This window comes from Streptomyces sp. NPDC048718 (assembly GCF_043198875.1).
GTDB lineage: Bacteria > Actinomycetota > Actinomycetes > Streptomycetales > Streptomycetaceae > Streptomyces.
In genome coordinates this window covers 394,768-452,438 of the sequence record NZ_JBICVG010000005.1, presented here as the reverse complement: position 1 = coordinate 452,438, position 57,671 = coordinate 394,768, and the positions used below count along the sequence as shown (strand labels likewise).

Here is a 57,671-nt window from a genome sequence, read left to right as displayed (position 1 = left end):
CGCGTCGCTGTTGAGGGAGCTCAGGTCCCGCAGGGTGTCGATGGTGTACGTCGGCCCGCCGCGGTCGATGTCGATGCGGCTGACGGAGAACTGCGGGTTGGAGGCGGTGGCGATGACCGTCATCAGGTAGCGGTCCTCGGCCGGCGAGACGGCCTTGTGGCTCTTCTGCCACGGCTGCCCGGTCGGCACGAATATCACCTCGTCGAGGTGGAACAGGGCGGCCACCTCACTGGCGGCCACCAGGTGTCCGTGATGGATCGGGTCGAACGTCCCGCCCATCACCCCGAGTCGGCGCTTGCCGCCACTGCCAGTAGGCACTTCCTGCTCTCCCATGCGTGCAGAGCCTACTGGCACGGCGTCGGGTGCCGGATCAGCGGCCTCGCGGCTCAGCGGTCGCGGTTGAAGCGGGTGACGATCCAGAGCAGCAGAAGGAGCGTGAGCAGGGCGCCGCCGCCGGTGACGAACGGGCTGAGGCTTTCGTGGTTGCCGCCGTGCTCGGCACCCTCGTTGGCGAGCGTGACCAGGTTGGCGGCGGTGGCGTGGAGGCTCATCTTCTGAAGGACCTTCGATCGGGGATGGGAGCGGAGACTTCGCGCACATCGTATGCGGGACGTCGCGGCGTGCTCACGCCGACTCAGGCGTTGGCGTCGGTGGAGCCGTTTCCGGTGCGTGCGGCGGGGGTCGCGGACGAGGTCGCGGGGGCGGCTGAGGGGCTCTCCGGAGAGGCCGGGGCGGCGGGGTCGCCGGCGGCGTCGGCGGCAGTGCCGGCACCGGCATTCGCGTCGGCATCGGTGTCGGTGCCGGTCTGGCGGTAGCCGCGCAGCAGGAACCAGGCGAGCAGCGCGCCGCCGATCATCGAGGCCAGCAGAAGGATCCGCAGGGTGTTGCCCGGCCCCTGCTCGGAGGCGGCGGCGAGCAGGGCGGGGACGGCGTGGGTGACGGGTTCCGTCATGACGGTCGTGCTCCTCGGTTGTCCACGGTGCCCGAGTTATCCACAGGGCTCCGGCACACGGTAGCCCTCTCGTCTAGGGTCTGCCTTCCGGGGTCAGGCTGGATCAGGGAGCGGGTTCCGGTGCGTGCGATCGCAAGGCGAAGGAGGGAGACAACGCGGAGCGTTGGCGACCGACGACAACGCGGCGAGCGCGCGCACCGGGGCCCGCGAGCCCAGCAAGACCCGGAAGGTAGGCCCTAGGCTGGGCGCGTCAGGGGGACGAGCACGACGACTCGTACGAACAGGGGGCATCCATGACCGAGATCCATGGGGAGAAGCTGCCGGGACGGCGGCGCAGGCGCTTCGCGGACATCTCCTCGCGGGCCTACGAGCACCCGGCGGACCGTTCGGCGCTGGTCGCGCTGCGCAAGCTGAGCGGCTTCGACACCGTGTTCAAGGCGCTGAGCGGGCTGCTGCCCGAGCGGAGCCTGAGGCTGCTGTTCCTGTCGGACTCCGTGCGGGTGAGCGACGCTCAGTTCTCGCACCTCAACGACATGCTGCGGGACGCCTGTTACATCCTGGACCTGGAGAAGGTCCCGCCGATGTACGTGACGCAGGACCCGAAGCCGAACGCGATGTGCATCGGCCTGGACGAGCCGATCATCGTGGTCACCACCGGTCTGGTGGAGCTGCTCGACGAGGAGGAGATGCGCGCGGTCGTCGGCCACGAGGTGGGCCACGCGCTCTCGGGCCACGCCGTGTACCGGACGGTGCTGCTCTTCCTCACCAGTCTCGCGCTGAAGGTCGCCTGGATCCCGCTGGGGACGGTGGCGGTCACGGCGATCGTGACCGCGCTGCGCGAGTGGTTCCGCAAGTCGGAGCTGTCCGCCGACCGGGCGGGGCTGCTGGTGGGGCAGGATCTCCAGGCCTCGATGCGCGGCCTGATGAAGATCGCGGGCGGCAACCACCTCCACGAGATGAACGTGGACGCCTTCCTCGCCCAGGCGGAGGAGTACGAGAAGGGCGGCGACCTGCGGGACTCCGTCCTGAAGATCCTCAATGTGCTGCCGCGCTCGCACCCGTTCACCACGGTCCGGGCGGCCGAGCTGAAGAAGTGGTCCGAGACCCGCGACTACCAGCGGGTCATGGACGGCCACTACCCGAAGCGCACGGAGGACAAGGACACCTCGGTGACCGACTCCTTCCGCGAGTCGGGGCGGCACTACGCGGAGTCGGTGCGGTCCAGCAAGGATCCGCTGATGAAGCTGGTCACCGACATAGCCGGCGGCGCCGGGGACCTCGCGGGCGATCTGGGCGGGAAGCTCTTCGGCCGCTTCGGCGGCGGCTCGGGTACGGCCGGGGCCGGTCCGGCGGGTACGGCCGCAGGGGAGGGTGCCGAGGACGCGCCGGGCGGCAAGGCCACGGGTGAGCCGGAGGACGCGGAGGGCAAGGAGAGCACGCAGGACCGCGACGGCGGCGAGGGCACGGGCCGATAGCTCCAGGCCAGGGTCGGGGCCAGGACAGCCCTCTAAGGAGAGGGCTGGGACTTCGGGGCGAGGACTCCGCAGAGCGCCGAGGGGGCGGGCAGGCCCGTCGCGTACGGGTCGGTGACGGCCAGGTGCGTGCGGTCGGCCCGCTCGCCCGCCAGCAGCGGACGCAGGGTGCCGCTGGTGTCGGTGTCGCAGGACTGCGGGCCGGCCTCGACGGTGCTGGTCAGCAGTGCGGCGCGGTGCGTCTGGAGGTCCTGGCGGTCGAAGCGGAAGCGCAGTTCGCGGTGGACCGTGTACAGCGAGGCCCGGTCGGCCGTGGCCTTGCCGGCGGCGGGGCGGAGTGCGTAGGTGAAGGTGTGGTCCGAGGTGACCTCCAGCTGGTCGCTGCCGACCTGCGCGTAGTGGAGGGTGCCCTGGACCCGGACGGCGGGGTCGGCGAGAACGGCCCGGTGGGGGTCGAAGCGGACCAGCCAGCCGGAGACGGCGTGCCGGCCGTCGTCCTTCGACGCGCCGGTGCTCTGGTCGAACTGCTGCTGTTGGTCGGGGTCGAGCAGCTGCCGTGCCGGGGCGACGGTCCGCCCGCCCAGGACGGCGGGGTCGAGGGAGGAGGCGACCAGATAGTCCTTGGCGATGCCGAGGGCCGCTCTGACCTGGTCCTCGGAGAAGCCGGTGGTGGGGGCGGCGGGCGGCAGGATGATCCCGGCGGCTCCGGCCGGGTAGCCGGCGGCGGGGCTGTGCGCGAAGAGGCCGGCGGCCGGGCCGCCGGGGACCGGCCCCTCGGGGACGAGCCGGACCACCGTGCTGCGCAGTGGCTCGGCGGGCTGGGCGAGCGGGACCTGGTAGGGGTTGCGGACGCCGAGATAGACGGCGGTACCGAAGGCGAGGAGGACGAGCAGAACGAGCAGCAGGGCCTGCCGGGCGCCGGTGCGGCGCGCCCGCCCGGGGCGGGGACGGACGGCCTGGGCGTGCTCGCCCATGCGTTCCCGGGCGGAGAACTCCTGGAGGCGCGCAGCGCGGATGAACGCCTCGTCGAAGACGATGGACCGGTACTCGTCCTCACCGCCGCCGGACGGCTCCTCGGGGGGCGGGACCTCCGGCGGTTGTCCTCGGCCTGCCACAGCACCTCCGCTTTCGCGCTCACCTCACGTCGACGACGTCGGACGGGTCATCGGGGGATCCGGTCCGCCACCCGTCCACTGGTACGGACGGGTGAGAAGCCCTCGCATGAGGGAGGGGTCACCACTTCAGGGTAGGCCGGTCGCGTGACCGGCGACACGGCTGGGAAGTGAGCGCCCCGGCAGGTGAGAACTTCCCTGAGTTCGTACCCATCGGGGCGGCCGTGTATCAAGGCGTCCCGGAGACGGCCGGGACCGCGGCGGGGACCGGGGGCGCGGTGGGCGCGGGGCCCGCGCCGGGGACGACCCGCGGCTTGTCGACGCCGGTGGTGGCGGGCGGCCGGATGCGGTCCTGCCGGTTCTGGGAGGCGCCCCGGTAGACGGCGCTGAAGGCGAGGGCGACCATGCCGACGCCCATCACGAGGGCGAGCACCCAGGCGACCGGGCGGTGCCAGCGGGCGCTGTTCCGGTAGGGGCGCAGGGCCCCGCCGTCCGGCCCGTAGGGGTCGGGGCCCGCGGCGGCGGTGTCCGGATCGTGACCGGGGCGCAGCCTCGGGTCGTAGCCGTCCCCGTACGGATCGTCGTCGCCGGGGCGGGCGAGGGCCCGGGTGCGGGCCGCTTCGGCCTCGGCATCGGCGCGCGCCTGCGCGGCCGCGAGCAGCCGTTCGACTGCGCTGGGCTCGTGGATGGCGGCGGCCCGTACGAAGTCCTCGTCGAAGACCACGGTGGCGAATTCCTCGTCGGCGCCGCCGCGGTCGACAGAGTCATCGGGGTCCTCGCCGTCCGAAAACGGCCTGCCCCCCACGTCGTCCGGCACGGGTTCAGCGTAGACCCGGGAGGGCGTTTTGGGCAGGGAGTACGCAACCGTCCGCTGCCCTCGTCCGCCCGAGTGCCGGGCCCTCCCGGGGTGTTTCTCAGCGGGCTCCGGTCACCGGATGTGACCGTCGCCGGTCACGATGTACTTGGTGGAGGTCAGCTCCGGCAGGCCCATCGGGCCACGGGCGTGCAGCTTCTGGGTGGAGATGCCGATCTCGGCGCCGAAGCCGAACTGTCCGCCGTCCGTGAAGCGGGTGGAGGCGTTGACGGCGACCGTGGTCGAGTCGACCAGCCGGGTGAACCGGCGGGCGGCGGCCTGGGAGGTGGTGACGATGGCCTCGGTGTGGCCGGAGCTCCAGAAGCGGATGTGCTCGACGGCCTTGTCGAGCGAGTCGACGACGGCGGCGGCGATGTCGTAGGAGAGGTACTCGGTCTCCCAGTCCTCGGGGGTGGCCGGGACGACGGTGGCCTTGGTGTCCGCGGCGTGGGCGAGGACGCGCTCGTCGGCGTGGACGGTGACGCCGGCCTCGGCCAGGGCGTCGAGGGCGCGCGGCAGGAAGGCGGCGGCGATGTCCTGGTGCACGAGGAGGGTCTCGGCGGAGTTGCAGACGCTGACCCGGTCGGCCTTGGAGTTGACCAGGATGGCGACGGCCATGTCGAGGTCGGCCTCGGCGTCCACGTAGACGTGGCAGTTGCCGGTGCCGGTCTCGATGACCGGGACGGTGGACTCCTCGACGACGGTGCGGATCAGGGAGGCGCCGCCGCGCGGGATGAGCACGTCGACGAGGCCTCGGGCGCGCATCAGTTCGCGTACGGACTCGCGGGACTCGCCGGGGACGAGCTGGACGGCGTCGGCGGGCAGTCCCGCGCCGCCGACGGCGTCGCGCAGCACCCGGACGAGGGCGCTGTTGGAGGCGTACGCGGAGGAGGAGCCGCGCAGCAGGACGGCGTTGCCGGACTTGAGGCAGAGGGCGGCGGCGTCGACGGTGACGTTGGGCCGGGCCTCGTAGATGATGCCGATGACGCCGAGCGGGACGCGGACCTGGCGCAGGTCGATGCCGTTGGGGAGGGTGGAGCCGCGCACGATCTCGCCGACCGGGTCGGGCAGGGCGGCGACGTGCCGGACGTCGGCGGCGATGGCCCGGACCCGCTCGGGGGTGAGGGTGAGCCGGTCGATGACGGACTCGCTGGTCCCGGCCGCGCGGGCGCGGGCGATGTCCTCGGCGTTGGCCTCGACGATCTCGGCCGTACGGACCTCCAGGGCGTCCGCCATGGCGAGCAGGGCGTCGTCCTTCGCCGCGCGCGGAAGTGGCGCGATATCGGCGGCCGCGGCACGGGCCCGGTAGGCGGCCTGGGCGACCGGGGACATGTTGTCGAGGGGCGTGAGCGAGGTCATGCCCGCAGGGTACTGGCAGCCCGCGGACATCCCTCACGTCTTTCCCGGCCGTCCCGCAGTCCGAGACGGGCCCGGGAAGCGGGGCGGGAAGCGGCCCGGGAAACGGCTCGGGCGCGGGGCCCGTACGGCATGCCTCCGTACGGGCTTCGGAGCCTCTGCCGGCAACCGCGCACGCGGGCGCGCGGGTCCGGCGCGCGGGCTCGGTACGCGCGGGCTCAGTAGGGGTGGACGCCGACCGGGGCGGCCGGCGGCGGACCGTAGCCCTCGGCGATCCGCTGGTGGTAGGTCTCGCGGTCGATGACCTCCAGACCGACGATCTCCCATGGCGGCAGCTGCGCGGTCTGCCGGTGCTCGCCCCACAGCCGCAGGGCGACGGCCGCGGCGTCGTGCAGATCGCGGGCCTCCTCCCAGTAGCGGATCTCGGCGTGGTCACCGGCGTAGCGGCTGGTCAGCAGGAAGGGGTGGTCGTGGGCCAGCTGTTCGAGGGCCCGGCGCACCTCCTTCAGCGGGGCCTCCCGGCCGGAGACGCTGAGCGTGACGTGCCAGAGCCGGGACACCTCCCGTTCCTGCTCCCGCGTCTGCTCGGGTCTCCTTCCCGACGACTCCGCCGGCCGTACGCCGGCGGAGCCCCCGCGGTCGAAGTCGGCTCCGGCCCCGACACTCGTCAGGGCGCGTTCGGCCGTCCCGCGGGGCTGTGCCCCTGGGCGCGCTCGTCTCACGGCGGCCTCCTGTGTGCTGCCTTCGCTGTGCTGTCGCCTGCTGCCTGGTGCTGCGCGTGCTGTGTGTCGTCCCGTCCCCTCGGCACTCCGTCTCCCCGACACAAAGTGGAGCAGTCCGCGGCGGTGCGTGGGGCGGTTTTGGTAAAGGTGCCCGCCGGTTGACCGGACTTTCAGCCGTTTCGGTTCACATGCCACCGGTCGTACGAGCCGGGCTCGTACGCACCGCGTCCGGCCGGACACGCAGGGGTACGGGGCCCCGGTCCGGTCGTACGGTTCACATCACGACGAGGTCGTCGCGGTGCACGACCTCGCGCTCGTACTCCGGGCCCAGTTCCCGGGCCAGGTCGTGGGTGGAGCGGCCGAGCATCCGGGGCAGTTCCCGGGCGTCGAAGTTGACGAGCCCGCGGGCGACGGCGTGCCCCGCGGTGTTCCGCAGCTCCACCGGGTCGCCGGCCGTGAACTCTCCCTCGGCGGCGGCGATCCCGGCGGCGAGCAGTGACTTCTTGCCCTCCACCACGGCCTTGACCGCCCCGTCGTCGAGGACGAGCGCGCCCTGGGGCGTGGAGGCGTGGGCGAGCCACAGCAGCCGGCCGGCGGAGCGGCGGCCGGTGCGGTGGAAGTACGTGCCGGTGTCGCGGCCCGTGAGGGCGTCGGCGGCGCGGCTGGCGGAGGTGAGGACGACGGGGACGCCCGCGGCGGCGGCGATCCGGGCCGCCTCGACCTTGGTGACCATGCCGCCGGTGCCGACGCCCGCCTTGCCCGCCGCGCCGATCTCGACATGGGCGATGTCGGCGGGGCCGCGTACCTCCGCGATACGGGTGGTGTCCGGGCGCGCCGGGTCGCCGTCGTACAGACCGTCCACGTCGGACAGCAGGACCAGCAGGTCGGCGCGGACGAGATGGGCGACGAGGGCGGCGAGCCGGTCGTTGTCGCCGAAGCGGATCTCGTCCGTGGCGACCGTGTCGTTCTCGTTGACGACCGGCAGCGCGCCCATGGCGAGCAGCTGGTCGAGGGTGCGGTAGGCGTTGCGGTAGTGGGCGCGGCGGCTGGTGTCGTCGCTGGTGAGGAGGACCTGGCCGACGCGGACGCCGTAGCGCGCGAAGGAGGCGGTGTAGCGGGCCACCAGCAGGCCCTGGCCGACGCTGGCGGCGGCCTGCTGGCGGGCGAGGTCCTTGGGACGGCGGGTGAGGCCGAGCGGGGCGAGTCCGGCGGCGATGGCGCCGGAGGAGACCAGCACGATCTCCTTCTCGCCGCCGCTGCGGATCTTGGCCAGGACGTCCACGAGGGCGTCCACCCGGTCGGCGTCGAGGCCCCCGGAGGCGGTGGTCAGCGAGGACGAGCCGACCTTCACCACGATCCTGCGGGCTTCCGTCACGTCCTGCCTAGCCACTGTCACCTGCGGGTCCTCGCCGTCGTGCTCGCCGTCGCGCGCGGCGCGCCGATCCGCGTGCCGTGCTCTCGCTCGGCACGCAATCTACGCGAGAGCCGCCGGCCTGCGCCCCGCTATTCCGCGGGCTGGACGGCCCGCCCGGTGTGGGCGTCCCAGGCCGAGGCGATCATGGCGCGGACGTCGTGGCGGGCGGTCCAGCCGAGTTCGGCAAAGATCCGTCCGGCCGCGGCGACCACCCGGGCCGGATCGCCGGGGCGGCGCGCGACGACTGCGGGCTCGGCGGAGCGGCCGGTGACCTCGCGGATCAGGTCGATCATCTCCCGTACGGAGACGCCCTCGCCCCGGCCGATGTTGAGGGTGAGGTCGCGCGGGGTGCCCGCCGCGGCGTCCTCGGCGAGCCGGCGGGCGGTGGCGAGATGGGCGTCGGCGAGGTCGGCGACGTGGATGTAGTCACGGACGCAGGTGCCGTCCGGGGTCGGGTAGTCGTCGCCGAAGATCAGCGGCGGCTCCCCGGCGTCGAGCCGCTGGAAGACCATGGGCACGAGGTTGGAGACGCCGGTGTCGGCCAGCTCGGGGGCGGCGGTGCCGGCCACGTTGAAGTAGCGCAGACAGGCGGTGGCCAGGCCGTGGGCCCGGCCGGCCGAGCGGACCATCCACTCGCCGGCGGTCTTCGTCTCGCCGTACGGGCTGAGCGGGGCGCAGGGGGTGTCCTCGGTGACCAGTTCGGTGTCGGGCATCCCGTACACGGAGGCGGAGGAGGAGAAGAGGAACGCGGCCACCCCGGCGTCGGCGGCGGCCTCCAGGAGGGTCTGGAGGCCGGTGACGTTCTCGCGGTAGTAGAAGAGGGGGCGTTCGACGGATTCGCCGACGGCCTTCTTCGCCGCGAGGTGGACGATGCCCCGGACGCCGTGGGCGCGCAGCACCTTGTCGAGGAAGGGCCGGTCGAGGACGGTGCCCCGCTCCAGCGGTACGCCCGCCGGGATCCGGGCCGGGTCGCCGGTGGAGAGGTCGTCCAGGACGACCACCCGTTCGCCGGCCTCGGTCATGGACTTGACGACATGGGAGCCGATGTAACCGGCGCCGCCGGTGATGAGCCACGTCATTCGGGCAGCCTAACGCGTACGGGTGAGAGGGGGCGGGGCGGCGACCCGGGGCCAGGGGCGCCGGCCCTGGTCCGGCCCGGGTCCCGGGCCCGGCGCCTGGGCCGGGTCCCGGGCCGGGCGCCGCCCCGCCGCCGTCAGTTCCCGCCGCTCCCGCCGCTCCCGCCGCGCGCGAGGGAGGCGCGGAAGGCCCGGCACTCCTCGTACACCGGCAGGATCCCGGCCTCACGGGCCTCGGCGAGCGTCGGCGCCCGCATGTCCTTGGCTGACAGCTCCGGGGTGCCGCCGGCCGGCCACTCCACGCCGATCTCGGGATCGAGCGGATGGATGCCGCGCTCACGCTGCGGGGCGTACCCCTCCGAGCAGAGGTAGACGACGGTCGCGTCGTCCGTGAGCGCGCAGAAGCCGTGGCCGAGGCCCTCGGAGAGGTAGACGGCCCTGCGCTCCTTGTCGTCGAGGCGGACGGCCTCCCAGCGGCCGAAGGTCGGCGAGCCGAGCCGGACGTCGACGATGACGTCGAGCACGGCGCCGCGCACACAGGTCACGTACTTCGCCTGGCCGGGCGGGACGTCCGCGAAGTGGATGCCCCGGACGACGCCGGCGGCGGAGACGGACATGTTGGCCTGCTTCAGGTCCAGCGGGTGGCCGGCGGCGTCGGCCAGCGCCTCCGCCTTGTACCACTCCAGGAACAGGCCCCGGGCGTCCCCGTGCTGCCTCGGGACGAGCTCCCAGGCGCCTTCGATGCCGAGCGGGTCGACCTTCATGGATAGTGCCGCTCCCTCTTTCTCTTCCTTGACGTTGTTTTCCCGACTCCGCCGCGGGCGTCCTCAGGGCTCGTGCTCGGGACTCGCGCTCAAGACTCGTACGCGAGCAGATCGAGCAGATAGTCGCCGTATCCACTCTTGGTCAGCGGCCCGGCGAGCTCGCGCAGCCGCGCGTCGTCGATGAACCCGGCGCGCCAGACGGCCTCCTCCAGGCAGCCGATCTTCATGCCCTGCCGCTCCTCGACCACCCGTACGTACTCGGACGCCTGGACGAGGGAGTGGAAGGTGCCGGTGTCCAGCCAGACCGTGCCCCGGTCGAGGACCGAGACATGGAGTTCACCGCGCTCCAGGTAGTGCCGGTTGATGTCGGTGATCTCCAGCTCGCCGCGATCACTGGGCTTGAGACCGCGGGCGATGCCGGTGACCCGGCTGTCGTAGAAGTAGAGGCCGGGCACCGCGTAGCGGGACTTCGGCCGCTCCGGCTTCTCCTCGATGGAGCGGGCACGGCCGTGTTCGTCGAAGTCGACGACCCCGTAGGCGCTGGGGTCGGAGACGGCGTGGGCGAACACCACACCGCCCTCGGGGCGCCGGAAGCGGGCGAGCTGCCGGCCGAGGCCGACCCCGTGGAAGATGTTGTCGCCGAGGATCAGGGCGACGGGTTCGTCGCCGATGAACTCCTCGCCGATGACGAACGCCTCGGCGATGCCGTTGGGGTGGTCCTGGACGGCGAACCGGATGTCGAGCCCGAAGGCGGAGCCGTCGCCGAGGAGCCGCTCGAACTGGGGGCGCTCCTCGGGACCGGTGATGACGAGGATCTCGCGCAGGCCCGCCATCACGAGGGTGGTCAGGGGGTAGTAGATCATCGGCTTGTCGAAGACCGGCATGAGCTGCTTGGAGACCGCGCGGGTGATCGGCCACAGTCGTGAACCGGTCCCGCCGGCGAGCAAAATTCCACGCATGGCTCAGCAGCGTACGGCAGCGCCTCGGCGGGGGCCGAGTCCCGCGCGGGCCGGATCCACGGTGTTTCCAGGCCGTTTCCCGAGCGGTTCCCGCCGCCACCGCGACCCGGACGCCCCGGCCCGCCGTCCCAGGCGCGGTGTCGCGCGCCCGGAGCACCGCCCCCGCCCCGGGGCACCTAGGATGTTGTCCTTATGAGGATTCTGGTCACCGGCGGCGCCGGGTTCATCGGATCACAGTTCGTACGGGCGCTGCTCACCGAGGAGCTGCCCTCGGGCCGGGACGCCCACGTCACCGTCCTGGACAACCTCACCTACTCCGGCAACGAGGCGAATCTCGCCCCGGTCGCCGGTCTGCCCGGCTACACCTTCGTCCGGGGCGACATCCGCGATCCGGGCACGGTCGACGAGGTGACGCGCGGCCACGACGCCGTGGTGCACTTCGCCGCCGAGTCCCACGTGGACCGCTCGATCCTGGACTCCTCGCCCTTCGTGACGACGAACGTCCTCGGCACTCAGACGCTTCTCGACGCGGCGCACCGGCACGGCGTCGGCCGCTTCGTGCACGTGTCCACGGACGAGGTGTACGGCTCGATCGCCGAGGGCTCCTGGACCGAGGACTGGCCGCTCGCGCCGAACTCCCCGTACTCCGCCTCCAAGGCCGGATCGGACCTGCTGGCCCTGTCGTACCACCGCACGCACGGCATGGACGTCGTCGTGACCCGCTGTTCCAACAACTACGGGCAGTACCACTTCCCGGAGAAGATGATCCCGCTGTTCACCACGAACCTGCTGGACGGCAGGAAGGTGCCGCTGTACGGCGAGGGGCTGAACGTCCGCGACTGGCTGCACGTCTCGGACCACTGCCGGGGCATCGAGCTGGTGCTGCGCGGCGGCCGGGCCGGCGAGATCTACCACATCGGCGGCGGCACCGAGGTGACCAACAAGGAGCTGACCGGGCTGCTGCTCGACGCCTGCGGCGCGGGCTGGGACATGGTCGAGCACGTCGCCGACCGCAAGGGCCACGACCTGCGCTACTCGCTGTCCATCGACAAGATCCGCGAGGAGCTGGGCTACGCGCCGCAGGTCTCCTTCGAGGCGGGCCTCGCCGACACCGTCCAGTGGTACCGCGACAACCGGGCCTGGTGGGAGCCGCTCAAGGCGAAGGCGGCGCTGTCGTGAGCGCCCGCTGGCTGGTCACCGGCGCCGCCGGGATGCTGGGCCGCGACCTCACCTCGGTGCTGGACACGGCCGGGGCCGACGTCGTCGCGGCGGGCCGCCGCGAGCTGGACGTCACCGACGCCGCCGCGGTGCGCGCGGCGGTCGCGGGCCGGGACGTGGTGGTCAACGCCGCCGCCTGGACCGACGTGGACGGCGCCGAGACGGCGGAGGCCGCGGCCACCCGGGTCAACGGCGACGGCCCGCGCGCCCTCGCGGCGGCCTGCGCCGAGGCCGGGGCGGTACTGCTCCAGGTCTCCACCGACTACGTCTTCCCGGGCGACGCCACCGAGCCGTACCGGCACGACGCCCCCACCTCCCCCGTCAACGCCTACGGCCGGGGCAAGCTGGCCGGTGAGCGGGCGGTCCTGGAGCTGCTGCCGGAGCGCGGGTACGTGGTGCGCACGGCGTGGCTGTACGGCGCCCACGGCCGCAACTTCGTGTCGACCATGCTGGGCCTGGCCGAGCGGCACCCGACCGTCGACGTCGTCGACGACCAGCGCGGGCAGCCGACCTGGACCCGGGCGCTGGCCCGGCAGCTGCGCGAGCTGGGCGAGGCGGCGGTGGCCGGGCGGGCCCCGGCGGGGATCTACCACGGCACGGCGTCGGCCACGGCGACCTGGTTCGACCTGGCCCGGGCGGCCTTCGAGCTGACCGGTCTGGACCCGGAGCGGGTGCGGCCGACCACGTCGGAGGCGTTCGTCCGGCCCGCGCGCAGGCCCGCGTACAGCGTGCTCGCGCACGAGCGCTGGGCCGAGGCGGGCGTGGCGGCGCAGCCGCACTGGCGTGAGCAGCTGGCCGAGGCGCTGGCGGTCATGACGGCCCCGGCGGCCGGTACGACGGCGCCCGGGACCCGTACCCCCGGCACCACGTCCGAAACCGGCACCCCGGACACCCCGGACACCCCGGACGCCCCGGAGACCCCCGGCACCCCCTCCGGCGGACGGCCCGGCGCGTGACCCTGCTCGACCGCATCACCCGCATCACCACGGTCCTGCCGCGCGGCACCGCTTTCGTGGGGGTCGGCACGGCGCTGCTCGGCGGGGCCAACTACGTGCATCTCGCGGCGGCGGGCCACACGCTGTCCGTCGACGACATGGCGAGCTTCTCCGTCCTGTGGACGATCGTCGCCTCGCTCGGGCTCGGCCTGTTCTTCCCCGTCGAACAGGAGGTCACCCGGGTGGTGGCCGCGCGCGTGGTGGCCGGCGACGGCGCCCTGCCCGTGCTGCGGCGCGGCGCGGCGCTGGCCGGCGGGCTGCTCGCGGCGGTCCTGCTGCCGCTGGTGCTGTTCGCGGGGCCGATCGCCGACCTCTTCTTCCACTCCGACCGCTCGCTGCTCGTCGCGCTCGGCGGCGCCTTCGCGGCGCTCGCCTGTGCCCATCTGACCCGCGGGATGCTGGCCGGGCTCGGCCGCTTCGAGGCGTACGGGTTCCAGCTGGGCCTGGACGGGCTGTTGCGGATCGCCTTGTCGGTGGCCCTGGCGCTGGCCGGGGTCACGTCGGTGTTCGCGTTCGCCGCCGTCATGACGGTGGCGCCGCTGGTGTCGGTCCTGGCGACGCTCGTGCCGGTGCGGCGCGGGGCGCGGCCGGGGCAGCAGGCGGACTGGGGGGAGCTGATCGGGCAGCTGGGGATGCTGGTCGGTTCGACGCTGCTGGCGCAGGTGCTCGTCAATGTGGCGGTCATCAGTACGAAGCTGATCGCGTCGCAGGACAGCGCGCTGGTGGCGGCGCTGCTCTCGGCGCTCGTCGTGGCCCGCGTACCGGTGTTCGTGTTCGGTGCCTTTCAGGCGTCCCTGCTCGCCGGACTGTCGACGGCGCGGGCCGAGAACGACACGCCCGGTTACCGACGGCTACTGCTGCGGGCCTGCTCGATGACGGCCGGCATGGGGCTTTCGTTCGGTGTGGCGGCGGCCGTGCTGGGGCCGCTACTGCTGCCGGTACTCTTCGGCGCGCCGGATGTTCTCGGGCCGGTGGATTTCGGGTGGCTGGCGCTCGGCACGACGCTGTTCCTGCTGGCGATGGTGCTCGGCCAGGCGCTTCTGACCAGCGGCGCGGCACGTCAGCAACTACTGGCGTGGATCGCCGGAACGGTGGTGCTCCTGGCCGTCACACTGAGCCCGCTGGAGCTGCGCAGCAGGGTGGAAATCGCCTACACCTTGGGCGCTCTTGTGGTGGTCACCACAATGACGCTCATTGTTCGCTCTCGTGTACGCTAGCGCTCGGTTTCACCCATAGGAATGATCATCATTCCATCACTCTCCGCGTTCTACAGCGACGGACAGTAAACTTCAGCCTCACGGCGCCGATCGCCACTACTTTTTTGGAACTAGACAGGCCGTTTCCATGAGCCGTCCGATAGTCCGGAGCCCGCGTGAAGTTGTGGATGCTGACTTCGGTCACCGGAGTCTTCCTCGTCGCTTGCATCGTCGAGCTGCTGCGCCGTCGCAAGCTCAAGGAGAAGTACGCCTTTCTCTGGGTGTTCACCGGTCTGGTGATCATCCCTCTCGGCTTCTTTCCGAGTGCTCTCGACTCGGTGGCGGACGCCGTGGGTGTCGCCTCGGGCGTCAGTCTGATTCTTTTCCTCGGCGTCGCGTTCCTCTTCGTGATCTGCCTTCAGCTGAGCTGGGAAGTGGGCCGACTGGAGGAGGAGAGCCGCACTCTTTCGGAGGAAGTGGCACTGCTCCGTATCGACGTGCGCGAGTTGCGCGAACGCGCGCCGGAGAACCCGGACAGGACCGCCGGAGCCGCGCCGGGGAGCCGCACGTGATCGACGGCAAGCGCGTCCTGATCATCATGCCCGCGTGGAACGAGGCCGCCGGCGTCGCCGACGTCATCAAGGAGGTCCACACCGCCCTCCCGGGCGCCGACCTCCTCGTCGTCGACGACGGCTCGGACGACGACACGGCCGCCGTGGCGCGCCGCGCCGGCGCGACCGTGATGCGACTCCCGTACAACCTCGGCGTCGGCGGCGCCATGCGGGCCGGCTACCGCTACGCGAGCGACCGGTCCTACGACGTCACCGTCCAGGTCGACGCGGACGGCCAGCACGACCCGCGCGACGTGCCCGAGCTGATCGAGCGCCTCGACGCGGGCGCCGACCTGGTGGTGGGCGCGCGCTTCGCGGGCACGGGCGCGTACGACGCCCGCGGGCCGCGCCGGTGGGCGATGCTCGTGCTCGCCTTCTGGCTGTCGCGGATGTCGAAGACCCGGCTGACCGACGTCACTTCGGGCTTCCGCGCCTCGGGCCGCGACCTCATCGACGTGTTCGCGCGCTGGTACCCCGTCGAGTACCTGGGCGACACGGTGGAGTCCACCATCGCCGTGGTCCGGGCCGGCTACCGCGTCGAGCAGGTGCCCGTCGCCATAAGACCGCGCGCCGCCGGCACGCCCAGCCAGTCCCCGCTCAAGGCCGGCCTGTACCTGGGCCGGATCGGCATGATCCTGCTGCTCTCGCTCAGCCGCTCCTCGCTCGGCCCGAAGCGGAAGGGCACGTGAGGCAGGTGCGGAACACCGACAACGCCGCCACCGCCGAGAACGCCGCCGGCACCACCAGCGCCGCCGGCACCGGCGGCCTCGGCACGCTCGACATCATGCTCCCGCACTACGGCGACACCCCGCTGATGCAGGCCGCGGTGCGCAGCGTGCTCGACCAGACCGACGGGGACTGGCGGCTGACCGTCGTCGACGACGGCGAGGAGCCGGGCGTACCGGAGTGGTTCGCCTCCCTCGGCGACAGCCGCGTCCGGTATCTGCGCAACGAGCGGAACCTCGGCATCACCAAGAACTTCCGCAAGTGCGTCGACCTGGTCGAGTCGCCGTACTTCAGCATGCTCGGCAGCGACGATCTGCTGCTGCCCACCTACGTCGCGACGATGCGCTCCGCCGTCGCGGCCCGGCCCGGCGCGGCCCTCTACCAGCCGGGCGTCCAGGTCATCGATGAGCACGGCAGGCCCTCGACGACCCTGGCCGACGAGGTCAAGAAACGCTTCTACGCCCCGAAGAGCACCGGCCGCCGGCTGGAGCTCGGCGGTGAGCGGCTCGCCGCGAACCTGCTCGGCGGCAACTGGCTGTACTTCCCCTCGCTCGTCTGGCGCGCCGACGCCGTCAAGGAAGTCGGCTTCCGGGAGGACCTGTCGGTCATCCAGGATCTGGCGCTGATCATCGAGCTGGTCAAGCGGGGTGAACGGCTCGTCGTCGAGCCGGCCACCGCCTTCCGCTACCGGCGCCATTCGAAAAGCCTGTCCTCCTCGGAGGCCGCCAACGGTGCCCGCTTCGGCGAAGCCGTGCGGTTCTTCCACGAAGTCGCGGACGATCTCGACCGGCACGGCTGGCCGAAGGCCGCCCGCGCCGCACGCCGACATCTGTCCATGCGATTGCACGCCCTGAGCCTGGTCCCCGGAGCCCTCCGGCACGGACGGCCCGGGGCCCTACGCACGTTCCTTGGTTATGCCCTGTCCACCGGTCAGCCCTGACCTGCGGGCACACTCCAGTCTCCCTCGTCAGATTCCACGGTATTGAGATGACACAGACGCATTCCCACTCTGCTTCCGAAACGCCCCTCTTCAGCATCATCGTTCCCACATACAAGGTTCAGGCGTTCCTCCGGGACTGCCTGGACTCCGTGCTGGAGCAGTCGTTCCGGGACTACGAACTCCTCGTCGTCAACGACTGCTCGCCGGACGGATGCGGCGAGATCATCGACGAGTACGCCGAGGCCGACTCGCGCGTCGTGGCGATGCACCTGGAGCAGAACGTCGGGCTCGGCCGGGCGCGCAACGCGGGCATGGCCCGCGCCAAGGGCACGTACGTCCTCTTCCTCGACAGCGACGACACGATGCTGCCCGGCTCGCTCCAGGCCATCGCCCGCCGGATCGAGGAGTCGGACAATCCGGACCTCGTCATCTTCGACTACGCCCGTACCCACTGGAACGGCCGTGTCACCCCGAACGCCCGCGCCGACGTGCTGGCCGAGGCCGCCCAGAAGGGCGTCTTCCCGCTGAGCGAGCAGCCCGAGCTGCTCGGCCTGCTCCAGGTCGCGTGGAACAAGGCGTACCGCCGGGACTTCCTCGACCAGTGGGGCTTCGAGTACCCCTCCGGTTACTACGAGGACACCCCCTGGACCTACCCGGTCATGATCGCGGCGGAGACCATCGCCGTCCTCGACCGGGTGTGCATCTACTACCGCCAGCGGCGCCAGGGCAGCATCCTGCACAGCACCAGCCGCAAGCACTTCGACGTGTTCGACCAGTACGACCTGGTCTTCAAGTTCCTCGCCGAGAACCCGAAGTTCGCGGAGTACCAGGGCGTCATCTACGAGCGGATGATCAACCACTTCCGGGTGATCGCCGACTCCCCGGGCCGTCTGCCCAACGACGCGCGCGCCGAGTTCCAGGCCCGCTGGAACGAGGAGGAGCGCCGGTACCGCCCGGCGGGCCAGAGCGCTCCCGCCCGGACCAAGCGTCAGCTGGTCCCGGCCAAGCACCAGCAGAAGGCCCGCAAGACGGTCCAGTGGGTCAAGCGCAAGGCCAAGCCGACCAAGCTCAAGCGGAAGCTGCGCAAGCGCCTCCTGGAGACGTACTACAAGACCCAGCGGATGCTGCCGGTCAAGAACGACGTCGCCGTCTTCGCGGCCTACTGGAACGCCTCGTACTCCTGCAACCCCGCGGCGATCCACGAGAAGATGAAGGAACTCGCCCCTGGCATAAAGGCGGTGTGGGTCCTCAAGAACAACGCCACCAGCCGGCCGCCGAAGGGTGTCACGGTCGTGCACCCGGGCTCCATCGGCTTCTGGAAGGCCATGGCGCGCGGCAAGTACTTCATCAACAACGTGAACTTCCCGCCGTCCGTGGTCAAGCGCGAGGGCCAGGTCCACCTCCAGACCCACCACGGCACCCCGCTCAAGCGCATGGGTGTCGACCTGGCGGAGTACCCGGTCGGCCGCAGCGGCATGAACCTGAACAAGCTCATGGAGCGCGTGGACCGCTGGGACTACAGCCTCACCTCCAACAGCTTCTCCACCGCCGCCTGGGACCGGGCCTACCCGTCGTTCTACGAGCCGCTGGAGTACGGCTACCCGCGTAACGACCAGCTCGTGAACGCGACGGCGGCGGACGTGGCCGCGGCCCGTGAGAAGCTCGGCATCGCCGAGGGCACCAAGGTGATCCTCTACACGCCGACCCACCGCGACTACCACGACTCGCCCAAGGCGATGCTGGACCTGGAGAAGTTCGCCGAGGCGATCGGTTCCGAGTACACCCTGCTGGTCCGCGCGCACTACTTCTACAAGAAGAGCCTGCTGGCCTTCGGTTCGAGCGGCAGCGCCCGGCTCGTCGACGTGAGCACCCACCCGTCGGTCGAGGAGCTCTACCTCGCCTCGGACTGTCTGCTCGTGGACTACTCGTCGGTGATGTTCGACTACGCGAACCTCGACCGGCCGATCGTGGTCTTCGCGAACGACTGGGAGGTGTACCGCACCACGCGTGGCACCTACTTCGACATCACGGTCGACTCCCCCGGTCTGACCGTGCGCACCGAGGAAGAGGTCACCGAGGTCTTCACGTCCGGTCGCTGGAACAGTGCCGAGTCGGACGCGGCCCGCGCCGTGTTCCGCAAGCGGTTCTGCGAGTTCGACGACGGCCGGGCGGCCGAGCGGGTGGTCCGCAAGGTCTTCCTCGGCCAGGACGAGGTCCCGCCGGTGCTGCCGATCGGCGAGCGTCCGGTGCCCCCGCGCCCCGCCGCCCTGCGGACGGCCGAAGCGGCCCCGCCTCGCGATCGTGAGACCGTCTGATCGATAGTGTGGTGGACTGTTCCGACCGTCCACCTCCACACTGTCCAGCGGAGCCGTGTTGAAACTCCCGCGCAACAGCACGATCAACACGTACTGGGAACGAATCCCGGAGAAGCGGAGACTGCCCCTGGCGGTCTACGCCGCCACGCAGTTTCTCTTCCTGCTGTGGTGGGCCGCGTACTTTCCGGGAGCCCTGAGCTACGACTCGGTCACCTACGTCTGGCATGTCACGACAGACCACTGGGAGTCCAACCACTCGGTGGTCTACGACTCCCTGGTGTGGCTGTCGCTCAACACCACCGGTGACCTCTGGCTGCTGACGCTAGCCCAGACCGTCGCGATGTCGGCGGTGCTCTCCTATTGCTCCGTCACCCTCCGGGAGTGGGGTGTACGGCAGCGGTGGGCCGCCGTCGCCGCCTCGGTGCCGGCCCTGCTGCCACCGACGGCCGTCTTCGTCGTCTTCGTGTGGAAGGACGTGCCGTACGTCATCGGCGCGGTCCTCGCCTTCGGCGCGGCGGGCCGGCTCGGTGCGCAGCGGGCCCGCGGCCGTCAGGCCGTACGGGACCGGTACTTCTACCGCACCGTCGGGCTGCTCTTCCTGGGCTTCCTGATGCTCTCGGTGTTCCGGAACAACGGCCTGCTGGTCGCCGCCATCGCCGCCCCGATCCTGCTGATCGCGCTTCCCTCGATGCGGCGCTGGGTGCTCGCGGCGACTGCCATCCCGGTCTCGATCATGGTGCTGCTGAGCACCGTGATCTATCCGGCGGCCGGGGTGAAGACCCCGCCCAAGGACGCGGTGTACGCCTTCTTCTACGCGGACATCGCCGTCGCCTACGGTCAGCGGCCCAGCCTCTTCACCCCGCAGAACAAGGCTCTGCTGGCCTCGATCGCGCCCCTGTCCCACTGGAAGGGCCGCGCGGCCAACTGCTACAACGCGGACTGGGCGATGGAGTCGCCGCCGATGAACCGGCCGCTCGCGGCCGAACGCAACGACGAGCTGATGGCCGTATGGCGGCGGGTCCTGACCAAGGCCCCCGACCTGATCATCGGCGCGCGGCTGTGCCGGGCGCACATCGCCTGGGCGATCTGGCCCGGCCCCAAGGAACTGCGCGCGAACACCCTGACGAGCGACCCCCGGACCTCGCCGACGCTGTTCTCGTACCTCACCTGGAACAAGAGCATCCAGCACAGCCCGTACCGCCAGAAGCTGAAGATCCGCCCGCTGTGGGAGCCGCTGCACTCGGTCGCGGACTCGCTGTGGACCGCGTTCAAGGTGCCGCAGCTCCAATGGCTGCTGTTCCGCGGGGCGATCTGGTGCTACGCGGCGTACGCGATCGTGCTGATGCTCCGCCGCCGCACCAAGCTGAAGGGCACCTCGGCGCTACTGGCGCTCACCCTGGGCCTCCAGCTCTCGATCCTGCCCGCGAACCCGGCCCCGCTGTGGCGCTACATGATCGCCCCGATCTTCATCGGCATCCTGATCCTCCCGCTGATGCGGGCGAAGCCGCGCTTCGGCCGTCAGCAGTCGCCGAGGACGTCGAAGCCGACCCGGAACCGGAGCAGGAACCGGACGCGGACGAGGAAGCCGGCGACGGTGTCCTGACGGTGCGGCTACGACTACGGCCACGGATACGCGCGAACGCGGGAGAGCCCCGTTCCCCCTCGACCGAGGGGGAACGGGGCTCTCCCGTACGCCGGGCCCGCTTCATGGCCGCCCTCGCACCGCTCGGCCCCAGGGGGCCTCACGGGCTTCGGACGGCCTCGCCGGACTCCGTCCGACGGGCCCCGCCTTCCGTACGCCGTCCTAGAACGTCTGGAAGTCGTCGAACTCGCGCTGCGCGTCGTCGTCCCGCTGCGCGTCGCGGTCACGACGCCGCTGGGCGGCCGGGCGCGGGGCCTCAAGGCGGTGGTCCTCGCCACGGCGGCCGAGCATCTCGGCGCCGGCCATCATGGAGGGCTCCCAGTCGAAGACGACCGCGTTGTCCTCGGAACCGATCGCCACGCCGTCGCCGGCGCGGGCACCGGCCTTCATCAGCGCCTCCTCGACACCGAGGCGGTTGAGCCGGTCGGCGAGGTAGCCGACGGCCTCGTCGTTGTTGAAGTCGGTCTGGCGGACCCAGCGCTCGGGCTTCTCGCCGCGCACCCGGTAGACGTCCTCGTGCTCGTCGTAGGTGACGGTGAAGCCGGCGTCGTCGACCGCCTTCGGGCGGATGACGATACGGGTCGCCTCCTCCTTGGGCTTGCGGGCGCGGGCCTTCGCGATGATGTCGGCGAGGGCGAAGGACAGCTCCTTCAGGCCCGTACGGGAGACCGCGGAGACCTCGAAGACGCGGTAGCCGCGCTCCAGGAGGTCGGGGCGGATCAGGTCCGCGAGGTCCTGGCCGTCCGGGATGTCGACCTTGTTGAGGACGACGACGCGCGGACGGTCCTCAAGGCCGCCGTACTGCTTCAGCTCCTCCTCGATGGCGTCGAGGTCGCTGACCGGGTCGCGGTCGGACTCCAGCGTCGCCGTGTCGAGGATGTGCACGAGCACCGAGCAGCGCTCGACGTGGCGCAGGAACTCCAGGCCGAGGCCGCGGCCCTGGCTGGCGCCGGGGATGAGGCCGGGGACGTCGGCGATGGTGTAGACCGTCGAGCCGGCGGTGACCACACCGAGGTTCGGGACGAGGGTCGTGAAGGGGTAGTCCGCGATCTTCGGCTTGGCGGCCGAGAGAACGGAGATCAGCGAGGACTTGCCGGCGCTCGGGAAGCCGACGAGCGCCACGTCGGCGACCGTCTTCAGTTCGAGGACGATGTCGTCGAAGTCGCCGGGCTCGCCGAGCAGCGCGAAGCCGGGGGCCTTGCGGCGGGCGGAGGACAGCGCCGCGTTGCCGAGGCCGCCGCGGCCGCCCTGGGCGGCGACGTACGTGGTGCCCTGGCCGATCATGTCGGCGAGGACGTTGCCCCGCTTGTCGAGCACGACGGTGCCGTCGGGCACGGTCAGGACCAGGTCCTGGCCGTCCTTGCCGGCCCGGTGGTCGCCCGCGCCGGGCTTTCCGTTGGTGGCCTTGCGGTGCGGCGAGTGGTGGTAGTCGAGAAGCGTGGTGACCGACTGGTCGACGACCAGGATCACATCGCCGCCACGGCCGCCGTTGCCGCCGTCGGGGCCGCCGAGGGGCTTGAACTTCTCTCGGAACACGGAGGCGCAGCCGTGGCCCCCGTTACCCGCGGCGACGTGCAGCTCGACGCGGTCCACGAAGGTGGTCATGTTCTGTGCCTCCAGAAAAGCTAAGGGTGGGACTGTTTATCTAGTAAACACGCCAAAGGCGGACCCGCTTCCCCAGAGGGAAGTGAGGCCCGCCTCAGCGAAAACGTCCGATCAGGCGACCGGGACGATGTTCACGACCTTGCGGCCACGGAAGGTGCCGAACTGCACCGAACCGGCCTGCAGGGCGAACAGCGTGTCGTCGCCACCGCGGCCGACACCCGAGCCCGGGTGGAAGTGGGTGCCACGCTGGCGGACCAGGATCTCACCCGCGTTGACGACCTGACCGCCGAAGCGCTTCACGCCGAGCCGCTGGGCATTGGAATCGCGACCGTTCCGGGTGGACGATGCGCCCTTCTTGTGTGCCATTGCTCAGTCCCTCTTTACTTCGCGGCCGACGGGATGGACGTGACCTTGATCGCCGTGTACTGCTGACGGTGACCCTGGCGACGGCGGTAGCCGGTCTTGTTCTTGTAGCGCAGGATGTCGATCTTGGCGCCCTTGGTGTGGTCCACGACCTCGGCCTGGACCTTGATGCCGGCCAGGACCCACGGGTCGCTGGTCACGGCGTCGCCGTCGACCACGAGCAGGGTCGAGAGCTCGACCGTGTCGCCGATCTTGGCGGTGGAAATCTTGTCAACCTCAACGATGTCGCCGACAGCAACCTTGTGCTGGCGACCACCGCTGCGCACGATGGCGTACACGCGGATCTCTCTCTCACTCGATAAAAGGGGGCCTCTGACGCCAGCCGCCCACGCACGGGCCACAAGGACCACGGCGAGTTCCGGATCGGACGAGCGGCCTCTCCCGGCGAACCGGAAGGGAGGTGCTCAGAGGGTGCGGCGTATCAATCGACACACCGAGGGTCCAGATTACGGGCGCGTCCCGTAAGGGGTCAAATCCCGGCCGTCCCGGCGGCCGCGGACGCCGTCTCGGCCTCCGCCTCCGCCTCCGCGACGAAGCCCTTCAGCCAGGCGCGGAAGTCCGGGCCGAGGTCCTCGCGCTCGCAGGCCAGGCGCACGATGGCGCGCAGGTAGTCGCCCCGGTCACCGGTGTCGTAGCGGCGGCCCTTGAAGACCACGCCGAACACCGGACCGCCCAGCTCCTCGTCGAGCGCCATCGCCTGGAGCGCGTCGGTGAGCTGGATCTCGCCACCCCGGCCCGGCTCGGTCTCGCGCAGGACGCCGAAGACGGCCGGGTCGAGGACGTAGCGGCCGATGATGGCGAGGTTGCTGGGCGCCTCGTCCGTGGCCGGCTTCTCGACGAGACCGGTGATGCGGACGACGTCGGCGTCGTCGGTCGGCTCGACGGCGGCGCAGCCGTACATGTGGATCTGCGACGGCTCGACCTCCATCAGGGCGACGACGCTGCCGCGGCCGTCCCCGAGGACCTCCAGCATGCGGGCGAGCAGCGGGTCGCGCGGGTCGATGAGGTCGTCGCCGAGGAGGACCGCGAACGGCTCGTCGCCGACGTGCGGCGCGGCGCACAGCACGGCGTGGCCGAGACCACGAGGGTCGCCCTGGCGGACGTAGTGCATGGTGGCCAGCTCGCTGGACTCCTGGACCCGGGCGAGCCGGTCGGCGTCACCCTTGCGGGTCAGCGCCTCCTCCAGCTCGTAGTTGCGGTCGAAGTGGTCCTCAAGCGGCCGCTTGTTACGGCCGGTGACCATGAGGACGTCGGAGAGGCCCGCCGAGACCGCCTCCTCCACGACGTACTGGATGGCCGGCTTGTCGACGACCGGCAGCATCTCCTTCGGCGTCGCCTTGGTGGCGGGAAGGAAGCGCGTTCCGAGGCCGGCAGCGGGAATGACGGCCTTGCGAACGCGGGGGGCGGGAATGTTGTTCATCGGGGTGTGTTCCTGGTTCCGATCGGGTCAAGCCGCGTGGACCGTCCTCTTGGGTCAAGGACGGTCCACGCGGTTCACGACGGGGACGAGACCGTGTCAGTCCTGGGCGGGGGCTGCGGTCTTCTTCGTGGTCGCGGCCTTCTTCGCGGTCGCCGTCTTCTTCGCCGCGGTCTTCTTGGCCGCCGTCTTCTTGGTGGCGGCCTTCTTCGCGGTGGCCTTCTTGGCGGTCTTGCGGACCGCCTTCTTCGCCGGGGTGGGCTCCTCGGCGACGACCTCGGCCGTGGTGTCGGCCTCGGCCTTGGCCGGGACGGCCTCCTCGGCCGGGGCGGCGGACGCCACCACGACCACGGCGGCCTCCTCGGCACCGGCCGGCGAACCGGCGGCGGCCGTGGCCTTGCGGACCACCCGGCGGCGCGCCCGCGGCGGGGCGGCCACGGGGGCCTCGGCGGCGGGCTCGGCCTCGGTGACGGCGGCGGGCGCGGCCTCCGGCTGGGCGGCCGGCTCGGCGACGGGGGCCGCGGGGGCCGCAGGTACCTCGGTGCGCTCCGCGGCGGCGCCGGCCGGGGCCGACGTCTTGCGGGTGGCACGGCGGCGGGTCCGCGGGGCGGCGGGCGCCTCGGCAGCCTCGACCGGGGTCGGGGCCTCCGCCTCGGCCGGGGCGGCCTCGGGCTCGGTGGCCACGGGCTCGGCGACCTGTGCGGCCTTCGCCTTCGCCCGGGTACGCGTCTTCGGCGCGGCCTTCGGCTCCGGCTTGGTCTCGGGGACGACGACCTCGTAGGTCTCCGTCTCCGTCACGGTCGGCGAGGACACCGGCGCCGACACCCGGCGGGTCGCCCGGCGGCGGCCGCGGGCACCGCGCGTCGCGGCGGCCTCGGCCTCCGCGATGCTGCCGTACAGCTCCTCGTCCGGGGCGATCGGCGACTCCACGGCCTGCGGCGCGGCGAGCTCCGCCGCCACCTCGGCCTCGGTCTCCGCGGCGGTCTCGAACGGCACCGGGGTGGGCATGGCCTCGTAGGCGTGCGCCTCGTGGGCGTGCTCGTGGACGTCGCCGCCCCGGCCGCGCTTCTTCGAGCGCTTGCCGCCACCGCCGCCGTGCGACGCCGGCTGCTCCATGTGGACGATGACACCGCGGCCGTTGCAGTGGACGCAGGTCTCCGAGAACGACTCCAGGAGGCCCTGGCCGACCCGCTTACGGGTCATCTGCACCAGGCCGAGCGAGGTGACCTCGGCCACCTGGTGCTTGGTCCGGTCACGGCCCAGGCACTCCAGGAGACGGCGCAGCACCAGGTCGCGGTTGGACTCCAGGACCATGTCGATGAAGTCGATGACGACGATGCCGCCGAGGTCGCGCAGCCGCAGCTGGCGGACGATCTCCTCGGCCGCCTCCAGGTTGTTGCGGGTGACGGTCTCCTCGAGGTTGCCGCCCTGGCCGGTGAACTTGCCGGTGTTGACGTCGACGACGATCATCGCCTCGGTCTTGTCGATCACCAGCGAACCGCCGGACGGCAGCCAGACCTTCCGGTCGAGCGCCTTCATCAGCTGCTCGTCGATCCGGTACGTGGCGAAGACGTCGACCTCGCTCGTCCACTTGGACAGGCGGTCGGCCAGATCGGGCGCCACGTGCGAGACGTAACCGTGGATGGTCTCCCACGCGTCGTCGCCGCTGACGATGACCTTGGAGAAGTCCTCGTTGAAGATGTCGCGGACGACCCGGACGGTCATGTCCGGCTCGCCGTAGAGCAGGCTCGGCGCGGACGTCGAGATCTGCTCGGCCTTCTTCTTGATGTCGGCCCACTGCGCCTGCAGACGCTCGACGTCACGGCGCAGCTCGTCCTCGCTCGCGCCCTCGGCGGCGGTGCGCACGATGACGCCCGCGTCCTCGGGGACGATCTTCTTGAGGATCGACTTCAGCCGGGCGCGCTCGGTGTCCGGGAGCTTGCGGCTGATGCCGGTCATCGAGCCCTCGGGCACGTAGACCAGGTAACGGCCGGGCAGCGAGACCTGGCTGGTCAGGCGGGCGCCCTTGTGGCCGATCGGGTCCTTGGTGACCTGCACCAGGACGGACTGGCCGGACTTCAGCGCGGTCTCGATACGGCGCGGGCCGCCGGACAGGCCGAGGGCCTCGAAGTTGACCTCGCCGGCGTACAGGACGGCGTTGCGGCCCTTGCCGATGTCGACGAAGGCGGCCTCCATGGACGGCAGCACGTTCTGGACCTTGCCCAGGTAGACGTTGCCGACGTACGAGGTGGACTGCTCCTTGTTGACGTAGTGCTCGACGAGCACGTTGTCTTCCAGGACGCCGATCTGGGTGCGCTCGCCGTTCTGGCGGACGACCATGACGCGCTCGACGGCCTCGCGACGGGCCAGGAACTCGGCCTCGGAGATGATCGGGACGCGGCGGCGGCCCTGCTCGCGGCCCTCGCGGCGGCGCTGCTTCTTGGCCTCCAGACGGGTCGAGCCCCTGATGGACTGGACCTCGTCGGACGGCTCGGACTTCTCCCGGGCCGGGCGCGGCTCGCGGACCTTGACGACCGTACGGACGCCGTCCTCGTCGCTGCCCTCGGCCTCGCCGGAGCCCTCGCCGCCGCGGCGGCGACGGCGACGGCGGCGACGGGAGCTGCTGCTGCCCGCGGGGCCGTGGTCGTCGGTGTCCTCGTCGTCGGCGTCGGCGTGGGTGTGGGTGTCCTCGGCGTCGGTGTCGTCCGCGTCGGTGTCCTCGGCGTGCGGCTCCTCGGCACCGTCCTCGGCGCCCTCGGACTCGTACGCCTCCTCGGAGTCGGCGGACTCGCCCCGGCGGCGGCGACGGCCGCCCCGGCGACGGCGGCGCGACGGACGCTCCTCGTAGCCCTCGGTCTCGTCGACCGTGTCCTCGACCTCGGCCTCCGCCTCGGGGGTGGACTCGACCTCGGGCTCGTCGGCGGCGGTGGCCGAAACCGGCTCGACGGCGACGGGCTCGCCCCGGCGGCGACGGCGGCGGCGCGAGGGGGCCTCGGCGCTCTCCGCCGGCTCGGCGGCGACGGCGGCGGCCCGGACGGCCTGCGGCTGCTCCTCCTCGACCTGCTCCGAGATCTCGTGCTCGGCGGCCTCGCGGGCCACGGCGGCGGCCGCGGTCTCCGGGGTCTGGAACATGGGCTCGGTGAAGACCGGGGCCTGGAAGACGGCGACGGCCGGACGCTCGGCGCGACGGGCGCGCGGCTTCTCCTCGGCCTCGGCGGTGAACTGCGGCGAGGTCACCCGGCGGCGGCCACGGCCACGGGCGGGGGCGGGGGCGGGGGCGGCGGCCCGCTCGGCGGCGACGGCCTCGGCGGCGTGCGAGGCGGTCTCCTCGACGGTGTCCTCGACCTGCTCCTCGCCGGTGTCGGCGGCGATCTCGGCGGCGACGTCCGGGCTCACGGCGCTCGGGGCGCTCGCGGCGGCCGGGGCGCCGGCGGGCGCGGTGGCCTTACGGGTGGCGCGGCGGCGGGCCCGGGGGGCCGGGGCGGCCTCCTCGGCGGCGGGCTCCGGGGCGGTAACGGCCTCGGCGGCGGGCGCGGGGGCCTCCACGACCTCGGGGGCCGCAGCGGTCTCGGGGGCCTCCGGGGCGGCGACGGCGCGGGTGGCACGACGGCGGGTACGGCGCGCCGGAGCGGCCTCCGTCTCCGCGACGGGCTCGGCCGGAGCCTCGGCCACCGGCTCGGCGGCCGGGGTCTCGGCGGTCTCCGCGACTGCGGCAGCCTCGGGGGCCTCCGGGGCGGCGACGGCGCGGGTGGCACGACGGCGGGTACGGCGCGCCGGAGCGGCCTCCGTCTCCGCGACGGGCTCGGCCGGAGCCTCGGCCACCGGCTCGGCGGCCGGGGTCTCGGCGGCGGCCGGGGCCTTCACCGGCTCCGGCGTACTGGTCTTACGGGTGGCACGGCGGCGCGGACGCGCGGGCGCCGACTCCTCGGCGGCGGCCGGAGCGGACGCGGCCTGCGTGCCGGTCTCGTGAGTGGTCTCGACGACGGTCTCGGACGCGGCGGCCTCGGCCGTCACCGGCGGACCGGCGGGCCGGGAGGCGGCGCGGCGCCGGCGGCGGGCCGGCAGCTTGTCTCCGAGTGCGTTGCTCTCGTTTTCTTCGTGCTGTTCGAGCATGCGGGCGGTTCTCCCGTCACGCTCCCGGGCGCCGCGTCGGTTCCGGTCCGGCGGCACGTACGCGCGCGAGGCGCGGTGCCGTGCCGCCGTCCGGGGCGCGGGCGCCGCACGGGAGCTGAATGTCTGGCTCGCCGGTTCCGTACGCCCTGTGCGGACGGCCTGGCGAAAGTCTCCTGGTCAGTGCGCGGCCCGACCCAGGTGGCTGAGTACCAGGGCTGCGCTACGACGACCGCTCCTTACGCGGCACCGGCACCCGGCGCCGTCGCCGAGGCGGTCGCGGCGGCCGTGGGTGAAGCGGCCGAGACAGCCTCGCGGTCGGCCGCGAGCGGGTCGGTCACCGTGCCGGACTCCTCGTCGAAGAGCCCCTGCGCCAGCCTGGTCACCGCTGCGGGGACCGGCGGCGCCAGGTCGGCCACAGCTCGGAGACCGGACAGGACGTCGTCGGGTCGTACGGCAGGTGTCACGTGCCGAACAACCAGCCGCAGTATCGCACAGGCGCTGTCCACCGGCCCATTACCCTGGGCGTCGCCCTGGGCGGGGGCCGCGGTCAGCTCCACGACGGCACCGCGGGTGTCGAAGGTGCGGATTCCGTTCTTGGTCTTGCGCTGGACTTCCACGGTCTCGGCCGCGAGGAAGGCCTCAGCGGCCTCGGCCGCGGCCTCGGCGGTGACGCCGTCGAGACGCAGCTCCCAGACGGAGGCGGTGAGCCGGTCGGCGAGACCGGAGGTGCGGGCCTCGACTGCCTCGACGATGTCGAGACCGGTCGGCATCGACTCGTCGAGCAGCCGGCGCAGGGTCTCGGGGTCGCGCGCCGCGGTGAGGGCGATCTCCAGGTACTCGGCCTCGGAGCCGGTGCCCGTCGGGGCGGCGTTCGCGTACGACACCTTGGGGTGCGGGGTGAACCCGGCCGAGTACGCCATGGGCACCTCGGCACGGCGCAGGGCGCGCTCGAAGGCGCGCTGGAAGTCACGGTGGCTGGTGAACCGGAGGCGGCCGCGCTTGGTGTAGCGCAGTCGGATGCGCTGCACCGCAGGTGCGGGCGGCGGGCCTTCGGGCTGTCGCTTGCCCAGTGGTTCTTCTCCTCGGTGCGGGGCGGGCGCGGGAGGCGGCCGCCCTCGAAGGCGGATGTGTCCCGGGGGTCCCGCCCGGCTCACCCCCGCTGGTGCGAGGAGATCTCGGGTGCGGGCGCCGCGCCGGGGACGTTCTTTGTACTACCCAGAGTACGCGCCGAGGCCGCCAGAGGTTCCCCGGGCCGCCCGGGCCGCGCTCCGCCGACGAGGGCGCGCCACGCGTCCTGCCGGGCGGTGCGCACCGTGTCCCGGGCGGAGGCGAGCGCGGCGCGCGCGGTCTTTTGGACCTGGGTGAGGGCGGTGCGCACCGGGCTCAGGACGGCGTCGCGGACCCAGTGCCCGGCCGGGACGCAGACCTCCCGGTAGATCCAGGCGGCGGGATCGCGGACCAGATGGCGCAGGAGCCAGAGGAGGGGCCGGGCGACGAGATCGCGGGCGATCCAGGCGACGGGCCGTACGACGAGGGTGCGGACCGTCCAGGCGAGGCCGCGCCACGCGGCGTGCGAGAGGAATCCGGCGACGCGCCAGCAGATGGCGAACGCGTCGCGGATCTCCCGGCCGAGCGGTGCGAGTACGCGCGCGTACAGCCACACGGCCGGGGCGGCGACGCCTCGGCGCAGGAGCGGAACGAGGGCCTCCCGCCACAGCCACACGGCCGGGCGGGCGATCCCGTGGACGGCGACCGGCACGATCACATGGCGCCAGGCCAGGACGAAGGGCCAGGCCAGCACGGCGCCGGCCCATCGGGCGGCGAGGGCGAGGCCGTGCCCGATCCCCCGGCCGAGCCACCCGAGGGTGCGCCGGATCCCGGCGAACGCCCAGGTCAGGCCGTACCACACCACCGCACCGGACCGGGCCAGCGCCCGTCCCACCGGCCCGAAGACCCACAAGAAGGCCCGGCCCGCTCCGTCCAGCAGCCGGCCGAGGGCGCGGCCCGCCGGCCGCAGCAGGTGCCGTTCGAGCAGCAGCCCGCCGGCCTCCAGGGCGTCCCAGGCCATGCGCACCGGCAGGACGAGGACCAGCACCACGATCCGGACCGGGACCCGGATCAGCGGGTGCGGGGCGTGGACGGCCGGGCCGGGCGCCCGGGAGGGCGCCGGGGCAGGGGCCTTGGCGGGCGCCGGGTCGCGGTCCGGGTCGAACGTGTTCATGTCCACAAAGACGCCGAAGGCCCGGCGGAGGGTTGTCCTCCGCCGGGCCTTGGTCATACGGGACCCAGGCGTGTCGCGCCCGTCCCCGCGCCGGCTTCCCGCCCGCGCCTACTTCTTGACCGAGAGCGGCAGCAGCTTCTTGCCGGTCGGGCCGACCTGGATCTCGGTCTGCATCGCCGGGCAGACACCGCAGTCGAAGCACGGGGTCCAGCGGCAGTCGTCGACCTCGGTCTCGTCGAGGGCGTCCTGCCAGTCCTCCCAGAGCCAGTCCTTGTCGAGACCGGAGTCCAGGTGGTCCCAGGGCAGGACCTCCTCGTAGCCGCGCTCGCGGGTGGTGTACCAGTCGACGTCGACACCGAACTCGGGCAGCGTCTTGTCGGCGCACGCCATCCAGCGGTCGTACGAGAAGTGCTCGCGCCAGCCGTCGAAACGGCCGCCGTCCTCGTAGACCGCGCGGATGACCGCGCCGATACGGCGGTCGCCCCGGGAGAGCAGGCCCTCGACGATGCCGGGCTTGCCGTCGTGGTAGCGGAAGCCGATGGAACGGCCGTACTTCTTGTCGCCGCGGATCTTGTCGCGGAGCTTTTGCAGACGGGCGTCCGTCTCCTCGGCCGACAGCTGCGGCGCCCACTGGAACGGGGTGTGCGGCTTGGGCACGAACCCGCCGATGGAGACGGTGCAGCGGATGTCGTTCTGGCCGGAGACCTCACGGCCCTTGGCGATGACGTTGATCGCCATGTCGGCGATCTGGAGCACGTCCTCGTCGGTCTCGGTCGGCAGGCCGCACATGAAGTACAGCTTCACCTGGCGCCAGCCGTTGCCGTACGCGGTGGCGACGGTACGGATCAGGTCCTCTTCCGAGACCATCTTGTTGATGACCTTGCGCATGCGCTCGGAGCCGCCCTCGGGGGCGAAGGTCAGTCCGGAACGACGGCCGTTGCGGGTCAGCTCGTTGGCCAGGTCGACGTTGAACGCGTCGACGCGGGTCGACGGCAGCGACAGACCGATCTTGTCGTCCGTGTAGCGGTCGGCGAGACCCTTGGCGATCTCACCGATCTCCGTGTGGTCCGCGGAGGACAGCGAGAGCAGACCGACCTCTTCGAAGCCGGTCGCCTTCAGACCGCGGTCCACCATCTCGCCGATGCCGGTGATGCTTCGCTCCCGCACGGGGCGCGTGATCATGCCGGCCTGGCAGAAACGGCAGCCGCGGGTACAACCGCGGAAGATCTCGACGGACATCCGCTCGTGGACGGTCTCCGCGAGCGGGACGAGGGGCTGCTTGGGGTACGGCCACTCGTCGAGGTCCATGACGGTGTGCTTGGAGACGCGCCACGGCACACCGGACTTGTTGGGGACGACCCGGCCGATGCGGCCGTCGGGCAGGTACTCCACGTCGTAGAAGGCCGGGACGTAGATACCGCCGGTCTTCGCGAGGCGGAAGAGGACCTCCTCGCGACCGCCCGGGCGGCCCTCGGCCTTCCACTGGCGGATGATCTCCGTCATGTCGAGGACGGCCTGCTCGCCGTCGCCGATGATCGCCGCGTCGATGAAGTCCGCGATCGGCTCGGGGTTGAAGGCGGCGTGGCCGCCGGCGAGCACGATCGGGTGATCGACGGTGCGGTCCTTCGACTCCAGCGGGATGCCGGCCAGGTCGAGGGCGGTGAGCATGTTCGTGTAGCCCAGCTCCGTGGAGAAGGACAGGCCGAACACGTCGAACGCGGAGACGGGGCGGTGGGAGTCGACGGTGAACTGCGGGACCCCGTGCTCGCGCATCAGGGCCTCCAGGTCCGGCCACACGCTGTACGTGCGCTCGGCCAGGACACCCTCCCGCTCGTTGAGTACCTCGTAGAGGATCATGACGCCCTGGTTGGGCAGACCGACCTCGTACGCGTCCGGGTACATCAGCGCCCAGCGGACATCAGCGGACTCCCACGGCTTGACCGTGGAGTTCAGCTCTCCACCGACGTACTGAATCGGCTTCTGCACGTGCGGGAGCAGAGCTTCGAGCTGCGGAAAGACAGACTCGGCAGCAGACATCTCGAACCTTTGTGAGCTGGCAGGGGGGCGACTATCCAGCGTACCCCGGCGCTCAGCGGCTCCGTGCCGCCCGGAAGCGGGGAGCGAAGGAGCGGGCCCACACCCGGGGCAGCTCGCGTTCGCGGTCCGCGGCCGCCGCTTCCTCCCTGCCGTACAGAACGCCCCAGGTGAAGGCGGTCTCGCCGGCCGTGTGGGCCGCGTCGGCCAGCTCGCGCAGCGCGGCGCGGGCGACGACGGAGTCCTGGTGGTCGCCGAGACAGTCCTGGAGCCGTTTCATCCGGGTGACGAGGCGGCGGGCGGGCTTGCCGAGGGCGGGGGCGGCGGCCTCGGCGGCGTAGCGGACGCGTTTGGCGGCCTTGCGGGCGTCGTGCAGGGCGTGATCGCGTTCCGTCCCGGGGTCGAGCGCGAGGGCCCGCTCGACCCGGCGGGCGAGGCGGCGGTGGTCGCGCAGGACCGCCTTGCGCAGGACGGGGCCCGCGGCCTGGTGGGCGGCGGGGAGCAGGGGCGGGTCGGCGAGCAGGGCGTCGATCCGGGTGAGCAGGGCGAGGTGGCGCGGGGAGTCGAGGGCGGCCTGGGCGCGGCGGCGGGTGCCCGCGCCCCCACTCTTCGCCCAGCTCTTCAGGCGCCGGTGGACGGGTCCGGCGGCAAGCTCGCGGGGGATCGCGTCGAGGGCGGCCCCGATGCGGTCGTCGAGGACTTCGAGGTCGCGGGCGGCGCCGAGTTCGGCGGCGAGCCGGCGCAGCTCGGCGGCGAGGGGGTCGGTGACCTCGCGGTCGAGGACGTTGCCGTACGTCCGCAGGGCACTGCGCAGCCGCCGGCAGGCGACCCGCATCCGGTGGATGGCGTCGGGCAGGTCGCGGCGGACGGCGGGGTCGAGCCGGATGAGGGCGTCGACCTGTTCGCGTACGTAGGCGAGGACGACGGAGCCGGCCGTGCCGCTGTCCGTATCGGCGTCCGGGCCGGTGTCCTCGGTCGTGGGCCGTTCGGGGACGGGGGTGCCGGTCGCGGCGAGGGCGCGGGCGAGTTTCGAGGGGGCCGCGGAGGGCTGGATCCCGGCCTTGACCAGGCGTTTGCCGACCGCGTCGAGGATCTCGGGGTCCACGTCGTCGGCGAGCTCGACCTCGATCTCGGTCCAGTCGGCGCTGCCCGGGCAGCCGGTGAGGCGCTCGGCGTGGACGGTGTCGACGGAGACCTCGGCGAGCAGGGTGCCGTCGGCGGCGTGCAGGTGGGTGACGTCGCGGCGGGAGCGCAGCCGGACGACCGGCTGGACGGGGGTGGTGCGGACGCGGGAACGCAGCAGCCCCGCCAGGGAGCGCGGGAGCGTGTCCGAGAGCGGGGCCCTGATCTCGTCGCGGACGCCGGGGGCGACGGGGATCTTCAGGTGCCAGCCGGCGTCGGCACCGCCGGTGCGGCGGCGCAGGGTGAGGGAGTCGGCGGCGAGACGGAGGTCGGCGGTGTCGTAGTAGACGGCGTCGAGCTCGGTGACGCCCCGGGCGCGGGCGGTGGCGACGCCGTGGGCGCGGGTGAGATCGGGGAGCCGGACCTCACCCATGACCTCGTATTTACGTTCGATCTCGCGGTGTGTCGTGGCACCGGAGTTCCGCTCCCCCGGCCGCCGCTCCCCCTTCGGCTGCTTCCCCGTGCGCTCCGCCGCCGCCCGTTTCTGTGCCATGTCTCGAATCTAGTGGCGAAACGGGCGGCGGGCAGCGGAGCGCCGGAGGGACAGGCCCGGGCCCTACGCCGTCATCGGCCGCTGCACCCGGATCGACTGGAGCAGCCCGATCGCCACCCACACCGCGAACATCGACGAACCGCCGTACGAGACGAACGGCAGCGGCAGACCGGCCACCGGCATGATGCCGAGGGTCATCCCGATGTTCTCGAAGGACTGGAAGGCGAACCAGGCGATGATCCCGGCCGCCACGATCGTGCCGTACAGCTCGGTCGTCTCGCGGGCGATCCGGCAGGCGCGCCACAGGATCACGCCGAGCAGCACGAGGATGAGCCCCGCGCCGACGAAGCCCAGCTCCTCCCCCGCGACGGTGAAGACGAAGTCGGTCTGCTGCTCGGGCACGAACTGGCCGGTGGTCTGGGACCCCTTGAAGAGTCCCGAGCCGAGCAGCCCGCCCGAACCGATCGCGATCCGCGCCTGGTTGGTGTTGTAGCCGACACCGGCCGGGTCGAGGTCCGGGTTGGCGAAGGCGGCGAACCGGTTGATCTGGTACTCGTCGAGCATGCCCAGCGTGGTGACGAGCACCGCGCCGAGGACGCCCGCGCCGATCAGGCCGAGGACCCAGCGGTTGGAGGCGCCGGAGGCGAGCAGCACCCCGAGCACGATGACCGCCATGACCATCACGGAGCCGAGGTCGGGCATCAGCATGACGATGCCCATGGGCAGGGCGGCCAGGCCGAGCGCCTTGGCGACGGTGCCGTGGTCGGGGTGGAGCTGGTCGCCCGCGTCGACCTTCGCCGCCAGCAGCATCGCCATCACCAGGATGATGGTGATCTTGACGAACTCGCTGGGCTGGAGCGAGAAGCCGCCGCCGACGACGATCCAGGCGTGCGCGCCGTTGATGGTCGCGCCGAGCGGGGTGAGCACGGCGAGGATCAGCACGATCGAGATGCCGTACAGGAACGGGACCGCGCCGCGCAGGGTGCGGTGACCGAGCCAGACGGTGCCGATCATCAGGGCGAGCCCGATCCCGGTGTTCATGGCGTGCCGGAACAGGAAGTAGTACGGGTCGCCCTGGTTGAGCGAGGTACGGCCGCGGGTCGCGGACCACACGAGCAGCGAGCCCAGGAAGGACAGGGCGAGCGCCGACAGCAGGATGGGCCAGTCGAGCCGGCGCAGCACCGAGTCGCGGGCGGCGAGCCGGGCGATCGCGCCGCGCTTGGGCGCGTAGCGGGAGACGGAGAAGCCGTGGGGCGTGGTCATCGGTCAGTCCCTCCCGCGCAGGGCGGTGCCGGGCGGTCCGGCCAGCGGGTCGGTGGGCTTGCGCGGCGGATCGGCGGGCTGGTCGGCGGGCGGTCCCGCCTCCGTCGGCGGCGCGGTGTCGGCCGTCTTGCCCGCGTTCGGGTCGTACGGCTCGATGCCGGGCGCGTCGATGGAGCCGTCGGCCGCGATCTTCGGCAGGTCCTTCTGGGGCTGCGGCAGCAGCGCCCGCTTCAGGTCCTGCTTGCCGGAGTCGTCGAAGCCGTACAGCGCGTCGTAGATGTTGCGCACGGCGGGGCCGGAGGCGCCGGAGCCCGTACCACCCTGGGAGATCGTCATGACGATCGAGTAGTCCTTGGTGTACGTGGCGAACCACGAGGTGGTCTGCTTGCCGTAGACCTCCGCCGTACCCGTCTTGGCGTGCATCGCGACCTTGTCCTGCGGCCAGCCGCCGAACCGCCAGGCGGCCGTACCGCGGGTGGCGACACCCGCGAGGGCTTCGTCTATCAAGTCGCGGGTCGCCTTGGTGAACGGCAGCTTGCCGTGCGACTTGGGCTTGATCTCCTCGACGCTTTTGCCGTCGGCGGCGATGACGGCCTTGCCGACGGTCGGGTTCCACAGGGTGCCGCCGTTGGCGATGGCGGAGTAGATGGTGGCCATCTGGATGGGGGTGACGAGGGTGTCGCCCTGGCCGATGGAGTAGTTGACGGAGTCACCGGCGCGCATCAGGTTGCCCTCCAGACAGTTCTCGTACGAGAGCTGCTGGACGTAGGTGCCGCCCTTCTTGCCGTTCTTGCACCACCAGTCCTTGTTGGCCGACCAGAAGTTCTGCTTCCACTGGCGGTCGGGGACCCGGCCGGTGACCTCGTTGGGCAGGTCGATGCCGGTCTCGGCGCCGAGGCCGAACTGGTGGGCCGTCTTGTAGAACCAGTCGCCCGGGTGGCTCTTCGGCTTCATCCCGCCGTCCTTCTGCCACTGCTGGTGGGCGAGGGCGTAGAAGACGGTGTCGCAGGAGACCTCCAGGGCGCGGCCGAGCGAGATCGGGCCGTGGTTTTGCGACTCGAAGTTCTTGAAGACCTGGTTGCCGATGGAATACGAGCTGGTGCAGGGGTAGCGGCCGTCGAAGTCGTAGCCGGCGTTGACGGCGGCGGCGGTGGAGACGACCTTGAAGATGGAGCCCGGCGCGGCCTGGCCCTGGATGGCCCGGTTGAGCAGCGGGAAGTTGGAATTCTTGCCGGTGAGGGCGGCGTAGTCCTTGGCGGAGATGCCGCCGACCCAGGCGTTGGGGTCGTAGTCGGGCAGCGAGGCCATGGCAACGACCCGGCCGGTCTTGGCCTCCATGACGACGACGGCGCCCGCGTCGGCCTTGTAGTTCTCGTTGGTGTTCTTGTCGAAGGTCTTGCGGGCTTCCTTCATGGCGTTGGCCAGTTCCCATTCGGCGACCGCCTGGACGCGGGCGTCGATGGAGGTGACCACGTTGGCGCCGGGCACCGCCGGGTCGCTCTTGGCCTGGCCGATGACCCGGCCGAGGTTGTCGACCTCGTAGCGGGTGACGCCGGCCTTGCCGCGCAGCTGCTTGTCGTAGGTGCGCTCCAGGCCGGAGCGGCCGACCATGTCGGAGCGCAGATACGGCGACTCGGTGGTCTTTGCCTTCTCGATCTCCTCGTCGGTGACCGGCGAGAGATAGCCGAGGACCTGGGAGGTGCGGGACTTGCCGGGGGCCGGGTAGCGGCGTACGGCGGCGGGTTCGGCGGTGATGCCGGGGAAGTCCTCGGCGCGCTCGCGGATCTGGAGGGCCTGCTGGGTGGTGGCCTCGTCGGTGACCGGGATGGGCTGGTAGGGCGAGCCGTTCCAGCAGGGCTTGGGCGTCTTGGAGTCGCACAGCCGGATCTTGTTGACGACGTCCTCGGGCTTCATGTGGAGGACGTCGGCGAGCCGGGTGAGGACGGCCTTGCCGTCGTCCTTCATCTTCATCAGCTCGGTGCGCGACGCGGAGACCACGAGCCGGGTCTCGTTGTCGGCGAGCGGCACCCCGCGGGCGTCCAGGACGGAGCCGCGGACGGCGGGCTGGACGACCCGCTGGACGTGGTTGTTCTTGGCCTCGTCCCCGTACTCCTTGCCGTTGCGGATCTGGAGGTACCAGAGGCGTCCGCCGAGGGTGAAGAGCAGGGAGAAGACGAGAACCTGGATGACGACGAGCCGGATCTGGACCCGGGGGGTCCGCCCGGTCTCCGGGATGTTGCTCATGCTGCCGCTGCCCCCTGGATCACAGTCGCTTGACTCCCTTGATCCGCCCGGCGCGCGAAGCGCGGTTGCGGGCGGCCTTGATACGCAGTCCGTTGCTCGGGCCGCCGATTCTCAGGCCGGTGCCGGAGGACAGCCAGCCGGAGGCCACGTCGGCGCCGTTCGCCCCTGTCGCGCCGGCGATCGGGTCGTTGTCGACGCGCCGGGCCAGGGCCATGATCAGCGGCACCGCGAAGGGGGCGAGGAGCAGGTCGTACAGGACGGCCGTGAACAGCAGGAAACCGAGGCCGACATGGCGGGCGGCGGTGTCGCCGACGAGGGCGCCGACCCCCGCGTAGAGCAGGGTGGAGCCGACGGCGGCGGCGGCCACCACGGTCATCGGGCCGGTGGCGGACTTGAGCCGGCCGTTCTCGGGGCGGGCCAGGCCGCACAGATAGCCGACGAGGCAGAGCACCAGGGCGTAGCGGCCGGCCGCGTGGTCGGCGGGCGGGGCGAGGTCGGCGAGCAGTCCGGCGGCGAAGCCCGCGAGGGCGCCGGTGACGTGTCCGTACACCAGGGCGAGGGCGACGACCGTGAGCAGGACGAGGTCCGGGACGGCGCCGGGGAGCTGGAGCCGGGCGAGGACGGAGACCTGGACGACGAGGGCGACGACGACCAGCACGGCCGACAGAATGATGCGGTTGATCTTCACGGTGTCGCCCCCTGGTCCTGCGGCTGCTGGTTCTCGTCCGGCTGGTCGGCGGGCGGGGCGGCGGGCGGCTGGGCCGCCTGGCCCGGCTGCTGGACGCGGCCCGCGGCCGGTCCGACCGGCGCCTGACCGCCCGTCTGCTGTCCCGGCTGCCGCTGCCCGTCGGGCTGCCGGCCATCAGCCTGCTGACCGTCCTTCGCCGGCGGCGGGGCCGTGACGGTGACGGTCGGCGCGGGCTTGGGCTTCTGCGGCAGGACCATGTCGCGCGGGTCGGTGCGCGGGGCCTGGACGACGACGCCGACGATGTCGAGCTTGGTGAAGCCGACGTACGGACGGACGTAGATGTTGCGGGTCAGACCGCCGCCCGCGGGGTCGACGCGGACGACCTCGCCGACGGGCACGCCGGGCACGAACGGCTTGTCGGCCTGCGAGCCGAAGGTGACGAGCCGGTCGCCCTTCTTCACCTTGGCCTTGCCGTTGAGGAGCTGGATGAGCAGCGGGCGGTCGCCCTGGCCGGTGGCGAAGCCGAGTTCGTCGCTCTTCTCCATCCGGGTGCCGACGGTGAAGTCCGGGTCGTTGGCGAGCAGCACGGTGGACGTGGAGGGGCCGACGGTGGTGACGCGGCCGACCAGTCCGGAGCCGTTGATGACGGTCATGTCGCGCTTGACGCCGTCCCGGGCGCCGATGTCGATGGTGACGGTCCAGGAGAAGCCCTGGGCGGCGCCGATGGCGATGACCTGGGCTCCCTTGATGCCGTACTGACCGGCCCCGGCGGTCTTCAGCATGGCGTCGAGTTCGCGCACCCGGTTGCGGTTGCGGTCGTCGCTGCCGAGCTTCGTCTTGAGGGCCGCGTTCTCCTTCTCCAGGGCGGCGATACGGGTGCTTCGCTCCCCGGAGTCGCGGACGGCTCCTATGGCGTTGCCGACCGGGTCGACCGCGGAGGCGACTCCGTTCTCGACCGGGCCGAAGACCGCGGCCGCGGCCTGCCGGGCACCGTCGACCGGTGACTCCTGGCCTCCTCTGATGTCCACCGTGATCAGCGCGAACGCGGTGGCGATCAGCAGCACCAGGAGCAGCCGGCTCTCTCGTGTGTCCCTCACGTGCGGCGGCCGTGCCCTTCCTCGAATCGACAGATGACGGAGTTGTACGGGCGCGGGTACGAACGGCACCGGGGTGCGCGTACGCGCGCGGGGCGCGAGATGCGCCGGGCGGCCTCGCGACGGCGCCGGGCCCGGGATCACTCCCGGGCCCGGCGGGGCCGTCAGCGGCGTGGCTGGGCGTCCAGGACCTGCTGGAGGGCCTCGAACTCCTCGACGCACTTGCCGGAGCCGAGCGCCACCGAGTCCAGCGGGTCCTCTGCGATGTGGATCGGCATGCCGGTCTCCTGGCGCAGCCGCTCGTCGAGGCCGCGCAGCAGGGCGCCGCCGCCGGTGAGGACGATGCCCCGGTCCATGACGTCGCCGGACAGCTCCGGCGGACACTTGTCGAGGGTGGTCTTCACCGCGTCCACGATGGCGTTGACCGGCTCCTCGATGGCCTTGCGGACCTCGGCGGCGGAGATGACCACGGTCTTCGGCAGGCCGGAGACCAGGTCACGGCCGCGGATCTCGGTGTGCTCGTCCTGCTCCAGCTCGTACGCCGAACCGATGGTGATCTTGATCTGCTCGGCGGTGCGCTCGCCAAGGAGGAGCGAGTACTCCTTCTTGACGTGCTGGATGATCGCGTTGTCCAGTTCGTCGCCGGCCACCCGGATGGACTGTGCCGTGACGATTCCGCCGAGGGAGATGACGGCCACCTCGGTGGTGCCGCCGCCGATGTCGACGACCATGTTGCCGGTGGCCTCGTGGACCGGCAGGCCGGAGCCGATCGCGGCGGCCATCGGCTCCTCGATGATGTGCACCTGGCGGGCGCCGGCCTGGGTGGACGCCTCGATGACGGCGCGGCGCTCGACTCCGGTGATGCCGGAGGGCACACAGACGACGACCCGGGGGCGGGCCAGATAGCGGCGCTTGTGGATCTTGAGGATGAAGTAGCGGAGCATCCGCTCCGTGATCTCGAAGTCGGCGATCACGCCGTCCTTGAGCGGGCGGACCGCGACGATGTTGCCGGGCGTCCGGCCGATCATCTTCTTCGCCTCGGCACCGACCGCGAGAATGCCGCCGGTGTTGGTGTTGATCGCGACGACGGACGGCTCGTTCAGAACGATGCCTCGACCCCTGACGTACACCAGCGTGTTGGCGGTCCCGAGGTCGACAGCCATGTCACGGCCGATGAACGACATTGAGTTCCCCTTGATTCCCATGAGGATCGTCGGGCCTTCCCTAGCGGAGCGTTGACGGCTTCTCAGGACGGCGAGGTGGTGGCTGACGAGGCAGCGGCGTGGAGTTCTCCATCGTAGTGCCGCCCGTGCGCCTGCCGCGCGGCGGACCGCCTCGCTCCACCTCTGTATAGGTGACGGAATGACGCGGCGATCCGTTCCCGGGATCGGCGATCATATGCCAGAGGGCGACCGAATTCCTTCGGTCGCCCTCTGGCGCATGCGCTGTTCGGCGGAGGCGGTGCCCCGTCGGTCGGCCGGTCGGCCGTACGGACCGTTCCGGGACCGGATCGGCTCGGCTCGAATCGGTCCGGCTCGACTCGGTCCGGCTCGGGCTCAGGCCGGCTCGGGCTCAGGCCGGCCCCGACCGGAGCCCGGCGCGGTCCCGGATCAGACCAGGCCGGGGAAGAAGATCTTCATCTCGCGCTCGGCGGACTCCTCGGAGTCCGAGGCGTGGATCAGGTTCTCGCGGACGATGGTGCCGAAGTCGCCGCGGATGGAGCCCGGGGCGGCGGCGATCGGGTCGGTCGGGCCGGCCAGGGTCCGCAGACCCTCGATGACCCGCTCGCCCTCGACGACCAGCGCGACGACCGGGCCGGAGGCCATGAAGCCCATCAGCGGCTCGTAGAACGGCTTGCCCTTGTGCTCGCCGTAGTGCTGCTCCAGGGTCTCCTGGTCCAGCTCGCGCATCTCCAGGGCCGCGAGGGTCCAGCCGGCCTTGCGCTCGATACGGCCGATGATCTCGCCGACCAGGCCACGGCGGACGGCGTCGGGCTTGAGCAGGACGAGCGTGCGCTGGCTCACGGGAAAACTCCTTTGGGGACTTCGGACAGACTTAAGGGTGGAACAAAGCAGACAAGGGGGCGCGGGCCACTGAATCTACAGGGCCCGCACCAGGGAACATCACGCAGCGTCAGGTGCTGCCGAGCCTTCGGCGGCGGCCGCGCCCGCCGCCCAGCGGGCCTTGATCTCGTCGATCCTCCGGCCGTAGTGCACCGAGGCCCACCACAGGACGGCGAAGACCGCGCCCAGGAAGAACATCACCGGGACGACGAAACCGCTCGCGATCAGCGCGATCTGGAGCGCCCAGCCCAGCTGCACACCCCCCGGACGGGTGATCATCCCGCACAGCAGGATCGTCAGGACCATGGCGATCCCGCACACCGTCCAGACCGTCGACGTGGACAGCGTGTCGTCCTTCATGGCGACCAGACCGGCGAAGCCGATCACGAAGAACTCGCCGATCAGCGTCGAGGCGCAGAGCGTACGCACAGGTTTCAGCCCCTCTTGAGCAGCAGCCGGGCATCGCCGACCGTGAAGATCGAACCGGTGACGAGCACACCGCCGCCCGCGTACTCGCCCTCCTCCTCGGCGAGCGTGATCGCGGCCTCGATGGCGTCGTCCAGGCGCGGCTCCACCACCACCCGGTCCTCGCCGAAGACCTCGACCGCGAGCGCGGCGAGCTCGTCCGGGTCGCTCGCGCGCGCGTTGGAGTTCGAGGTGATCACGATCTCCGCGAAGATCGGCTCGAACGCTTCGAGCAGCCCCCGGGCGTCCTTGTCCGCGCTCGTCGACACCACGCCGATGAGCCGGGAGAAACCGAAGGACTCGGTGACCGCCTCGGCCGTCGCGCGGGCGCCGTGCGGGTTGTGCGCCGCGTCCAGGACGACCGTCGGCGACGAACGCACGATCTCCAGCCGGCCCGGCGACGACACCTGCGCGAACGCGCGGCGGATCGTGTCGATGTCCAGCGTGCGGGCGTGCTCCGCGCCGATGCCGAAGAACGCCTCGACCGCCGCCAGGGCCACCGCCGCGTTGCGCGCCTGGTGCGCGCCGTACAGCGGCAGGAACACCTCTTCGTACTCGCCGCCCAGACCCCGCAGCGTCAGCAGCTGGCCGCCGACCGCGACCTCGCGCGCGGTGACGCCGAACTCCATGCCCTCGCGGGCCACGGTGGCGTCCACCGAGACGGCCTTCTTCAGCAGCACCTGCGCCGCGTCCACCGGCTGCTGCGCCAGGATCACCGTCGCGCCCTGCTTGATGACACCGGACTTCTCGCCGGCGATCTCGCCCGTCGTCTCGCCGAGGCGGTCCGTGTGGTCCAGATCGATCGGCGTCACCACCGCGACCGAACCGTCGATGACGTTCGTCGCGTCCCACGTGCCGCCCATGCCGACCTCGACCACGGCCACGTCGACCGGGGCGTCCGCGAACGCCGCGTACGCCATGCCGGTGAGGACCTCGAAGAACGACAGCCGGTACTCCTCCCGGGCGTCGACCATCTCCACGTACGGCTTCACGTCCCGGTACGTCTCGATGAACCGCTCCGGGTCGATCGGCGCGCCGTCCAGGCTGATCCGCTCGGTGATGGTCTGCACGTGCGGCGAGGTGTACCGCCCGGTGCGCAGATCGAAGGCGCCGAGCAGCGACTCGATCATGCGGGCCGTCGACGTCTTGCCGTTCGTGCCCGTGATGTGGATCGACGGATACGCGTGCTGCGGATCGCCCAGCACGTCCATCAGCGCCGCGATCCGCTTGACCGACGGCTCCAGCTTCGTCTCGCCCCAGCGGGTCGAAAGCTCCGTCTCGACCTCGCGCAGCGCGCGGTCCACCTCCGGATCCTCCGGACGGGACGGCACCGGGTCGCCCTGCGGCGGGCCGGTCATCGCGCGCAGGGTGCGGCTGCCGGCCTCGATCACCGCCAGATCGGGATCACGGTCGGTCGCTTCGTCGACGATGCCGTCGAACTGGTCGTCGTCGGCCTGGTCGCGCGGGTCAGTCGAGTCACTCACGGGTCCAGTCTACGGAGCCGGGCGCCGCACGCTGTGGTGCGGGGCGGGGGTGGGGCGCGGACGCGGGCTACCGCAGGCCCGACGGCAGTGTCGCCCTCACCACGTACGCGTCGCCGGTGCGGGTCGCGTGGAGGGTGCCGCCCATCGTCGTGACGCGTTCCGACATGGAGAGCAGGCCCGTGCCGGCGGAGACCGGGGCGCGGTCCGGCGGGGTGGCCGGGAGGGGGTTTCGGACCTCCAAGTGGAGGTCGGCGTCGTCGAGGGTGATGGCGACGGTGACGGGGAGGCCGGGGGCGTGCTTGGCCGCGTTCGTGAGGCACTCGCGGACGACCCGGTGGACCGCCGCCTGGCGCAGCGGGGAGAGGCCCTTCGCCCCGGCGTCGACGTCGAGCCGGACGGGGCTGCCCATCTGCTCGCTCTCCTCGGCGAGGGCCGCGAGACCGTCCAGGCCGGGGGTGTCGTCGGTGCGCCGGACGATGGTCTCGTTGAGCATGTGGTGGGCGCGACGGGCGGTGTCGGCCAGTTCCTCGAAGTCCTGCTGGTGGGCCTGGCCCCGGGCGCGTACCGCCAGCACCTCGGCGCGTACGGCGAGGAGGGTCAGCTCCCGGCCCACCAGGTCGTGGACGTCGCGGCCGACCTGGATGCGCTCCTCCTGGACGGCCTGCCGGGCGGCGGACGCGCGGCGCTCGACCTCCAGGGCGGCGACCAGGTCCTGGCGGTACGCGGCGATGCCGACGCCCGCCGCGAGGACGCCGATGGGCAGGACCAGGCTGAGGAAGTCGCTGAGGGTGTCGCCGTGCCGGTCGGGCCAGCCCGGCAGGTTGAAGTACACGTACGCGACGACCACGTACAGGGCGGTGGCCGCCGCGGCGGTCCGGCGGCCCCGGAAACGGCCGAGGGAGTACAGCGCGAACTGGATCATCGTCAGTTCGTGCAGCCAGCCCAGCATGCTCATGGCCACCACGAACGGCACCCACGGCACCCGGCGGCGCAGCGTCAGCGTCGACGCGGCGGCCGCGAAGACCAGGGCCGCGGCCCAGCCGGGGAGCGAGTTGTCCTCGCGGGCCAGTCCGGGCACGTCCAGGACCATCAGGCCGAAGGAGAAGAGCGCGGCGACGACGTCCATGGCCGGCGGCGACACGGCCCACCGGTCCACACAGCGGCGCAGCGTGAGCGGGGCGGGCGAGGGGGGCATGCGGCCATCATCCCGGGTCGAAGGTCCCGTCACCGTGGTCCTGAAGTCCCGATCACTGTGAGATCGCACACTTCGTCCGGATCGGACTAAATTTCTGACGTTGCGTCACACGCGAAAGGGCCCCTCCCGCGCTCGGCGCGCGGGAGGGGCCCTTTCGTCGTCCGGTTACGCCTGCGGCAGGCGGTCCAGCTGCGTCTGGATACGGGCGATGTCCTCGTCCGCCTTGGCGAGACGGCCCTTGATCTTGTCCACGACGTTGTCGGGCGCCTTGGCGAGGAACGCCTCGTTGCCCAGCTTGCCCTCGGCCTGCGCCTTCTCCTTCTCGGCGGCGGCCAGGTCCTTCGCGAGCCGCTTGCGCTCGGCGGCCACGTCGATGGTGCCCGACAGGTCGAGGGAGACCGTCGCGCCGGCGACCGGCAGGGAGGCGGTGGCGGAGAAGCCCTCGCCCTCCGGCTGGAGGCGCAGCAGCTGACGGATGGCGGCCTCGTGCGAGGCGAGCGCGGTGCCGTCGAGGTCGAGACGGGCCGGGACCTTCTGGCCGTCGTTGAGGCCCTGCTCCTTGCGGAAGCGGCGGACCTCGGTGACGACCCGCTGGACCAGCTCGATCTCGCGCTCGGCGGCCTCGTCGCGGAAGCCGCTGTCCTTCGGCCAGTCGGCGATCACGAGGGACTCGCCGCCGGTCAGCGTGGTCCACAGCGTCTCGGTGACGAACGGAACGATCGGGTGCAGCAGGCGCAGCATGACGTCCAGGACCTCGCCGAGGACCCGGCCGGAGACCTTCGCGCCCTCGCCGCCCGCGAAGAACGTCGTCTTCGACAGCTCGACGTACCAGGCGAAGACCTCGTCCCACGCGAAGTGGTAGAGCGCCTCGCTGAGCTTGGAGAACTGGAAGTCCTCGTAGTACGCGTCGGCCTGCGCGACCGTCTTGTTGAGGCGCGAAAGGATCCAGCGGTCCGTCGCGGACAGCTGCTCGGCCGGCGGCAGCTCGCCCTCGATCGTCGCGCCGTTCATCATCGCGAAGCGGGTGGCGTTCCAGATCTTGTTGGCGAAGTTGCGGGACGCCTGGACCCAGTCCTCGCCGATCGGCACGTCGGTGCCCGGGTTGGCGCCCTTGGCCAGGGTGAAGCGGACGGCGTCGGAGCCGTACTTGTCCATCCAGTCCAGCGGGTCGACGACGTTGCCGAAGGACTTCGACATCTTCTTGCCGAACTCGTCGCGGACCAGGCCGGTCAGGGCGATGGTCTTGAACGGGACCTCGCCGTCCATCGCGTACAGGCCGAACATCATCATCCGGGCGACCCAGAAGAAGATGATGTCGTGGCCGGTGACCAGGACGTCGGTCGAGTAGAACTTCTCCAGCTCCGGCGTCCGCTCCGGCCAGCCGAGCGTGGAGAACGGCCACAGGCCGGAGGAGAACCAGGTGTCGAGGACGTCGGTGTCCTGGTGCCAGCCCTCGCCCGTGGGCGGCTGCTCGTCGGGGCCGACACAGACGATCTCGCCCTCCGGGCCGTACCAGATCGGGATCCGGTGGCCCCACCACAGCTGGCGCGAGATGCACCAGTCGTTCATGTTGTCGACCCAGTCGAAGTAGCGCTTCGACATGTCGGCCGGGTGGATGGCGACCCGGCCGTCGCGGACCGCGTCGCCGGCGGCCTTGGCCAGCGGCTTGACGTTGACCCACCACTGGAGGGACAGGCGCGGCTCGACGGTGGTCTTGCAGCGCGAGCAGTGGCCGACGGAGTGCGTGTACGGGCGCTTCTCGGCGACGATACGGCCCTGCTCGCGCAGGGCGCCGACGACCGCGGAACGGGCCTCGAAGCGGTCCAGGCCGAGGAAGGGGCCGTGGACGGTGATGACGCCGTGCTCGTCCATGACGGACAGCGACGGCAGGTCGTGGCGCTGGCCGATGGCGAAGTCGTTCGGGTCGTGCGCGGGCGTCACCTTGACGGCGCCGGTGCCGAACTCCGGGTCGACGTGGGTGTCCGCGACGACCGGGATGGTGCGGTCGGTCAGCGGCAGCTTGATCTGCTTGCCGACCAGGTGCGCGTAGCGCTCGTCGTCGGGGTGGACGGCGACGGCGGTGTCGCCGAGCATCGTCTCGGCGCGGGTGGTGGCGACGACCAGCGAGTCCTCGCCCTCGCCGTAGCGGATGGAGACCAGCTCGCCGGCGTCCTCCTGGTACTCGACCTCGATGTCGGAGATCGCGGTGAGGCAGCGCGGGCACCAGTTGATGATGCGCTCGGCGCGGTAGATCAGACCGTCCTCGAACAGCTTCTTGAAGATGGTCTGGACGGCACGGGACAGGCCCTCGTCCATGGTGAAGCGCTCGCGGCTCCAGTCGACGCCGTCGCCGAGCCGGCGCATCTGGCCGAGGATCTTGCCGCCGTACTCCTCCTTCCACTGCCAGACACGCTCGACGAACTCCTCGCGGCCCAGGTCGTGGCGGGACTTGCCGACCTCGGCGAGCTGCTGCTCGACCTTGTTCTGGGTGGCGATGCCGGCGTGGTCCATGCCGGGCAGCCACAGGGCCTCGTAGCCCTGCATGCGCTTGCGGCGGGTGAGGGCGTCCATCAGCGTGTGCTGGAAGGCGTGGCCCAGGTGGAGCGAGCCGGTGACGTTCGGCGGCGGGATGACGATGGTGAAGGGCGGCTTGTCGCTCTTCGCGTCGGCGGTGAAGTAGCCGCGGTCCACCCAGCGCTCGTACAGCGCCCCCTCTACCTCGGCCGGCGCGTACGTGGTCGGGAGTTCGGGGGTGGCTGCGGGGTGCTGCTGAGTGTTATCGGTCACCGGGCCAGTTTAAAGGTGTCACCGCCCGGTCCTGAAACGCGATTCTTCGGTAACGGTGTGGGCCCCGTCGCGCTTCTCGCCGCCGACTTCCGACAGGATGTTCGGCAGCATAAGCATTCTGTGAGGGGAACCCGTCCATGAGCCACAATCAGCCAGGACCGTACGGCGGCCAGCCGAACCCGTACGGGCAGCAGCCCGGGCCTTACGGGGGCCAGCCGAACCCGTACGGGCAGCCGCAGGCGCCGCAGCCCGGTTACGGCTACCCCCCGCAAGCCCCGCAGGCCCCGCAGGGCGTCCCGCCGCAGGCCCCCGGCCCGTACGGCCAGCCGCAGGGTTACGGGTACCCCCCGCAGCCCCCGCAGGCGCAGCCGGGCCCCTACGGGCAGCCCGCCCCGCAGCAGCCCGGCCCCTACGGGCAGCCGCCGCAGCCCCCGTACGGCGCCCCGCAGGGCCCCGGCGGTTACGACATGCCCCCGCCGGGCGGTCCGAAGAAGAGCAAGGCCGGCTGGATCGTCGGCGGCGCGGCCGTCGTGGCGCTCGCCGTGGGCGCGTACTTCGTCATCGGCGGGGGCGGCGGCTCCAACGTCGCGGACGACGGCGCGCACAAGCTGATCACCCCGGCCACGGTGCTCGGCGAGTACAAGAAGTCCTCCAAGGACGAGGCGTCGTCGAGCGACAAGGACTCGCTGAAGCAGGCGGAGAAGGACGGTGTCCGCAACGCCAAGGAGGTCCAGGCGTCCTATGAGGTGAAGGACCCGAACAACCCGCTGGCCGGGAAGATGCTCCAGTTCAACGGCCTCTACGGCGAGATCGACGACCCGGAGAAGGTCGTCGACTCCATCTTCGCCTTCGTCAAGGCGCAGTCGGCGAAGGAGCAGGGCAAGAGCAAGGACGGCACGGGCGAGCTCCAGGGCGACCCGCAGGCGTACAACCCGGCCGAGCTGGGTGACGCCGTTCTCAAGTGCCAGCAGTCCAAGACGGAGGCGAACCCCGCCGAGAAGACGCCCGCGTTCACGGTCTCCTTCTGCGTGTGGGCCGACCACAGCACGGTGGGCATCGTGGTCCCGCTCGACATGGGGTCCCTGCTCACGGGCAAGGGCGGCTCCCCCGAGGACGCGGCCGGCCTGACCGCCAAGTTCCGCAAGGAAGTCCGCGTCAAGATCTGACGCCCGGGCCCTGAGGCACGGCTCCTGAGACACGGGGCCCGGTCCTCGGCCGAGTACCAACGATGAAGGGGCGCCCCCGGCGGGGGCGCCCCTTCATCGTGTCCTACAGCGGGAGTTGCTCCCGGCTCACGCGCTCTTCTCGTGCCGTCCGTCGTTCTTCACGATCCGGGGCACCAGCGTCGGGTTGACGTTGTTACGGACCACGTCGGCCGTGATGACCACGCGGGCCACGTCCTTGCGGGACGGAACCTCGTACATCACCGACTGGAGGACTTCCTCCATGATCGCGCGCAGACCGCGCGCGCCGGTGCCGCGCAGGATCGCCTGGTCGGCGATGGCCTCCAGGGCGGGACGGTCGAAGTCCAGCTCGACACCGTCGAGTTCGAAGAGCCGCTGATACTGCTTGACCAGCGCGTTGCGCGGCTCGACGAGGATCTTGAGGAGGGCCTCGCGGTCCAGGTTGTGCACCGAGGTGATGACCGGGAGACGGCCGATGAACTCGGGGATCATCCCGAACTTCACCAGGTCCTCGGGCATGACCTCCTGGAACACCTCGCTCGACTCGATCTCCCGCTTGGAGCGGATGGTCGCGCCGAAGCCGATGCCCTTGGCGCCGGCCCGCGACTCGATGATCTTCTCCAGGCCGGCGAAGGCGCCGCCCACGATGAAGAGCACGTTCGTCGTGTCGATCTGGATGAACTCCTGGTGCGGGTGCTTCCGTCCGCCCTGCGGCGGCACGGAGGCGGTGGTGCCCTCCAGGATCTTCAACAGGGCCTGCTGTACGCCCTCGCCGGAGACATCACGCGTGATCGACGGGTTTTCGCTCTTCCGGGCGACCTTGTCGATCTCGTCGATGTAGATGATGCCGGTCTCGGCCTTCTTGACGTCGTAGTCGGCGGCCTGGATCAGCTTCAGGAGGATGTTCTCGACGTCCTCGCCGACATAGCCGGCCTCCGTCAGCGCGGTGGCGTCGGCGATGGCGAACGGGACGTTGAGCATCCGGGCCAGGGTCTGCGCGAGCAGCGTCTTGCCGGAGCCGGTCGGGCCGAGCAGCAGGATGTTGGACTTCGCCAGCTCGATGGCGTCTTCCCGGCTCGCCCCGCCGCCGTTCTCGCCGGCCTGGACGCGCTTGTAGTGGTTGTAGACGGCCACCGAGAGCGCCTTCTTGGCGGGCTCCTGACCGACGACGTACCCCTCGAGGAACTCGTAGATCTCGCGGGGCTTGGGGAGTTCCTCCCAGCGCACCTCGCTCGTCTCCGCGAGTTCTTCCTCGATGATCTCGTTGCAGAGGTCGATGCACTCGTCGCAGATGTACACACCGGGACCCGCGATGAGCTTCTTCACCTGCTTCTGGCTCTTTCCGCAGAACGAGCACTTGAGCAGATCGCCGCCATCACCGATGCGTGCCACGAGGTGCTTCCCCTTCGCCTGGGAGCGCCTGGTTCAGCGACTCCTGGTGCCTCATATTCGACGGTACCTTGCCGGGCCCTTCACCCGGGCCCCCCTTGACGCGGTTGGCAGGGGCGGAATCCGGCCATGCCGTCCTCCGTGACACCCCGCGTGCCGCGTCAAGGGAAGGTCGGGCGTCAGACCGTGACGGCGCCCTTGCGGGTCGAGACGATCTGGTCGACCAGACCGTACGCGAGGGCGTCCTCGGCGGTCAGGATCTTGTCGCGCTCGATGTCGTCGCGGATCTTCTCGATCGGCGTCGAGGAGTGCTTGGCGAGCATCTCCTCGAGCTGGCTGCGCATGCGCAGGATCTCCTTGGCCGCGATCTCCAGGTCGGAGAGCTGCTCACGGCCGGTGCCGCCGGAGGGCTGGTGGATCAGGATCCGGGCGTTCGGCAGCGCCATCCGCTTGCCGGGGGTGCCCGCGGCGAGCAGCACGGCCGCGGCGGAGGCCGCCTGGCCCATGCAGACCGTCTGGATGTCCGGCTTGACGAACTGCATCGTGTCGTAGATGGCGGTCAGCGCGGTGAACGAACCACCGGGGCTGTTGATGTAGATCGAGATGTCGCGGTCCGGGTCCATCGACTCCAGGCACAGCAGCTGCGCCATGACGTCGTTGGCGGAGGCGTCGTCGATCTGCACGCCGAGGAAGATCACGCGCTCCTCGAAGAGCTTCGCGTACGGGTCGTACTCGCGCACACCCTGCGAGGTGCGCTCGACGAAGCGGGGAACGACGTAACGGTTGTCCACCTGCGGGCCGGTGTAGAGACCGCTCGCGGAGAAGTTCGGGGTCATGGGGCTGTTCACCATCCTGGGGGCGTTCGTGGGGCTGGGGCTGCGGTGCGGGGCCGGATCAGGCGCCCGTGCCGCCGCCGCCCGGGACACCCGCGGCGTGGGTGATGATGTCGTCGATGAGGCCGTACTCCTTGGCCTCCTCGGCGGTGAACCAGCGGTCGCGGTCACCGTCGCGGATGATCGCCTCGACCGTCTGGCCCGAGTGGAGCGCGGTGATCTCGGCCATGCGCTTCTTCGTACGCAGCAGGTACTCGGCCTGGATCTTGATGTCCGAGGCCGTGCCGCCGATGCCGGCGGAGCCCTGGTGCATCAGGATGTCGGTGTTCGGCAGCGCGAAGCGCTTGCCGGCGGTGCCGCCGGTGAGCAGGAACTGGCCCATGGAGGCCGCCATGCCCATGCCGATGGTGACGATGTCGTTCGGGATGTACTGCATGGTGTCGTAGATGGCCATGCCGGCCGTCACCGAGCCACCGGGGCTGTTGATGTAGAGGTAGATGTCCTTCTCCGGGTCGGCTGCCAGGAGGAGCATCTGCGCGGTGATCTTGTTCGCGATCTCGTCGTCGACCTGCTGGCCGAGGAAGATGATCCGCTCGCCGAGAAGCCGGTTGTAGACGTGGTCGCCGAGACCACCACCGATGGACGGCTCACCCGCGGCGTAAGGCTTCAGATTCGTCACGTATCCACCTGCTCGTCTCCGACGGCCCCGTGCCGTCTCGCGTCTCGTTCTGGGGGCAGTGCCCCCGTATCCATGGACCCTAACGCGCTGGTAGGCGGGCGCCATCCCGGTTCCCGAACTGTTCGCTCGGAGCGCAAGGTGGGCGGAGCGCGCATGAAGCGGAGCACGCGCGAAAGGGCCGGTGTACGGCACGGGCCCGGGCGCACAGTGGTGCGTCCGGGCCCGTGGCGCGGGTACAGCGGGCTTGGCCGGGCGAACGGGCCGCCCGGAGAGCCTTACTTGTCCTCGGAGACCTCGGCCTCGCCGGTGGCGGCCTCGACGGTCTCGGCGGCCTGCTCCTCGTCCTCGTCGGACAGGTCGACCACGTTGCCGTTGGTGTCGACGACCTTGGCGGCCTCGACGACGACCGCGAGGGCCTTGCCGCGGGCGACCTCGCCGACCAGCATCGGCACCTGGCCGCCCTGGACGACGGCCTGGGCGAACTGGTCGGGGGACATGCCGGAGGAGGCGGCGCGACGCATGAGGTGCTCGGTGAGCTCCTCCTGCTCCACGTTCAGCTTCTCCTGGGAGACCAGCTCGTCGAGCAGGAACTGGGTCTTGATGCCCTTGACCGCCTGCTCCTTGGTCTCGGCGTCGAACTCCTCGACCGTCTTGCCCTGGAACTCCAGGTACTTCTCGAGGGTCAGACCCATCTGACCGAGCTGGTGGTGCTCCAGGTTGTGCTTGCGGGTGGTGACCTCCTCCTCGAGAAGCTTCTCGGGGACGGGGATCTCCGCCAGCTCCAGGAACTTCTCCAGGACGCGCTCCTGGGCCTGGGTGGCCTGGTCGAACTGCTTCATGTTCTCGAGGCGCTTGCGGCTGTCGGCCTTGAGCTCGTCGAGGGTGTCGAACTCCGACGCCATCTGTGCGAACTCGTCGTCCAGCTCCGGCAGCTCACGGGCGGCGACGGTGGTGACCTTGACGGTGACCTCGGCGTCCTTGCCCGCGGCGGAGCCGCCCTTCAGCTGCGAGGAGAAGGTGGCCTCGCCACCGGCCTCCAGGCCGGTCACGGCCTCGTCGATGCCGTCGAGCAGCTCGCCCGAACCGATGGTGTACGAGACACCCTCGGCGACACCGTCGGCCAGGACCTCGCCGTCGACCTTGGCCTCGAGGTCGATGGTGACGACGTCACCCTCGGCCGCGGCGCGCTCGACCGGGTTGGTGGAGGCGAAGCGGTCGCGCAGCTGCTCGACCGACTTCTCGACGTCCTCGTCGCTGACCTCGATGGCGTCGACCTCGACCTCGATGCCGGAGTAGTCCGGGATCTCGATCGTCGGGCGGATGTCGACCTCGGCGGTGAAGGCCAGCAGCTCGCCGTCCTTCAGCTCGGTGATGTCCACCTCGGGCTGGCCGAGCGGGTTGATCTCGGCCTCGTTGGCGGCCTGGGTGTAGAACTTCGGAAGCGCGTCGTTGACGGCCTCCTCCAGCACGGCGCCGCGGCCGAACCGCTGGTCGATGACACGCGCGGGGATCTTGCCCTTGCGGAAGCCCTTGACCGTGACCTGCTGGTTGATCTTCTTGTACGCCGCGTCGAGGCTGTCCTTGAGCTCCTCGAAGGGCACCTCGACAGTGAGCCGAACCCGGGTCGGGTTCAGGGTCTCCACGGCGCTCTTCACGGTTCGGTCTCCTTGGTGGCTGATTCCTGGTTTCCGGCGGTCCCACCTGAGATGGTTCCGGCCGATCGGCCCGGTCCAGAGAGACACACGGGCACGCAGCTTGCATAGTAACCGCAAGCGACGGGCGGCCCACAATGTGATCTTGCGCTGGTCGATCTTGTGCTGGTCGGGGTGGCGGGATTTGAACCCACGGCCTTCCGCTCCCAAAGCGGACGCGCTACCAAGCTGCGCCACACCCCGTCGGTGCGACACGTAGGGTACATGCACGGGAACAGTCCGACGTCCTCGATTTCCGAGGCGTGTGCGCGGACCTCCCGGAACCCGCTACGATGGCGTCCGTGCCGCGGCCCCAAAGCCTGCGGCATGTCGGTGCACGCGGGCGTAGCTCAATGGTAGAGCCCTAGTCTTCCAAACTAGCTACGCGGGTTCGATTCCCGTCGCCCGCTCTGAAGATGGAAAAGGCCCCCTGGACATGGTCCAGGGGGCCTTTTCCATGTGCGCCGCCGTACGCGCGCGGGGTGGTCAGGGGGCTACAGGCTTGCGGGGGTACGGAGTTCACGCGGCCGGGCCGTCCGCGCCGGCGGGCCCGGCGGCGCCGTACAGGACGTCCGGCACACAGGCCGTACGCGCCGCGCGCCTCAGAACTGGATGGCGCTGATCGACGCGGATATCGAGTTCAGGAAGCGCTGGATGGACTCGGACATGCCGGTGAAGGCGAGGAAGAAGCCGAAGAGCACGGCGACGAGCGCCGGTCCCGGCTTGAGGCTCTTGCTGCGGATCAGGACCACCAGGATGATCGCCAACAGCAGCACCACGGACAGTGAAACGGCCATAACTGATCACACCTCTGGTCGGTCGCGCTTACCGCCGGGAGCGCCCGTCACACAGGCCCCCGCCGCATCCATCGTGCCATCAACCTTCTGCCCATGCCCGGTGGGTGACGAACCGTCGACAGCGAACGGCAGAGAAATCCGGCCAATGTGACGGATTTCATGGTGTCGTCCCAGGGGTCATCGGGGGTTCCGAAAGGCCCAACAAGGTGCGCATCCGGGCGTATTTGACGGTGAGCCGGGCGCGGGTCGCGGAGTCGAGGGCGGCGAGCCGGGCCGGGTCGGCGTTGTGCGCCAGGTCGGCTTCCTTGACGAGCGGGGCGCCGGGGGTGGCGCGGATCCGTTGGGCATATGCCTCGGGTTCCTCGCCGGGACGCTTGGTGAGGGCCCGCACCATCGCCTTGACCGCGTCGGGAAGGGCCGCCGCCGTCAGCCACTCCTCGGAGAGGGCGTCGTCCTCGACGGCGTCGTGCAGCCATCCCGCCGCGATCTGTTCCGCGCTGCCGCCCCGCGCCCGCACCCCCTCGGCGACGGCCCGCAGATGTTCCGCGTAGGGCCGGCCCGCCTTGTCGGTCTGCCCGGCGTGGGCGGCGACGGCGAGCGTCTCGATCTCGGCGAGGGTGAGGTACGGGCGCGGGGACGGGGAGGGGGCTGCGGTCATGGGGGCCAGGCTACGGACCGGGCCGGCCGCGGACAGGGTCTCGGGGCTTCGGACGGGGCTACGGACCGGGCGAGCGCAGCGCGGCGCGGGCCGGGAGGGACGTCGCGGCGAGGCCGAGGGCGACGATGCCCGCGGCGAACGCCCCGTAGACCAGCGGCGGGATGTACGGGCCCTCGCCCGTCAAGGCGCGGGTCAGCGGGACGAGGGTGGCCAGGGCGATCAGGCTGCCCAGCACGGTGCCCGCGAGGGTGACCAGCAGGGACTCCCAGCGGATCATGCGCAGGACCTGGCGGCGGGTGGTGCCGACGAGGCGCAGGACGCGCAGTTCGCGGCGGCGGTCGAGGACGGTCATCACCAGGGTGTTGGCGGCGGCGATCGCCGCGAATCCGCCGAGGACGGCCGCCATGACGGTGTTGGCCCAGGCGTTGAGTTCCCGGTCCTGGTTGCGCGCGGCGGCCCGGCCGGCGGCGTCGGTGACGGTGAGCGGTCCGAGCGCGGCGAGGTCGGCGGCGTGGCCACCGCGCACCAGCAGCTCGTCGGCGTACGGGCTGGAGACGTGACCGGCGAGGTCGGCGGCGGACAGGGTGATCTCGCCCAGGCCGAGGCCTCGGCCGTAGGTGGCGACGACGCGCGGGGTGGCCTTGGTGCCGTCGGGCAGCCGGAGGGCGAGCCGCTGCCCGGTCCGTACCCCGGCCGTCTCGGCGAGGGTGGCGTCGACGGCGGCGGTGCCGGGGCCGAGGTCGGCGAGCGAGCCGGTGCGGACGTCGAGGTCGAGCACCGGGCTCGGGTCGGCCAAGACGCCCTGCGCCGCGACGGGGAGGAAGCCCATGGTGTCGTCGGGGACGAGGACGCCGGTGCGCTGGACGGTCACGGCGGCGGTGACCCCGGGGATCTCGGCGGCGCGGCGGGCGGTGTCGGTGGGCAGTCCTCCGGCCGGGGCGGTGACGACATGGTCGGCGACGACGCCGTCGCGCTGCTGGTGCCGGGTGGCCCGCTCGGTGCTGGTCTGGAGGAAGACCAGGGTGGAGGTGAAGGCCAGGGCGAGCACGATGGGGGTGAGGGCGGAGGCGAGCCGGCGGGCGTTCGTACGGGAGTTGGCGGCGGCGAGGTGGCCGGAGGCGCCGAGGCGGCCGAGCGGCAGCCTGGCCAGGGCGGCGCAGATCCGGGCGATCCACGGGCCGAGCAGGGCGACGGCCACCATGAACAGCATGACGACGCCGAGGGCGGCCTGGGCGGAGTCCATGCCGGACTGGGCGGTGGCGACCCCGCCGAGGCCGACGCCGCCGGCCAGGGCGGCCAGGCCGAATCCGGTGCGGAGGCGTCCGGGCCCCGCGAGTTCGGTCCGCCCCTCGGCCAGCGCGCTGCCGGGCGCGGTACGGGAGGGGCGGCGGGCGGCCGTCAGGCCGGCGAGCAGCGCGGTGAGGACGACGGCGACGACGGCCGCGAGGAAGGGCAGCGGGCCGGTGTCCAGCCGTACGCCGTCGGGGATCGCGCCCCGGACCCGCAGAGCGTCGAACCACCAGCGGGCGAGGGCGAGTCCGGGCAGGCAGCCGAGGGCTCCGGCGAGCGGGGCGAGCAGCAGGGCCTCGGTGGCGATCGAACGGCGCAGCTGGCGCGGGGTGGTGCCGATGGCGCGCAGCAGGGCGAACTCGCGGGAGCGCTGGCCGACCGAGAGCGCGACGGTGCCGGCGGCGGTGAAGACGGCGACCATGGTCGCGGTGCCGCCGAAGGAGCCGCCGAGTCCGATGAGCAGGTCCCGGGCGGCGGGCAGCGCGGCACCCTCGGCGAGAGTGCGGTCGTCGCCGGTGTGCACCAGGGCCTTGCCGTCCAGGGCGTGGCCGAGGCGGCCGGCGAGCGCGGCGGGGTCGGTGCCGTGCTCGGGCAGGACGGCGATGGCGTCGACGGTGCGGGGGTGGCCGGACAGGGCGAGGGCCCGGGCGTCGGTGAACCAGACGCCGGGGGTGTCCGTGGTGCCGGAGACGGTGAACGTACGCCGGCCGGCCGGGGTGTCGAGGGTGAGGCGGGCGCCAGTCCTGCCGAGGCCGGGGCCGGTCACGACCTGGTCCGGGCCGCCCGGGGCGGTGCCGGAGGTCGTACGGACACCGGTGAAGGCGGTGGAGCCCCAGCCGGAGGCGGTGAGCGGGCCGCCGGCGGAGGCGGGGGTACCGGCGGGGGCGTCGGCCGGGGCGCCGGAGACGGCCCGGACCGGGTAGCCGACGTCGCCGATCGCGCGGGCGGTGCCGGGGACGGCGGCGGCCGTACGCACCAGGCGGGCGTCGAGTCGGGCCCGGTCGGGCACCGTGACGGACTGGGTCTCGGGCTCGGCGCCCAGGTTGACGGTGGCGTGGACCTGCTGGTCGGCGGCGGCGACCACGGGGGCGCCGGCGTAGCGGGTGGGCGGCACTGAGGCGGTCAGACCGGTCTGGAGCAGCAGTCCGCAGCCGGAGACGACGGCGGCGGCGAGCAGCAGGGCCAGGAAGGTGCCCGCGAAGGCGGACGGCTTGAAGCGGATCGCCGCGCGGGCGAGTCCGTTGGCGCGGAGCATCAGGCGGCCGTCCCGGCGAAGTGAGCGAAGGGGGCGGTGGCGGTGGTGGCCGGGGCGGCGGGACGGGCGGCGAGCGCGGCCATCCGGGCGGCGATCGTGCCGGGGGTGCTCCGCGGGAGCGTGTCCACCAGGCTGCCGTCCGCCAGGAAGATCACCCGGTCGGCGTAGGCCGCGGCGACCGGGTCGTGGGTGACCATGACCACAGTGGCTCCGAGGTGGTCGACCGCGCTCCGCAGCAGGGCCAGCACCTCGGCGGCGGTGGTGGGGTCGAGGGCGCCGGTCGGCTCGTCGCCGAAGATCACGTCGGGGCAGGTGACCAGGGCCCGGGCGATGGCCACCCGCTGCTGCTGGCCGCCGGAGAGCTCGCCGGGGCGGCGGGCGCCCTTGTCGCCGAGTCCGACCTGGGCCAGGACCTCGGCGGCGCGCCGGCGGTCGGGGCGCAGGCCGGCCAGGCGCAGCGGCAGCAGGACGTTCTGTTCGACGGTGAGGGAGGGCAGCAGGTTGAACGCCTGGAAGACGAAGCCGAGACGGCTGCGGCGCAGCTCGGTGAGCCGGTTCTCGCCGAGGCCGGTGATCTCGGTGCCGCCGAGCCGGATGGAGCCGGCGGTCGGGCGGTCGAGTCCGGCGGCGCACTGGAGGAAGGTCGACTTGCCGGAGCCGGACGGCCCCATGACGGCGGTGAAGGTGCCGCTCGGCAGGCTCAGGTCGATGCCGCGCAGGGCGTGGACGGCGCGGTCGCCCCTGCCGTACTGGCGTCGCACTCCGGCGAGTTCGACGGCTGCCGTGTCCGGGCCCATGGGT

The 57,671-nt window shown here is 71.6% G+C and carries 48 protein-coding genes and 2 tRNA genes (1 of these 50 running past the window's edge); 11 read left to right on the top strand and 39 right to left on the bottom strand.

The window, feature by feature from the left end; genetic code table 11:
* The 3 genes from nadD to ACGFRB_RS12610 form a co-directional block, all read right to left on the bottom strand.
* Nucleotides 1-333, bottom strand: partial view of a nicotinate-nucleotide adenylyltransferase gene (gene nadD, locus ACGFRB_RS12620; protein ID WP_363006451.1) — the 5' portion only. Its footprint begins 288 nt before the window's first position; the window shows 333 of its 621 coding nt (coding positions 1-333); its start codon is at nucleotides 331-333; its stop codon lies off the left edge, out of view.
* A 53-nt stretch (nucleotides 334-386) separates the two neighbouring features.
* On the bottom strand, nucleotides 387-551 hold the full coding sequence (locus ACGFRB_RS12615) for a hypothetical protein (protein ID WP_363006453.1): 165 nt from the start codon (nucleotides 549-551) through the stop codon (nucleotides 387-389).
* 83 nt (nucleotides 552-634) lie between these two features.
* Complete coding sequence (locus tag ACGFRB_RS12610; protein ID WP_393242558.1) at nucleotides 635-952, bottom strand: hypothetical protein; 318 nt, start codon at nucleotides 950-952, stop codon at nucleotides 635-637.
* 293 nt (nucleotides 953-1,245) lie between these two features.
* Here ACGFRB_RS12610 and ACGFRB_RS12605 point away from each other — a divergent pair, with 293 nt between their 5' ends.
* Nucleotides 1,246-2,427 (top strand): M48 family metallopeptidase, encoded by a 1,182-nt coding sequence (locus tag ACGFRB_RS12605; protein WP_393242408.1) that lies wholly within the window; start codon nucleotides 1,246-1,248, stop codon nucleotides 2,425-2,427.
* A gap of 32 nt (nucleotides 2,428-2,459) precedes the next feature.
* Here ACGFRB_RS12605 and ACGFRB_RS12600 read toward each other — a convergent pair whose 3' ends face one another.
* The 8 genes from ACGFRB_RS12600 to rfbA form a co-directional block, all read right to left on the bottom strand.
* Nucleotides 2,460-3,539 (bottom strand): hypothetical protein, encoded by a 1,080-nt coding sequence (locus ACGFRB_RS12600; protein ID WP_393242405.1) that lies wholly within the window; start codon nucleotides 3,537-3,539, stop codon nucleotides 2,460-2,462.
* Between the two features lie 226 nt (nucleotides 3,540-3,765).
* Nucleotides 3,766-4,353, bottom strand: a complete 588-nt coding sequence (locus ACGFRB_RS12595; RefSeq protein ID WP_393242402.1) for a hypothetical protein — start codon at nucleotides 4,351-4,353, stop codon at nucleotides 3,766-3,768.
* A 111-nt stretch (nucleotides 4,354-4,464) separates the two neighbouring features.
* Nucleotides 4,465-5,748, bottom strand: coding sequence for a glutamate-5-semialdehyde dehydrogenase (locus ACGFRB_RS12590; protein WP_393242399.1), 1,284 nt, complete (start codon nucleotides 5,746-5,748; stop codon nucleotides 4,465-4,467).
* 215 nt (nucleotides 5,749-5,963) lie between these two features.
* A complete protein-coding gene (locus tag ACGFRB_RS12585; protein ID WP_393242396.1) occupies nucleotides 5,964-6,467 on the bottom strand; it encodes a hypothetical protein in 504 nt (167 codons plus the stop codon).
* A gap of 274 nt (nucleotides 6,468-6,741) precedes the next feature.
* Entirely contained in the window at nucleotides 6,742-7,842 is a 1,101-nt protein-coding gene (gene proB / locus ACGFRB_RS12580) for a glutamate 5-kinase (RefSeq protein WP_363006616.1), read from the bottom strand.
* 128 nt (nucleotides 7,843-7,970) lie between these two features.
* Nucleotides 7,971-8,960: a UDP-glucose 4-epimerase GalE gene (galE, locus tag ACGFRB_RS12575; RefSeq protein ID WP_393242394.1), complete on the bottom strand. Its 990-nt coding sequence runs from the start codon at nucleotides 8,958-8,960 to the stop codon at nucleotides 7,971-7,973.
* Nucleotides 8,961-9,094: 134 nt separating this feature from the next.
* The gene (rfbC, locus tag ACGFRB_RS12570) at nucleotides 9,095-9,721 is read right to left on the bottom strand and encodes a dTDP-4-dehydrorhamnose 3,5-epimerase (protein WP_393242391.1); all 627 of its coding nucleotides are present in this window, start codon (nucleotides 9,719-9,721) and stop codon (nucleotides 9,095-9,097) included.
* A gap of 89 nt (nucleotides 9,722-9,810) precedes the next feature.
* Nucleotides 9,811-10,680, bottom strand: a complete 870-nt coding sequence (rfbA, locus tag ACGFRB_RS12565) for a glucose-1-phosphate thymidylyltransferase RfbA (RefSeq protein ID WP_363006467.1) — start codon at nucleotides 10,678-10,680, stop codon at nucleotides 9,811-9,813.
* Between the two features lie 192 nt (nucleotides 10,681-10,872).
* Between rfbA and rfbB the strand changes: the two genes are divergently transcribed.
* The 8 genes from rfbB to ACGFRB_RS12525 all read left to right on the top strand — a co-directional run bounded on the left by rfbB (nucleotide 10,873) and on the right by ACGFRB_RS12525 (nucleotide 20,284).
* Nucleotides 10,873-11,859 (top strand): dTDP-glucose 4,6-dehydratase, encoded by a 987-nt coding sequence (rfbB, locus tag ACGFRB_RS12560; RefSeq protein WP_363006469.1) that lies wholly within the window; start codon nucleotides 10,873-10,875, stop codon nucleotides 11,857-11,859.
* On the top strand, nucleotides 11,856-12,854 hold the full coding sequence (gene rfbD / locus ACGFRB_RS12555; RefSeq protein WP_393242387.1) for a dTDP-4-dehydrorhamnose reductase: 999 nt from the start codon (nucleotides 11,856-11,858) through the stop codon (nucleotides 12,852-12,854). The genes rfbB and rfbD overlap by 4 nt, the downstream gene beginning before the upstream one ends.
* A complete protein-coding gene (locus ACGFRB_RS12550; RefSeq protein WP_393242384.1) occupies nucleotides 12,851-14,110 on the top strand; it encodes a hypothetical protein in 1,260 nt (419 codons plus the stop codon). Before rfbD ends, ACGFRB_RS12550 begins: the two co-directional genes overlap by 4 nt.
* Nucleotides 14,111-14,277: 167 nt before the next feature.
* Nucleotides 14,278-14,661 (top strand): DUF2304 domain-containing protein, encoded by a 384-nt coding sequence (locus ACGFRB_RS12545; RefSeq protein WP_363006475.1) that lies wholly within the window; start codon nucleotides 14,278-14,280, stop codon nucleotides 14,659-14,661.
* Nucleotides 14,658-15,389 (top strand): glycosyltransferase family 2 protein, encoded by a 732-nt coding sequence (locus ACGFRB_RS12540; protein WP_363006477.1) that lies wholly within the window; start codon nucleotides 14,658-14,660, stop codon nucleotides 15,387-15,389. The genes ACGFRB_RS12545 and ACGFRB_RS12540 overlap by 4 nt, the downstream gene beginning before the upstream one ends.
* A complete protein-coding gene (locus ACGFRB_RS12535; RefSeq protein WP_393242380.1) occupies nucleotides 15,386-16,366 on the top strand; it encodes a glycosyltransferase family 2 protein in 981 nt (326 codons plus the stop codon). Before ACGFRB_RS12540 ends, ACGFRB_RS12535 begins: the two co-directional genes overlap by 4 nt.
* Nucleotides 16,367-16,413: 47 nt before the next feature.
* Nucleotides 16,414-18,681: a bifunctional glycosyltransferase family 2 protein/CDP-glycerol:glycerophosphate glycerophosphotransferase gene (locus ACGFRB_RS12530; protein ID WP_363006481.1), complete on the top strand. Its 2,268-nt coding sequence runs from the start codon at nucleotides 16,414-16,416 to the stop codon at nucleotides 18,679-18,681.
* Between the two features lie 55 nt (nucleotides 18,682-18,736).
* Nucleotides 18,737-20,284, top strand: a complete 1,548-nt coding sequence (locus ACGFRB_RS12525) for a hypothetical protein (RefSeq protein ID WP_363006483.1) — start codon at nucleotides 18,737-18,739, stop codon at nucleotides 20,282-20,284.
* A gap of 201 nt (nucleotides 20,285-20,485) precedes the next feature.
* On the opposite strand, the gene obgE is transcribed toward ACGFRB_RS12525, so the two are convergent.
* The 19 genes from obgE to ACGFRB_RS12430 all read right to left on the bottom strand — a co-directional run bounded on the left by obgE (nucleotide 20,486) and on the right by ACGFRB_RS12430 (nucleotide 47,094).
* Nucleotides 20,486-21,928 (bottom strand): GTPase ObgE, encoded by a 1,443-nt coding sequence (gene obgE / locus ACGFRB_RS12520; protein ID WP_363006485.1) that lies wholly within the window; start codon nucleotides 21,926-21,928, stop codon nucleotides 20,486-20,488.
* Between the two features lie 111 nt (nucleotides 21,929-22,039).
* Nucleotides 22,040-22,294, bottom strand: a complete 255-nt coding sequence (rpmA, locus tag ACGFRB_RS12515; protein WP_030494090.1) for a 50S ribosomal protein L27 — start codon at nucleotides 22,292-22,294, stop codon at nucleotides 22,040-22,042.
* A 14-nt stretch (nucleotides 22,295-22,308) separates the two neighbouring features.
* Nucleotides 22,309-22,629, bottom strand: a complete 321-nt coding sequence (rplU, locus tag ACGFRB_RS12510) for a 50S ribosomal protein L21 (protein WP_361230500.1) — start codon at nucleotides 22,627-22,629, stop codon at nucleotides 22,309-22,311.
* A gap of 191 nt (nucleotides 22,630-22,820) precedes the next feature.
* Nucleotides 22,821-23,771 carry a UTP--glucose-1-phosphate uridylyltransferase GalU gene (gene galU / locus ACGFRB_RS12505; RefSeq protein ID WP_363006488.1) on the bottom strand — a complete coding sequence of 317 codons (951 nt, stop codon included), beginning with the start codon at nucleotides 23,769-23,771 and terminating at the stop codon, nucleotides 22,821-22,823.
* 96 nt (nucleotides 23,772-23,867) lie between these two features.
* Entirely contained in the window at nucleotides 23,868-27,881 is a 4,014-nt protein-coding gene (locus ACGFRB_RS12500; RefSeq protein ID WP_393242373.1) for a ribonuclease E/G, read from the bottom strand.
* Nucleotides 27,882-28,117: 236 nt separating this feature from the next.
* A complete protein-coding gene (locus ACGFRB_RS12495; RefSeq protein WP_393242370.1) occupies nucleotides 28,118-28,909 on the bottom strand; it encodes a TIGR03936 family radical SAM-associated protein in 792 nt (263 codons plus the stop codon).
* A gap of 122 nt (nucleotides 28,910-29,031) precedes the next feature.
* Entirely contained in the window at nucleotides 29,032-30,102 is a 1,071-nt protein-coding gene (locus tag ACGFRB_RS12490; protein ID WP_393242367.1) for a hypothetical protein, read from the bottom strand.
* Nucleotides 30,103-30,210: 108 nt separating this feature from the next.
* Nucleotides 30,211-32,139 (bottom strand): TIGR03960 family B12-binding radical SAM protein, encoded by a 1,929-nt coding sequence (locus tag ACGFRB_RS12485; protein ID WP_363006496.1) that lies wholly within the window; start codon nucleotides 32,137-32,139, stop codon nucleotides 30,211-30,213.
* Nucleotides 32,140-32,191: 52 nt separating this feature from the next.
* Nucleotides 32,192-33,811, bottom strand: a complete 1,620-nt coding sequence (locus ACGFRB_RS12480; RefSeq protein WP_393242364.1) for a CHAD domain-containing protein — start codon at nucleotides 33,809-33,811, stop codon at nucleotides 32,192-32,194.
* Between the two features lie 63 nt (nucleotides 33,812-33,874).
* Nucleotides 33,875-35,074: a rod shape-determining protein RodA gene (gene rodA / locus ACGFRB_RS12475; protein ID WP_363006500.1), complete on the bottom strand. Its 1,200-nt coding sequence runs from the start codon at nucleotides 35,072-35,074 to the stop codon at nucleotides 33,875-33,877.
* Nucleotides 35,075-35,077: 3 nt separating this feature from the next.
* On the bottom strand, nucleotides 35,078-37,318 hold the full coding sequence (gene mrdA / locus ACGFRB_RS12470; RefSeq protein WP_393242361.1) for a penicillin-binding protein 2: 2,241 nt from the start codon (nucleotides 37,316-37,318) through the stop codon (nucleotides 35,078-35,080).
* Between the two features lie 19 nt (nucleotides 37,319-37,337).
* Complete coding sequence (gene mreD / locus ACGFRB_RS12465) at nucleotides 37,338-38,006, bottom strand: rod shape-determining protein MreD (RefSeq protein WP_393242358.1); 669 nt, start codon at nucleotides 38,004-38,006, stop codon at nucleotides 37,338-37,340.
* Entirely contained in the window at nucleotides 38,003-39,103 is a 1,101-nt protein-coding gene (gene mreC / locus ACGFRB_RS12460) for a rod shape-determining protein MreC (protein ID WP_393242355.1), read from the bottom strand. The genes mreD and mreC overlap by 4 nt, the downstream gene beginning before the upstream one ends.
* A 161-nt stretch (nucleotides 39,104-39,264) precedes the next feature.
* Complete coding sequence (locus tag ACGFRB_RS12455; RefSeq protein WP_363006508.1) at nucleotides 39,265-40,284, bottom strand: rod shape-determining protein; 1,020 nt, start codon at nucleotides 40,282-40,284, stop codon at nucleotides 39,265-39,267.
* A gap of 426 nt (nucleotides 40,285-40,710) precedes the next feature.
* Nucleotides 40,711-41,124, bottom strand: coding sequence for a nucleoside-diphosphate kinase (ndk, locus tag ACGFRB_RS12450; protein WP_393242352.1), 414 nt, complete (start codon nucleotides 41,122-41,124; stop codon nucleotides 40,711-40,713).
* 99 nt (nucleotides 41,125-41,223) lie between these two features.
* A complete protein-coding gene (locus tag ACGFRB_RS12445) occupies nucleotides 41,224-41,592 on the bottom strand; it encodes a DUF4233 domain-containing protein (protein ID WP_363006512.1) in 369 nt (122 codons plus the stop codon).
* Nucleotides 41,593-41,597: 5 nt separating this feature from the next.
* Nucleotides 41,598-43,112, bottom strand: a complete 1,515-nt coding sequence (locus tag ACGFRB_RS12440; RefSeq protein ID WP_363006514.1) for a folylpolyglutamate synthase/dihydrofolate synthase family protein — start codon at nucleotides 43,110-43,112, stop codon at nucleotides 41,598-41,600.
* 67 nt (nucleotides 43,113-43,179) lie between these two features.
* Nucleotides 43,180-44,307, bottom strand: a complete 1,128-nt coding sequence (locus ACGFRB_RS12435) for a sensor histidine kinase (RefSeq protein WP_393242347.1) — start codon at nucleotides 44,305-44,307, stop codon at nucleotides 43,180-43,182.
* Nucleotides 44,308-44,472: 165 nt separating this feature from the next.
* A complete protein-coding gene (locus ACGFRB_RS12430) occupies nucleotides 44,473-47,094 on the bottom strand; it encodes a valine--tRNA ligase (protein WP_363006518.1) in 2,622 nt (873 codons plus the stop codon).
* A 137-nt stretch (nucleotides 47,095-47,231) separates the two neighbouring features.
* Between ACGFRB_RS12430 and ACGFRB_RS12425 the strand changes: the two genes are divergently transcribed.
* Nucleotides 47,232-48,260, top strand: coding sequence for a hypothetical protein (locus tag ACGFRB_RS12425; RefSeq protein ID WP_393242344.1), 1,029 nt, complete (start codon nucleotides 47,232-47,234; stop codon nucleotides 48,258-48,260).
* A gap of 126 nt (nucleotides 48,261-48,386) precedes the next feature.
* On the opposite strand, the gene clpX is transcribed toward ACGFRB_RS12425, so the two are convergent.
* The 5 genes from clpX to ACGFRB_RS12400 all read right to left on the bottom strand — a co-directional run bounded on the left by clpX (nucleotide 48,387) and on the right by ACGFRB_RS12400 (nucleotide 53,074).
* Complete coding sequence (clpX, locus tag ACGFRB_RS12420) at nucleotides 48,387-49,670, bottom strand: ATP-dependent Clp protease ATP-binding subunit ClpX (RefSeq protein ID WP_363006522.1); 1,284 nt, start codon at nucleotides 49,668-49,670, stop codon at nucleotides 48,387-48,389.
* A 176-nt stretch (nucleotides 49,671-49,846) separates the two neighbouring features.
* On the bottom strand, nucleotides 49,847-50,503 hold the full coding sequence (locus ACGFRB_RS12415) for an ATP-dependent Clp protease proteolytic subunit (RefSeq protein WP_393242341.1): 657 nt from the start codon (nucleotides 50,501-50,503) through the stop codon (nucleotides 49,847-49,849).
* 58 nt (nucleotides 50,504-50,561) lie between these two features.
* Nucleotides 50,562-51,179 (bottom strand): ATP-dependent Clp protease proteolytic subunit, encoded by a 618-nt coding sequence (locus ACGFRB_RS12410; protein WP_361234050.1) that lies wholly within the window; start codon nucleotides 51,177-51,179, stop codon nucleotides 50,562-50,564.
* A gap of 275 nt (nucleotides 51,180-51,454) precedes the next feature.
* A complete protein-coding gene (gene tig, locus ACGFRB_RS12405; protein WP_393242337.1) occupies nucleotides 51,455-52,834 on the bottom strand; it encodes a trigger factor in 1,380 nt (459 codons plus the stop codon).
* Between the two features lie 163 nt (nucleotides 52,835-52,997).
* Nucleotides 52,998-53,074: transfer RNA gene (locus ACGFRB_RS12400), tRNA-Pro, on the bottom strand.
* A 135-nt stretch (nucleotides 53,075-53,209) separates the two neighbouring features.
* Between ACGFRB_RS12400 and ACGFRB_RS12395 the strand changes: the two genes are divergently transcribed.
* Nucleotides 53,210-53,280: transfer RNA gene (locus ACGFRB_RS12395), tRNA-Gly, on the top strand.
* A gap of 192 nt (nucleotides 53,281-53,472) precedes the next feature.
* Here the strand turns inward: ACGFRB_RS12395 and ACGFRB_RS12390 are convergent.
* The 4 genes from ACGFRB_RS12390 to ACGFRB_RS12375 all read right to left on the bottom strand — a co-directional run bounded on the left by ACGFRB_RS12390 (nucleotide 53,473) and on the right by ACGFRB_RS12375 (nucleotide 57,667).
* Nucleotides 53,473-53,667: a hypothetical protein gene (locus ACGFRB_RS12390; RefSeq protein ID WP_361234056.1), complete on the bottom strand. Its 195-nt coding sequence runs from the start codon at nucleotides 53,665-53,667 to the stop codon at nucleotides 53,473-53,475.
* 157 nt (nucleotides 53,668-53,824) lie between these two features.
* Nucleotides 53,825-54,325: an HD domain-containing protein gene (locus tag ACGFRB_RS12385; RefSeq protein WP_363006528.1), complete on the bottom strand. Its 501-nt coding sequence runs from the start codon at nucleotides 54,323-54,325 to the stop codon at nucleotides 53,825-53,827.
* A gap of 58 nt (nucleotides 54,326-54,383) precedes the next feature.
* A complete protein-coding gene (locus ACGFRB_RS12380; RefSeq protein WP_393242333.1) occupies nucleotides 54,384-56,870 on the bottom strand; it encodes an FtsX-like permease family protein in 2,487 nt (828 codons plus the stop codon).
* Nucleotides 56,870-57,667 carry an ABC transporter ATP-binding protein gene (locus tag ACGFRB_RS12375; protein WP_393242330.1) on the bottom strand — a complete coding sequence of 266 codons (798 nt, stop codon included), beginning with the start codon at nucleotides 57,665-57,667 and terminating at the stop codon, nucleotides 56,870-56,872. The genes ACGFRB_RS12380 and ACGFRB_RS12375 overlap by 1 nt, the downstream gene beginning before the upstream one ends.
* Between the last annotated feature and the right edge of the window lie 4 nt (nucleotides 57,668-57,671).

Coding starts and splice junctions, on each gene's coding strand:
- ACGFRB_RS12390 (WP_361234056.1), bottom strand. CDS start 53,667: ATGGCCGTTTCACTGTCCGTGGTGCTGCTGTTGGCGATCATCCTGGTG.
- ACGFRB_RS12480 (WP_393242364.1), bottom strand. CDS start 33,811: ATGGCACAGAAACGGGCGGCGGCGGAGCGCACGGGGAAGCAGCCGAAG.
- rodA (WP_363006500.1), bottom strand. CDS start 35,074: ATGACCACGCCCCACGGCTTCTCCGTCTCCCGCTACGCGCCCAAGCGC.
- ACGFRB_RS12545 (WP_363006475.1), top strand. CDS start 14,278: ATGCTGACTTCGGTCACCGGAGTCTTCCTCGTCGCTTGCATCGTCGAG.
- ACGFRB_RS12380 (WP_393242333.1), bottom strand. CDS start 56,870: ATGCTCCGCGCCAACGGACTCGCCCGCGCGGCGATCCGCTTCAAGCCG.
- ACGFRB_RS12385 (WP_363006528.1), bottom strand. CDS start 54,325: ATGACCGCAGCCCCCTCCCCGTCCCCGCGCCCGTACCTCACCCTCGCC.
- ACGFRB_RS12435 (WP_393242347.1), bottom strand. CDS start 44,307: ATGCCCCCCTCGCCCGCCCCGCTCACGCTGCGCCGCTGTGTGGACCGG.
- galU (WP_363006488.1), bottom strand. CDS start 23,771: ATGAACAACATTCCCGCCCCCCGCGTTCGCAAGGCCGTCATTCCCGCT.
- ACGFRB_RS12375 (WP_393242330.1), bottom strand. CDS start 57,667: ATGGGCCCGGACACGGCAGCCGTCGAACTCGCCGGAGTGCGACGCCAG.
- ACGFRB_RS12415 (WP_393242341.1), bottom strand. CDS start 50,503: ATGACCCCGAACTTCTCCGCGAGCGGTCTCTACACCGGCCCGCAGGTG.
- ACGFRB_RS12530 (WP_363006481.1), top strand. CDS start 16,414: ATGACACAGACGCATTCCCACTCTGCTTCCGAAACGCCCCTCTTCAGC.
- galE (WP_393242394.1), bottom strand. CDS start 8,960: ATGACGTGGCTCATCACCGGCGGCGCCGGTTACATCGGCTCCCATGTC.
- mrdA (WP_393242361.1), bottom strand. CDS start 37,318: ATGAGCAACATCCCGGAGACCGGGCGGACCCCCCGGGTCCAGATCCGG.
- rfbA (WP_363006467.1), bottom strand. CDS start 10,680: ATGCGTGGAATTTTGCTCGCCGGCGGGACCGGTTCACGACTGTGGCCG.
- ACGFRB_RS12615 (WP_363006453.1), bottom strand. CDS start 551: ATGAGCCTCCACGCCACCGCCGCCAACCTGGTCACGCTCGCCAACGAG.
- ACGFRB_RS12590 (WP_393242399.1), bottom strand. CDS start 5,748: ATGACCTCGCTCACGCCCCTCGACAACATGTCCCCGGTCGCCCAGGCC.
- rpmA (WP_030494090.1), bottom strand. CDS start 22,294: ATGGCACACAAGAAGGGCGCATCGTCCACCCGGAACGGTCGCGATTCC.
- ACGFRB_RS12605 (WP_393242408.1), top strand. CDS start 1,246: ATGACCGAGATCCATGGGGAGAAGCTGCCGGGACGGCGGCGCAGGCGC.
- rfbC (WP_393242391.1), bottom strand. CDS start 9,721: ATGAAGGTCGACCCGCTCGGCATCGAAGGCGCCTGGGAGCTCGTCCCG.
- ACGFRB_RS12490 (WP_393242367.1), bottom strand. CDS start 30,102: ATGAACACGTTCGACCCGGACCGCGACCCGGCGCCCGCCAAGGCCCCT.
- ACGFRB_RS12455 (WP_363006508.1), bottom strand. CDS start 40,284: ATGTCGTTCATCGGCCGTGACATGGCTGTCGACCTCGGGACCGCCAAC.
- ACGFRB_RS12500 (WP_393242373.1), bottom strand. CDS start 27,881: ATGCTCGAACAGCACGAAGAAAACGAGAGCAACGCACTCGGAGACAAG.
- ACGFRB_RS12610 (WP_393242558.1), bottom strand. CDS start 952: ATGACGGAACCCGTCACCCACGCCGTCCCCGCCCTGCTCGCCGCCGCC.
- obgE (WP_363006485.1), bottom strand. CDS start 21,928: ATGACCACCTTCGTGGACCGCGTCGAGCTGCACGTCGCCGCGGGTAAC.
- rfbB (WP_363006469.1), top strand. CDS start 10,873: ATGAGGATTCTGGTCACCGGCGGCGCCGGGTTCATCGGATCACAGTTC.
- ACGFRB_RS12425 (WP_393242344.1), top strand. CDS start 47,232: ATGAGCCACAATCAGCCAGGACCGTACGGCGGCCAGCCGAACCCGTAC.
- ACGFRB_RS12485 (WP_363006496.1), bottom strand. CDS start 32,139: ATGTCTGCTGCCGAGTCTGTCTTTCCGCAGCTCGAAGCTCTGCTCCCG.